The sequence below is a fragment of the Candidatus Dormiibacterota bacterium genome (genome assembly GCA_035544955.1).
Classification (GTDB): Bacteria; Chloroflexota; Dormibacteria; order CF-121; family CF-121; genus CF-13.
The window spans coordinates 1-57,267 of sequence record DASZZN010000023.1; the positions used below are offsets into that span (position 1 = coordinate 1).

Sequence of the window (57,267 nt, forward strand, 5' to 3'; positions counted from 1 at the left end):
TGTCGGCGTTGGCGTTGGTGTGGGTGTCGGTGTGGGAGTTGGTGTCGGTGTCGGCGTGGGATCACTCACGGTAAGAGTGAAGGTCTGAGTTGCCGAGGAACCAACACCGTTCGAAGCGGTGATCGTGATGGGGTAGTTGCCTGCTGTGCCAGCTGGCGGTGTGCCGGCCAGCGTGGCCGTGCCGTTGCCGTTGTCGCTGAAGGTGACATTGGTCGGTAACGCGCCGCTTTCAGCGAGAGCTGCTGCGGGGAAACCGCTTGAGGTCACAAGAAACGTCCCAGCTTGAGTGGTCGTAAAAGTAGTACTATTGGCACTGGTGATCGCAGGAGCCTCGTCAATGGTTAGAACAAAGTTCTGTTGCGCATCGGGCGGAACGCCATTGGAGGCGGTAATAGTAATCGCGTAGCTCCCGCCAGAACCCGACTTGGGCGTTCCCGCGATTGTCGCCGTTCCATCACCATTGTTGGTGAAGGAAACTCCGCCCGGCAACGTACCAGTCTCTGTGAGAGTGGAAGTAGGCGAGCCTGTGGAGGTAGCTGTGAACGTGCCGGGCGCGCCGACCGTGAAAGTGGTGCTGTTCGCGCTGGTAATCTGCGGAGCGACAGTCGGAATCGGAGTTGGAGTCGGGCTTGGAGTCGGTGTCGGCGTTGGTGTCGGTGTCGGTGTCGGTGTTGGTGTCGGTGTCGGTGTCGGTGTCGGCGTTGGTGTCGGTGTCGGGGTTGGGGTTGGCGTTGGGGTTGGCGTCGGCGTCGGTGTCGGCGTCGGTGTCGGCGTCGGTGTCGGCGTCGGTACGGGTAAACAGGTCGTCGGCACCGTGACTCGATTGTTGATCATGGTCACCGCGGCGGTTCGCGCCAGCGCTCGGCCAGCGATGCTGGCGCTGTCATTCATGGTGATGCTGGCAAGAGCCATGACCGTTCCTACAAAGGCGGTCCCCGTGTCAAGGGTTGCCGAGCTGCCGACCTGCCAGAAAACGTTGCAGGCCTGAGCGCCGTTGATAAGAACCACGCTTGAGCTCGGCGCGGTGATAACCGTGCTCCCGGCCTTGAAGATGAACACTCCATTGCCGCTCAGGATGAGGATCCCGGTCAGAAACGATGAAGAGCTAAAGCAATAAGTCCCGGGGGTTAGCGTTTTGCCGCCAAGATCCTGGCCGGTCAAGTCGACATCGCAGGGTGACGAGGCGGCGGCATTGTAGGCGGTGGTCAGGTCGTTCTGGGCCGATACGGCCAGCGGATCGGCACCGGTGTGCAGCGTCCCATTGAGGACCCCCGGTGGGAAACCGGTGACGGCGGTTCCGGCGCTCACCCCCAGATCGCCCGTAATGACCGTGTTGCCCGTGCTGGTCACCGTGCTGCTCGCCAGGACCGCGAACGTGGTGGCCGTTCCCAGCGCAGGCGGCGCGGCCGGCAGGGCCCCGATCGTATTTGCCCCGACCATCAGGACCGCGAGCGAGATTGCGAACGCGAACCGTCGGGCGGCTCGTCTCACTTCTCACATGTAACCGGGACGGCGCAGAAAGCTAAACGCCTGCAGATGCAGGTTAGGAAGCCTGGTCCGGCACCTCGACCACGACGTGCACCCCGAACGGAGAGCGGTTGTAGGAGGCCGCCACCAGCCCGCCAATCAGCGCGCCGACCAGGGCCGCGAACAGCCCAACCAGGAGCCCGGCAAGGGGGACGACGAGGAACCACGACGATTGCACCCGCTGCAGCAGCGGGACCTGGCCGCCGAAGGGCAGCAGCTGCTCGGTCACGCCTAAGGTCAGGCTGAGGTCACGTTGCCAGCTGAGGATGGCCCCGGCGAACCAGGCGACCGCGGCCCCCAGCACGCAGCCGGCAACCAATCCCAATGCAAAGCCGGTCCAGCCACCGGCGATGATCGCGGCACGGACCGAGATCGCCAGGACTCGACCGCTGACCTGGTGCATCAGGAGACCGCGGCCTGCCGTCGCGGCCGTCGCCGCAGCAGGAGCAACGACAGCAGGATGATCGTCAGGATCGTAAGCGCCATCGTGAGGGCGTAGGCGAGATAGCGGAGGAATCGTAGGCCCGGCGTGGTCGCATGCTCGGTCTGTCCGGTGGCGGTCGAGACGATCTTGTGATTCGCGCCCTGTCCGGCGCCGCCGCTGAACAGCTGGGCCGCTTGCCGACCCGCGGCCCTCAGATCGCCGTTCGGCGCGTATAGCCCGAAGTGCTCCACCTTCAGGCCGGGCCGCTGCGTCCAGTAGTCGTCGAGCGTCCACCACACGGTCGCCCCGACGAAGCCGTTGGGGATGTCATCGAGGTAGGGGGCGACCGCCTGGTACGTGTCGGCAAGAATACGCCGCTGTTCCTCCTGCTCGGCGACGTTGTCGGACCAGCGCCCAAATTCGAGGATGATGATCGGCTTTTTCGGGAAGGTCGCATGGGCGACCTGCAGGGCACGGACGGTCCCGGCGGCAGCATCCGCCCCGTAGAAGACGCCAAAGTAGGTGGTGTAGCCTGCGACGTCCAGAGGGCGGCTGGTTTGGTCGTCGGGCTGGTTTCCGTAAGCCGCCTGCCCGGTGAGCCGGGTCCCATCCATCGAGCGGTCGAGGTTGTGCAGGGTGGCCAGGGCCTGCTCCCGCTCACTCCCACCCGTCGACTCGTTCGCGAGGCCATGAAAGAGCACCGACGGATGATTCATGTCGCGCAGGTCCATCTCACTCAACATCTGTTGCGGGATGCCGCGATCCATCGCCATGGCGAAGGTCGCCGGTGTGTAGTGATACAGAGGGATCTCCTCCCAGATCGCATAGCCGAGCCGATCGGCCAGCATGAGCAGCAAGGGGTTCGCCGGATGATGGTCGGCGCGGATCAGCTGCACGTTGGTCGCGTTGGCCTTGTCGAGCAGGATCAGGATGTCGTCTGGCGTCACGACCGGGCCACCCCGCGGCTGCCCGTTGTCGGACGGATAGACGCGCTCATCGTGGAGCGCGACACCCGCATACTGGACCGGGTTGCCGTTGAGCAGCAGCCGCGGCGATTTGGCATCGACCGCGATGCGGCGAAGGCCGAAGGTTTCGACGAGCTGGTCGACGCGCCGCTCCTGCCAGAACACGTGCACCTCGAGGACGTAGAGGGCCGGCGATTGCGGCGACCAGAGGTCGGCGTTGGTGAGCGAGAATCGCGCGTGAACCTGGCTCGTTCCGTCGCGGCCGAGCTGACCAGCATCCACTCGCTGCGAGGCGATCGGCACCGCACCGGGCGGGACGAGGCTCAGCGGATCAGGATTGGTCACGTTGCTGGGGTCAACCGCCGCCGGCAGGATGTCGAGGCCGACCTGGACCGGCGCGGCCGCGCCACCACGCTGGTGCAAGGTGACGGCAATGTCCGCGCTATCGAGGTGCGGCACGACGTCGGCGCGCACCGCATAGACCGCAGGCGTCGCCTCCATCCAGACCGGCTGCGTCAGGCCGCTGTAGTTCCACCAGTCGGTGAGGCCCCAGGGAACGATGTCCTGACGCGTCCCCCAGGGTGGATTATCGATACGGACCGCGATGAGGTTGATGTCCCCCGGCACGATCGCGTCGGTGGCGTCGAACGCGAAGGGCGTCGAGCCGCCCTCGTGGTAACCAAGGTAGTGGCCGTTCAGCCAGACATCCGCGACGTAGTTCGCGGCACCGAACTTCAGCGTCACGGTCTGGTTTTGCCAGTCCGCCGGGACATCGAAATCCTTCCGATACCAGGCGCCGTTCCCGGATACTGCGGGCGGCGGATCGTATGAGCCGGGCACCTCCACCGTCGACCAGCGGGTATCGTCGAACGCCGGCCTCTCCCTTCCGGCGGCCTCGGCAACGATCCGCGCGAGCGACTGCGATCGGACGGCGAGGGATAGGTCGTGGTCCATCGGCGTCGTCTGGATCCGCCAGTGGCTGCTCAGCTCGAGCCGGCGGCGTGGCTCGTACGAGAAAGTCGGTACCGGGATGCCGTTTTGAAAGGCGATCCGGCTCCCCCCCACGGATCTCATGCTCAGCGTCGGCGTCAACTCCGCGGCCGCCTCAGGGCTGACGCACGCCGGCAGAAGGAGCCCGAGTACGACGTTAACCAGGACGAAGCCGGCGAACCGGCGGGCAAGGCGCAACGAGGTGCATTATCGCCCCCTCCCTGGGGAGCAGGGAGGCTAGCGCAGGCCTCGGCGCTCGACCAATCGACGGACGGCGGCGCCGCTGTCGAGCCTGAGGGCTGCGCGAGCGGCGCGCGCGCATTCGGCGGCGTCAAGGCGCCGCACCAGGGCTTTGACCCGCGCGACGACCGGGGGGTGGACGCTCAGCTCATCGACGCCCAGGCCCACCAGCACGGGCACGGCCCGGAGATCGCTGGCCATCTCGCCGCAGACGCCGACCCAGCGATGCCGCCGGTGCGCGGCTTTGACGACCTGGTCGATCATCCGCAGCAGCGCCGGGTGGAGGCTGTCCGCAAGCGGAGCCAGCTCGGGGTTGGTGCGGTCGGCAGCAAAGAGATATTGGGTGAGATCGTTCGTGCCGAGGCTGAAGAAGTCCACCTCGGCCGCCAGCACATCGGCGCCGACGGCCGCGGCCGGCACCTCGATCATGATGCCGACCGGCATCCCGGTCCCATCAACCGCGCTCGGGTTGACGTCGCGCCTCGCCTGCGCAAGCAGCGCCTTCGCCTGGCGGAGTTCGTCGAGCGTGGACACCATCGGGAACATCAGGCGGAGCGGATGCCTGGAGGAGACGCGGAGGGCCGCGCGCAGCTGATCGAGCAGCAGGTCAGGCCGCCGCAGCAGCTGCAGCCGCAATCCCCGCACGCCCAGCGCCGGGTTGGCCTCGGGGGGTTGGGGCAGCGCGGGCAGCGGCTTGTCGGCCCCGACGTCGAGCGTTCGCAAGATCACCGGGCGCCCGCCCATGGCTGTGGCCACGGCGTCGAGGACCGTGACCTGTTCGTCTTCCGACGGGAGGCGATCTGAACCGAGGAACAGAAACTCGCTCCGCAGCAGACCGATCCCATCGGCGCCGGCCGCGGCGGCTCGCTGCGCGTCGTCCAAGCCCGCGGCGTTGCATCCGACCTCGATCCGGCGGCCGTCACGCGTTACGGCCGGCTCGGCGTCGGTGGCGGCCTCCACCGCTTGAGGCACCATCGCGACGGCGTCGGCTGGAGGATCGATGACGAGGGTGCCCGCGTCCCCGTCGAGCAACACCGCCTGACCATCTTCGACCGCCTCGACGAGGCCGGCAATGCCGACTACGGCGGGGAGGCCCAGGGCTCGGGCGAGGATCGCGGTATGGGCTGTGGCGCTCCCTTGCTCGGTGGCAAAGCCGAGCACGAGTGCGCGGTCGAGCCCGGCGGTCTGCGAGGGCGCGAGATCGCGTGCCACGAGGATCGAGGGCTGCGGCGGGGGTGGCGGTGTGGCGCTCACACCGTGCAGCGCATGTCGGAGTTGTTCGACGACGTCCTCGACGTCGGCCGCCCGTGCCTGGAACACCGGATCGGGCGACGCGCGCAGCATTTCGGCAAAGGGGGCCATCGTGGCGGCGACTGCCTCATCCGCCGGCCTCCCCTGCGCCATCAATTCGGATGCCCCATCGAGTAATACGGGGTCATCGAGCATGAGGGTCTGCGCTTCGAGGATGCCGGCCTCCGCGGTCAAACCGCGTGCCTGAAGGCGTGCGGTCTTGGTCGCGAGATCAATTTTGACCTGTTCGATCGCACGGCCTAGCTGGTCAACGCCCTCCGCGCCAGATAGCCCACCGCTCGAAGGACCGAGCCGCGCGGCGTTCCATCGCCATACCGGCGCAACCACCCGCCCGGGAGCCGCCGCAATCCCTCGTAGGGCCGGGCGCGGCGGACTACTCGCCAAAGTCGCGATCGACCAGGTCGGAAAGCGCCGCGATGGCCTCCTCCGCGTGGGGCCCGTCGGCACGCACCATGATCGTCGTCCCCTGGCTCACGCCGAGCGTCAGCACACCAAGCATGCTCTTCGCGTCTCGCACGGTGCCATCCTTGACCACTTCGATCTTCGTGTCCTTGAAGCGCGCGGCGGTCTGCACGAAGAGTGCGGCCGGCCGCGCATGCAGGCCGACCTTATTCGTAATCGTCAACGGACGTTCAGTGATCGCCTCGCTCGCCTCCTTCCATGCCGTAGTCTGCGACCCAGAGCGCATTCGGTCAAGGGAAATAGCCGCCCCCGGTGTGGAAAGGGCGGCGAGACAGGTCGCTTCTGGATTCGCCGGCCGCGGGCCCGTAAAATCGAAGGCTTAAAGAGGAGGTGGCGATGGCCACTCGCGCGAACGTGACGCCGGCTCGCGCACAGGCCGTCGATCGATCGGTCACGCGCCTCTTCGAGGCCTTCGACCGCGTGCCGGTCGCGGCCCTCATCCGCCACGCCGAGGATCTTCCCCGGGCGCTGGCCTCGCAGGTCCCTGCGATCTTTTTCGTCCGCGCCCCCGCGTTTCATCTCGGGCCGCTCGTCTGGGCGGTCCAGGCCCGAGGCAAGATGGCCTTCGTCCATATCGACCTCATCGCCGGGCTGGGTAAGGATCGAGCCGGCGTCGCGTTCCTCGCCCGCGAGATCGGCGTCAACGGCATCATCACCTCCCACAGCGCCCTGGTGGCCGCCGCCCGGGCCGAGCGGGTGATCGCGGTGCAACGGCTCCTGCTCTATGACGATCTCGGACTGCACTCCGCGATGACCGCGGTCGAGCACGCGCGTCCCGACATCGTCGAAGTGCAGCCGGCAGTGATCTTCCCGCTGGTCGCGGACCAGATCCGAGCACGCCACCCGGTCCCGATCATCGTCGGCGGCTTCGTGACCGAACCACACCAGCGTCAGGCCGCGCTCGAGCGGGGGGCACGCGCGATCAGCACCAGCACGGTGAGCCTGTGGCCATGAGGACCGCCGGGCCGTCCGGCGCGATGTTGCCCGCCATCCGCGACAGCAATACCCTGCAACAAGCGCTCGACCTCGGATACCGGCAGCTACTGGTGGAGCGCGGCAGCGTGCTGGCGATGGTGGGGGCACTGGCCGGTGCCGCCCGCCACGGCGTGGCGATCTTCGTCAACCTGGACGCGGTCGAGGGGCTGGCCGCGGATAGCGCGGCGCTCGCCTTCCTCGCCACCGATCTTGGCTTCTCCGGCGTGCTCTCGGTGAAGCCGCACCTCCTCCGCGATGCCAGCCGCTTCCGGTTGCGGACCATCCAGCGGATTCACGCCCTCGACTCCACCGGCCTGGAAACCGGGCTCAACAGCGTGGGCCTGCCGGCACCGTACGCGATCGCCATTGCACCCGCGGTGGCCATTCCGCAGGTGATGCCGACCATCCGCGAAAGCACCAATGTTCCCGTGTGGGGCACTGGTTTCATCACCACCGCGGAGCAAGCCGCTGCCGTTCTGGCTGCTGGCGCGGATGTCGTGTCGAGCGCCGAGCTGAAGCTCTGGCGCGAGTTCCGGGACAACCGGATTGGAGATTGACACAACCCCATTCGTGTGTTATCACAAGCCTGCAGCGACTGGCGGGACATGAAGGGACAAGTCCTGACCTATGCGCTCCGAATGGAGCGTGCAGGTTAGGACTTTTTTGTTGGGGAAAATCCGCCGAAGGAGGTGCAAAAGGGCTGCAGGACCGTCGTGTAGGCGTCATGGCGCGCGACATTTGGTCAAAAGAGAGGAGGAGGAAGTAAATGGCGGTAAGCGAAAGCTGGACTAAGAAATACCTGGCAGAAGTGCTGGGAACATTCGTTCTGGTTTTCCTCGGCGACAGCTTTGTCGCCTTTGCGGTCGCGGGCGCCGGCGGGAATGGCTTCCTGGCCGGTCTGCTCGGGGCGGGATTTTTCTGGGGGTTCGCGGTCACCCTCGCGATCTACGCGTGCGGCGCAGTCTCCGGCGCGCATCTGAACCCCGCGGTCACGCTGTCCCTCGCCTGGCGCCGTGGTTTTCCATGGTCGAAGGTGCCTGGGTACATCGGATCCCAGCTCGTCGGCGCGTTCATCGCGGCGATGGGTGTCTCCTTCGTGTGGAACGGGATCATCGCCGCGTACGAAGACGCCAACAAGGTCGTGCGAGGCGACCCAAACGGGGTTACGAGCGGGTTGATCTTCTGGGCGAACTGGCCGCACCCGGGGCTTGTCGGGTGGGCGGGCCATCCGGCGCTCAAGGGCGGCCACGATTACCTGACGCAGGATCCATGGTGGCGGGGCGCCGGAACCGAGATCATCATCACCGCGATCCTGGTGATCTGCATCCTCGGGATCGTCGAGGACCGCATGCCGTCGGCGGCCAACCTGGCGCCGATCGCGATCGGCTTCGTCGTGGCCGCGCTGGTCGGCTTGTTTGCCCCGATCGAGATGGCATCCTTGAATCCGGCGCGTGATTTCGGGCCGCGGATCTGGGGGCTGTTGATCGGGTACGGCTCGAACGCGATCCCGGGTCAGAACTTCAACTTCTTGATCACGACTGGGCTGCCGCTCATCGGCGGACCGCTCGGCGCGTGGATTTACGACTTCTTCATCCATCAGCACCTCCCGGCTCCCGTGGGTCCTGACACCGTTCCGGTCGCGGAATCGGCGCGGGCGCGGGCGTAAGAGGATTCGTGTCTCGGCGGCTCAAGCGACAGATCGGTAAAGCCCCGGGCGGCGGGCGAGGGATCGAACCCTCGCCCCGCCCTCGGGCGGTTGCCCGTACGCCCCTCCAACGGCTGAATCGCATCCTCCTGATCGGGGGTGCCGGCCTGGCCATCGGCGCCGTGCTGCTTGCAGTGCTAACCCCGCCCTTCAAACCGGTGGCGCTCGGGATCAACCTGCTGGCCATCGGGCTGGGATTGCTGATGGGGAAAGGACTCGGACGATTCATGTTCCGACGCGTGTTGCCGGCCGGTAAGTAAGAGGAGGAAACGATGGCACAAACGCAAGTAACGACCAGGCTCAAGAAGTTGATCAACACGCCGGAGACGGAGGTCAAAGACGCCATGGCCGGGATGGCTGCGGCGCACGCCGACCTGATCCGGGTGGAATACGACCCGAACGTGATCATCCGCAAGGATGCACCGCGCAAAGGCAAGGTGGGCCTGGTGTCGGGGGGTGGCAGCGGTCACGAGCCGATGCACGGCGGCTACGTCGGGCTCGGGATGCTCGATGCGGCGTGTCCCGGCGCAGTGTTCACCTCGCCGACGCCTGACCAGATGGCGCGCGCGACGGCGGCGGTCGATGGCGGGGCCGGCGTCCTGCACGTCGTCAAGAACTACACGGGCGACATCATGAACTTCGAGATGGCGGCGGAGTTGGCGCGTGGAGAGGGCGCCAAAGTGAACGCGGTCATCACGAACGACGACGTCGCGGTCCAGGACAGCCTCTACACGGCCGGGCGTCGTGGCGTGGGTGTCACCGTCCTGCTCGAAAAGATCGTCGGCGCCTCCGCCGAGGCCGGTGCGGACCTCGAGTCAGTGACGGCGCTGGCGAAGAAAGTGAACGCGAACGGCCGCAGCATGGGGATGGCGCTCACCTCCTGCATCGTGCCGGCGGCGGGCAAGGTAACGTTCGAAATCGCCGACGATGAGATGGAACTGGGCATCGGCATCCATGGCGAGCCCGGAAGGGAACGGACCAAGCTCAAGTCAGCCGACGAGATTGCCGAGATCCTGACCAGCACCATCGTCAAGGACCTGCCCTACAAGCGCGGCGATGAGGTCCTCGCGTTCGTCAACGGCATGGGCGGGACGCCCCTGATCGAGCTCTACGTGATCTTCAACGCGGTCCACCGCTACTTGACCGGCGAGGGGATCAAGGTGACCCGCTCACTGGTCGGTAACTACATCACCTCGCTGGAGATGGCGGGATGCTCGGTGACGCTGCTCAAGCTCGACGCTGAGACGACGAAGTTATGGGATGCGCCGGTGCACACCCCGGCCCTTCACTGGAAGGTCTAACACGAGTGGCGGTGACCAACGCGCAGATCTACGCCTGGCTGGAGCGCTATGCCGGCATCGTCGCCGAGCAGAAGCAGTACCTGACCGGGCTGGACGCCGCTATCGGCGACGGTGATCACGGCATCAACATGGACCGGGGCTTCCAGACCATGCTGGTCAAACTGGCCCCGGTTCGCGACAAGGACGTCGGCACCCTCCTCAAGACCACCGGCATGGCGCTCGTCGGTTCGGTGGGGGGTGCCGGTGGACCCCTGTACGGCACTTTTTTTCTGCGAGCCGGCGCCGCGCTGGATGGGAAGTCGGAGGTCTCGGACCGGGATCTCGTGGGTGCGCTCGAGGCGGGCCTGAAGGGTGTGGTGGAGCGAGGCAAGGCGAACCCCAACGACAAGACGATGGTCGACGCGCTCACTCCCGCGATCGAGCAGGCCCGGCAATCGCTCGACAACGGAGCGCCATTGGAAACGGCGCTGGCCGCGGCGGCAGACGCGGCCGAGAAAGGGATGAAGGCGACGATTCCGCTCAAAGCGCTGAAGGGACGCGCCAGCTACCTCGGCGATCGCAGCATTGGCCATCAGGACCCGGGCGCGACCTCGTCCTACCTGATGCTTCGGGCGCTGAGCGACAGCCTGGCGGCGGTACCCCAGCGAGCAAAAACGACGACGACGTAAGGAGGATGGAATGGCGGAAAAGAAGTACGCGGCAGCCGTCGACCAGGGCACTACGGGGACGCGCTTCATGGTGTTCAGCCACGATGGCAAGGTCGTGTCCACCGATTACCTGGAGCACGAGCAGATCTATCCCAAGCCCGGATGGGTCGAGCACAACCCGACGGAGATCTGGGAGAAGACCCAGCGCGTGATCAGGGGCTCGATGCAGAAGGGCGGGATCAAGGCCGACGAGATCTCGGGCATCGGCGTGACCAACCAGCGCGAGACCACGGTGGTCTGGGAGAAGAAGACCGGCAAGCCGGTCTACAACGCCATTGTGTGGCAGGATACCCGCACGATCGACATCTGTCAGAAGTTGATCAACGACGGTGTCGAGCCACTGGTCAAGAGTAAGACCGGTCTCGTCGTAGCCACCTATTTCTCGGGGCCGAAAATCCAGTGGATCCTCGACAACGTTTCGGGCGCGCGCGCCGCGGGCGAGCGCGGGGACCTGCTGTTCGGCAACATCGATACCTGGGTCATCTGGTGGCTGACGGGTGGGCCCGAGGGTGGGGCGCACGTCACCGACTACAGCAACGCATCGCGCACGATGTTGATGGACCTCAAGACGCTCGACTGGGATGCGGAGCTGCTGAGCAAGATCAAGGTCCCGAAGGCCATGTTGCCCCAGATCCGGCCGTCGAGCGATAAGAAAGTCTACGGGCAGACGAAGGCGAACGGCGCCGTGGGCGGCGTTGTACCGGTGTGCGCGGACCTCGGCGACCAGCAGGCAGCCCTTTTCGGGCAGACCTGCTACTCACCGGGCGAAGCCAAGAACACCTACGGCACCGGCAACTTCATGCTGCTCAACACCGGGACCTCGCCCGTCCCCTCGAAGAGCGGTCTTTTGACCACGGCTGCCTACGGCCTGGAGCAGGGCAAGTCGGTGTACGCGTTGGAAGGCTCGATCGCCATCACCGGCGCGGCCATCCAGTGGCTCCGCGACAACCTCGGGCTGATCAAGGATGCCTCGGAGACCGAGGCCATCGCCAAGTCGGTCGAGGACGCCGGCGGCATCTACTTTGTCCCGGCGTTCTCCGGGCTGTTCGCACCGCACTGGGACATGTACGCCCGTGGCGCGATCGTCGGGCTGACCCGCTACGTCACCAAGGCCCACATTGTGCGAGCCACGCTTGAGGCGATCTGCTACCAGACCAAGGAAGTCGCGGATGCGATGGAGGCGGACTCGGGCGTCAAGCTGACCACCCTCAAGGTGGACGGCGGGGCGGTCAAGAACGATTTCCTGATGCAGCTGCAGGCGGACATCCTGGGCGTCAAGGTCATTCGTCCCAAGGTGCAGGAGACGACGTCACTGGGCGCCGCCTACGGGGCCGGGCTGGCGACCGGCTTCTGGAGCACGCTGGACGAGCTGCGCAAGAACTGGCAGGTCGACAAGGTGTTCGAGCCGAAGTCGACCGAAGAGCAACGCGCCGCAGGGCTCGCCGGTTGGAAGAAAGCCGTGCAGCGGACGCTCGGCTGGGTCGAGAAGGAACCCGCAAAAGAGGCGGTCGGCGCGGGCGCAAAGTCGTAGAAGGCCCGCTAGGATGAGAGGGAAGGGCCGGCGCGGTCCTTTCCTCTTCTTTTGAATGCCTGACACCAGCACGGGCGTTGTCGTCATCGGGGGTGGGTCGACGGGGGCCGGGGTGCTCCGCGATCTGGCCTTGCGCGGCATCGATGCCATCCTGGTCGAGAAGGGCGACCTGGCTTCGGGAACGACTGGCCGGTCGCATGGGCTCCTCCACTCGGGGGGACGGTACTGCGTCAACGATGAACAGGCCGCCATCGAGTGCGTGGAAGAAGGCCGGATCTTGCGCCGTATCGCCCGGAGCACCGTCGAGGATACCGGCGGATACTTCGTCTCAGTCACCGAAGAAGACCAGGCGTGGGAACCGAGGTTCGCCGAGGGCTGCCGCCGCACCGGCATCACCTGCGAACGGATTTCGGTCGATGAGGCGCGCCGGCGCGAACCGGCACTTTCCAAGCATGTCCGCACCGTCTTCTGGGTTCCCGAGGACGGCCACCTCGACCCCTTCTACCTGGTCGTCGGCAACGTCGAATCGGCACGACGCCGGGGTGCCCGGGTGATGACCCATACCGAGGTCAGCGGCTTTCTTCGCGAGGGGGATCGCCTGACCGGCGTGCGCATCCGCGACTCGAAGACCCGCGAGGAAGGAACGATCGCGTGCCAGTCGGTGATCAACGCCACCGGCGCCTGGGCCGGACTGGTCGCCCGCCTGTTCGGCGTGGAGGTCAAGGTCGTTCCCGTCAAGGGAACCATGGTCGTCCTGTCCCGGCGGCTGGCGCACGCGGCGATCAATCGCTGCCACAAGCCGGGCGACGGCGACATCGTCGTTCCGGGACTGAGCGTGTCGATCCTCGGGACCACCTCGGCGAAGGTGCCGCACCCCGAAACCCTGCCCATCGAGTGGGACGAGGTGCGCCGCATGATCGAGGAGGGCGCCATGATGCTCGATGGCGTCACCACCGCCCGCGCGATGCGCGCCTACGCCGGGGTCCGGCCCCTCTACGACCTCGGAGCGGAAGCCGAGGGCCGTGAGATGAGTCGCAACTTCGCGGTGATCGACCACCAGGAGCGCGACGGCATTAAGGGGTTCACGTCAATCGTTGGCGGCAAAGTGACGACCTTTCGCCTGATGGCGGAGCGAGTCGTCGACGTGGCCGCTCGATACCTCGGCGTCAGCACGCCGTGCACCACGGCAGAGGTGCCGCTGAACGATCGAGACGAACCCCTCGACCAGTTGCGCCACCGCCCATCGGTGCTCGGCGTCCCCAAGCCGCATGATGAGGAACCACCCCTACAGCCCTTGCTGTGCGAGTGCGAGCTGGTGCGCCCGCAGGACGTCGCCCCCTGGTTCAAGGACCCGGCTGTGCATGACCTGGAGGACGTCCGCCGCCGAACGCGCTCCGGAATGGGACCCTGTCAGGCCGCCATCTGCTCCTACCGGCTCGCGGCCCGGCTGGTCACCGACCGCGGCGTCGATGGTCCGACCGCGACCCGGGCAATGGCGGACTTTCTCGAGACACGCTGGCGTGGCGTGCGCCACGTCTTCTGGGGTAGCCAGCTGCGCAACATGCAGGTCACGACCGGGCTTCACATGGAGCTTTACAACGTCGACCGGCAGCTCATGCTGGACCCCGTCGCCGGAACCTCCCCTCCCCCGCTCGCGGGGGAGGGGAGGGGTGGGGGTCTCGCCCAAGAACCGGCAGAAGTTGCGGCGCAGCGATGAAGACCGACGTCGCGGTGATCGGAACCGGCCTTGCGGCATTAGCGGCCGCACGCACCGTGCAGCAATCGGGACGCCAGGTGGTCCTCGTGTGGCCAGGCCTCTCTTCCCTCTACTTTCTATATGCGACCGTCGACGTCATGGGCTACCCGACGGCGACCGCTGCCGAGGCGATCGCCGATCCGGCCGATGCCGTGGCGCGGCTGATCGCCCAGGAACCAAGCCATCCTTATGCGCGCGCCGGGATGAAGGCTGTCGAGGCGAGCATCGCGTTGATGCTCGAGTGGTTCAAGGAGGCGGGCCTCGCCTGGGAGGGAGCCCTCGACCGCAACTTCCTGCTGCCCACGGCGACCGGCACGCCCAAGCCATGCTGCCTGGCTCCCGCCAGCATGACCGCGGGCGACCTGGGCCGTCCAGAACCGATCGTCCTTTGCGGCTTTACTGGCTACCAGGATTTCGCGCCCGAGTTCGCCGCCGCCAACCTGGCCCGACAGTGGCGCACGGCCGACGTGTCCGCGGTCCGCATCACCGCACCGGGGTATGGCCCCGACCGCCTCTTCACCTCGATCGACCTGGCGCGCAGTTTCGAAGACGCCGGCTTCAGGGATGCGGTGGCCGCCCAGTTGCGGGAACGCCTCACGAGTGAGGGCGTACGCGTCGGGGTCCCCGGCGTGCTGGGGCTCACCAACCCCAAGGAGATCTTCGCGGCGTTTCAGCGGGCCATCGGTCATCCGGTTTTCGAAATTCCGACCGTCCCACCGTCGGTCATCGCGCTCCGGCTCTTCGACCGGCTTCGCAAGCACCTGCAGGAGGCCGGCATCGAGATCATCTGGGCGGCACCGGCGCACGCGGCCGATGTCACGGATGGGCACTGCCGGAACATCCTGCTCAAGGCGGCCGGCCACGAGCTTCCGGTCGAGGCCGCCTCCTACGTGGTGGCCCTGGAGGATTGGGTGGATGGGGCGCTCCGCGCCGGCGTCCACACCGTGCGCGATCCCTTCTTCCACGAGCCCATCGCCTGGAGCAAAGTGCCGACCGATCGCACGGCCGAGTCGCTGTTTGCCACGCAGCCGTTCGAACAGGTCGGCTACGCGCTCACGGAGCGGCTCCAGCCCGCGGATGAGAATGGCAAGCCGCTGGCGCGGAATGTCTTTTGCGCCGGAGGCGCGATGGCGGGATACGACCCATCGGGGACCAAGTCACGCGGCGGGTTGGCGATCGCCACCGGCTATCGCGCCGCCCAGGAGGCGCTCGCCGCATGATCACCGAAGAGTTCGAGCCCACGACGGACACGGTCGAGGAGGAAGCCTCCGTCGAGGCCTGCACCAAGTGCACCGCTTGCAACACGGTCTGTCCGGTCGCCCGCTCGACCGACATCTTCCGTGGTCCCAAGGCGCTCGGCCCCGACATGGAGCGCTTTCGTTCGCCGCAGGAGGCCGCGGTCACGCCGGGGCTCGACCTCTGCTCCGGGTGCAAGCTCTGCGAGGTCACCTGTCCGTCGCAGGTCAGCATTCAGGAATACATCCGGCGCGCGCAAAACCAGGGCGCCCGCGAAAAAGGGCGCAGCCTTCGGGACTGGGTGCTGGGGCGGACGAGGCTGCTCGGAAAGCTGGGCAGCATGACGGCCCCGCTCGCCAACTTCGGGAATAGCAACCCGCTGTTCCGCGTGCTGATGGAGCGATTCGTCGGCATCCACCGGCGGCGGCCGCTGCCAAAGTATCAGTGGCTCACCTTCGAGCGATGGTTCAGGCGCCACCCCCGACCCGTCAAACCTCGCCGAAAGGTGGCGTACTTCTACGGCTGCTGGGTCAACTACAACGACCGGCGGCTCGGTGAGCGGGCGGTTGCCGTTCTCGAGCGCAATGGCATCGAGGTCGTCGTCCCGCGCCAGCAGTGCTGCGGGATCCCCGCGGTGGTCAACTCGAACATGGATCTCGCCCGCCGGTATGGCCAGGAGAATGTCAGGCATCTGACCCCGATCGTCGAGGAGATGGACATCGTCGCCAGCTCCACCTCCTGCGGGCTGATGTTGAAGCACGACTACGGCCACCTGCTCGAAATCCCCGGCTCCGAGCGCCTCGGCGCGAAAACCTACGACATCATGGAGTACCTGTGGATGTTGCACGAGGCCGGCGAGCTGGACCTCAACTTCGAGACTGTGCCAATGCGTCTGCTGTATCACGCGCCCTGCCATCTGAAGTCCCACGGGATCGGCTACCCAGCGATGCGCCTGCTGAAGTTGATTCCCGGCGTCAAGCTCGAAGAAGTCGACGAGGGGTGCTGTGGCATCTCCGGCACCTTTGGTGTCAAGGTCGAGAAGTACGACCTCTCGATGAAGATCGGCAGCCGTCTCTTCGCAGCCGTCAAGGCCGCAGGTAGTGACCAGGTGCTTGCCGACTGCGAGACCTGCCGGATGCAAGTCGAGCACGGGACCGGCGCGACATCGGCCCACCCGCTCGAGATCCTGGCGAGGGCGTATGGGCACGGTTAGCATGGTGCTCGTCTCGCACAGCCGCCAGCTGGCAGAAGGGGTGCGCGAGCTCGCGGCGCAGATGACGCAGGGTAAGGTGAAGATCGCGGTCGCCGGCGGCACCGCCGACGGCCGGCTGGGGACCGATGCCACCGCGATTCTGGGCGCGATCGAAGAGGTCCGCGGGCCGGAAGGCGTGCTCATCCTCGTCGACCTCGGTAGCGCCGTGCTCAGTACGCAGATGGCAATGGAGCAGCTCTCGGACGGGAAGGGCCGCGTGCTGCTCAGCAACGCACCCTTCGTCGAAGGGGCGGTGATCGCCGCCGTCGAGGCGTCGATCGACAGTGACCTCGAGGCCGTCGCAGCGGCGGCGCTGGGGGCGCGCGAGATGGAAAAGGTGTCGCCCTAGTGGCTAACAACCCCGCGCGTGAAGCGCGCCGCGCTTACGCGTTTGCGCGCTTGCAGCCCGCCTACCCGCTGACAATGTCGATGACCGACGCGGAATTGCCCGACGGAACACGCCTCGATGACGACGAGTTCTTGGTCCGGACGGCGAAGGACTGGGGCCTCTCCCTCAAATCGCTGGTCCTTACGACCCGGCGGCTGTTCTGTCCCAGTGATCTGACAGGACGCACCACCCTCAGTCTCCCGCTCACCGACGTGCTCAGTGTCGCCCTGCACAAGCACCTGATCGGGTTCGCCACCATCGTGGTGGATATCCGCGATGGCCGGCAAGCCTCCTTTCCGGCCCACATCAACGGTCAGCTTGTCAGGTCGGACCTCGCCGCCGCGGTCGACTATGTAAAACCATCCGCCGGATTGGAGCCGTCGGCGGCGGCGCCCTCCGCCCGAGATCGCTACGACCTATTACGAGAGATCATCGAGTTGAGGCGGTCGGGCGTGCTCACCGAAGCCGAGTTCGAGAAGGAAAAGGCACGGATCCTCGAGCAACCGTAGCTTCCGGAATGGAGCTGCGCCCGCTCGGCTCCACCGGGCCCCGGGTGACGCCTATCGGGCTGGGCCTCGCCGCCGTCGGTCGACCCGGCTACATCACGCTCGACCGCGAGAAAGATCTCGGCAACGACCGCAGCGTGACCGCGCTGGAGCAGAGAGCCCACGACGTTTTGAGCGCCGCCTACGACGCCGGCATTCGCTACTTCGACGCGGCCCGCTCCTACGGGTTGGCGGAGCGATTTCTCGCGTCCTGGCTCCGCGAGCGGGCGCTGCCACCGGAGGCGGTCATTGTGGGATCGAAATGGGGCTATACGTACGTCGGCAACTGGCAGGTTGACGCCCGGCTCCATGAGGTGAAGGATCACTCGCTGGCGGCGCTGCGACGGCAAATCGACGAGAGCCGCGCGCTGCTCGGCAACTACCTCGATCTCTATCAGATCCATTCGGCGACGCTGGAGAGCGGCGTGCTCGACGATCCTACCGTCCTGGCCGAGCTGAACACGCTGCGGGCCGGCGGGCTCACGATCGGCATGTCGGTCAGCGGCCCGCGCCAGTCCGAGGTGATCCGGCGGGCACTCGCCGTCAGCGTCGACGGGGTCAATCCGTTCCAGTCGGTCCAGGCAACCTGGAACCTCCTCGAACCATCCGCCGGCCCCGCGCTGGCGGAGGCGCACGCCGCCGGCTGGGGCGTGATCATCAAGGAAGCGCTCGCCAACGGCCGGCTCGCCGACCGCGACCACGACGGGATTGCCGCCGCGCTCGCCAATCCCTGGGTGGATGTGGTGCTCTCCGGCGCGGTGACCAAGACGCAAGTCCGGAGCAACGCCGGCGCCCTCGGCGTGCAGCTATCGCCAGATCGGCTCGCCGAGCTCTCGAAGCTGGCCGAGCCGCCCGATCAGTACTGGAAAGAGCGCAGCCAGTTGGCCTGGCACTAGCGAATGGCGGAACCGACGGCCAGCCGGCCGTACATGCCGGGCTACGGGTTGCTCGATGCCGCCCAGGGCACCGGCCTGCTGCCGTGGTCGTGGGCGGTGGAGCGGCTGACGCGCTCGCACGATTACTGGATGGCGACGGTTCGGCCCGACGGCCGGCCTCACGTGATGCCCGTCTGGGGCGTCTGGGTGCACGACGCGCTGTGGTTTAGCTCGAGCCGTGGCTCGCGCAAGGCCCGCAACCTGGCCGCCAATGCCCACTGCACCATCACGACCGACAATGCCTACGAGCCGGTCGTGATCGAGGGCGAAGCGGCGTTGATCGATGACCTGGCTGCGATCGGCGCCTTCGTCACCGAGCTCAACCGTAAATACAAGACGGATTATTCGATCGACTTCTTCAACCCCACCGACAACGCCTGCTTCCGTGTCCGGCCGGCCTGGGCCTTCGGTCTCACCGAATCGGACTTCACGGGCACACCTACGCGCTGGACGTTTCCGTCGGCGCCGGACTGATTCGCACATCGTCGATTGGGATCGGTGTTTATCAATTTCACATTGATGACACCTATAGTGGTGCAAGAGAACCTCTCGACTACCTATCTGCAGGGGGGACCGAGTGATCGGACCTTTGGGGTCGGCTAATCGGGAAATCCGGGAGGCGGATCGACGGGATCAGCAGCGCCGGCAGGCCCGGTTGGCCGAGCCGCGCCGGCTGACGGATCATCTGCTTGGCCAATTGGAAGAGCTGAACCTCGACGGTGTTGACACGGTCCCGCAGGGTTACGAACGGGCCCTGGCCGAGTTGCGTGAGCAACTCGCGGGGTTGGCCGGTATCAGACCGCGGCTGATCGAGCGACTCCAGTCGGGAACACGCCCGGCCGAGCTGATCGATACGGTCTTCATCATCCAGGAGATCATCTGCCCGCCGCGCCTCCTCTCGGGCAGCGTGCCCCTCGACGACACCGAGATCGTCTGAAGGACCGGCGTCGGACGGTAGGATATGCGCCGTGAAAACATGCACCTGGATCCTGCTTCCGATCTCGGCCCTCCTCCTCGCCGCCTGTGGCAGTAGCGCAGCGGCCAAACCGCCGACCGCGCAGGAGATCCTCGCCAAACCCGACGCGGCCAACGTCAAGGATGGGCACTTCAGCCTTGTCGCCCACATCGTCAGCGGGAACATCGCGTTCGACGCCACCGGTGACGGGATCATCGTCGTCAAGCCCCAGCAGGCCTCCCGCTTCACCATGCTGACGACCATCGCCGGGCAACCGCTCAAATTCGAGGAGATCATCATCGGCGGGAAGGAATACGATCTCGCGCCCGACAATCCGCGCTGGACCGTCAAGCCGAGCACAAACTCATCCAACCCGAGCTCGTTCAAGGGAACGAATGCCACCTACCTGGGCGAGGAGACGCTCGCGCAGGGGAAGGCTTGGCACGTGAAGGCCAAGGACGACAGTGGCAATCCGTTCGAGGCCTGGGTACGGGAATCGGACGGTTATCCGCTAAAGTACGCGAGCACGATGCAGGGGTCCACATTCACCGCGACCTTCGACCGCTTCAATACGGGGCAGACGGTCAGCGCCCCGCAGGCATCGGACATCCAGCAATAGTGATCGCGAGCCAAAAACGAATCGCCGCGGCGATCGTGGCGGTTGGCGTGCTCGCCGGGTGCGGTGGGCCGGGCACGCCGCTGGCGCCGCCAACGGCCAAGGACATTCTGTCCAAGCCGAACCACGCCAGCTTGAAGGACGCCCATTTCCTGGTGACGGGCAAAGGCAGCACGCAGGGCACGGTGGTGGACCTCAACGGTGACGGCACGATCGTCTACAAGGCACCGGGTGCCGGCCACTTCAAATTCCACACAGCCGTCGCCGGACAGCAGATCACCGTCGACGACATTTCGATCAATGGCATCGACTACACGCTCACGGTCCCCGGGAACGGCAAGTGGACCGCGAGGTCGACCAGCTCGGGCTTCGGGCCGGGGAGCTTCGCCGGTGTCTCCGAGTTCACCTACGTCGGCGAGGAAAGCCTGCCCAACGGCAAAGCCTGGCACGCCAAAGCCAAGGACAAGGATGGCAACCAGTTCGACGGCTGGATTCGCGAAAGCGACGGGTACCCGCTCAAGTATCAGATCACCCAGACGAGCGACCAGGGAAGCAATGCGCTGACCCTGAGCTTTGACAAATACAACACCGGGGAGTCGATCACCGCACCGCCGGCCTCCCAGGTGGTGCAGGGTTAAGCTGCCGCTGCGCCGCTCGGTCCTACTGGTGATGATCGCCACCATCACGGCGGCATGCGGCGTTCCCACGCCGCTGGCCCCGCCAACCGCGAAGGAGGTGCTGGCCAAGCCGCAGCAGTCCAGCCTCACGGACGCGCATTTCAAGGTGACGGGGAAGATCGCGGATAACAACGCGACCATCGACATCGTCGGGGAAGGCGCCCTCGTCTACAAACCGAAGTTGGCGGGCCGCTTCCAGTTCACGACGACCGTCAGTGGGCAGACGGCAACCATCAAGGAAATCTCGGTCAACGGCGTGAACTATGGTCTGAGTCCGGCATCGCCCAAATGGGTGGCATCGCCGAGCACCACGGGGATCGACCCCAACGCGTTCGCCGGGAAGAGCGACCAGAAATACATTGGCGAGGAGAACCTGCCGCAGGGAAAGGCCTGGCACGTGACGGCGAAGGACGACGGCGGCAACGCTTTCGACGCCTACATCCGGGAGAAGGATGGCTATCCGATCAAGTATGTCGAGACCCAGGGCGGAGGCCAGAACATCACGCTCACCTTCGACCAGTACAACACCGGTGAGACGATCGCCGCCCCTCCCGCCGACCAGATCCAGGCCGGCTAGCCCTCTAAGCTACCTCCATGGAGGCGTTCGCCCGGACGGGCGAAGCGATTCGCGCGACCAGTAGCAAGCTGGAGAAGACGCGGCTGCTTGGAGAGTACTTCGCCGGGCTCGACGATGAGACCCTCCCGCTGGCGGCGATCTATTTCGCGGCTCGACCGTTCGCCGACCGCGACCAGCGGAAACTGAACCTCGGCTACGCGGTGATCCGCAATGCCGTCTGCGAGCTCGCCCAGGTCGATGAGGAGGCGCTCGGTGAGTCGTACATGCGGCACAGCGACGTGGGTGACGTCATCGAGGAAGTCCTCCAGGGCCACACGCATCCCCGACCGACGTCGCTGCCCGAGGTGCGGCAGACCTTCATCCGGGTCTACGAACAGCGGACCGTCAAGAAGAAAACCGAGGCGCTGCGCGAGCTGCTCGACCGGCTGACGCCGCGCGAGGCCAAATACATCGGCAAGATCCTCACCGGTGACCTGCGGATTGGGCTTCGAGCCGGGCTCGTCGAAGAAGGTATCGCCAAAGCGTTCGGCGCGCCCCTGCCCGATGTGTCGTGGGCCTCGATGCTCACCGGCGATCTGGGCGAGGTCGCCACGCTGGCCCGCCGCGGTGCGCTGCGCTCGGCGCAACTACGCCTGATGCATCCGCTGCAGTTCATGCTGGCCTCACCCGAGGAGGACGCGGAGGCCATCATGCGGCGCGTCGGCGGCGAGGCCTGGGTCGAGGACAAATACGACGGGATCCGCGGCCAGCTGCACAAAGAAGGCGACCGCGTCGTTCTCTACTCGCGCGATCTAAACGACGTCACCGCGAGCTTTCCCGAAGTGGTCGCCTCGGCCGGGGCGGTGCCCCATGACGTCCTCCTGGACGGCGAGCTGCTCGCCTTCAAAGACGGCGTCGTCCTTCCGTTTTTCGAGCTGCAACACCGGCTCGGGCGCAAGGTCGTCAGCGCGGCGTTGCTCGCGGAGGTTCCCGTCATCTTCGTCGCTTTTGACGTGCTCTACCTCGACGGCCGGAACCTGCTGACCGAGCCCCTGCGCGAGCGGCGCCGGCTGCTCGAGGCGCTCAACCTCCCCTCCCCTTTCATGCTCGCCTACCTGATCCGAGCGCTCGACGCCGTCGAGCTTGATCGGATCTTCGAGGGCGCGCGCTCACGAAACAACGAGGGGTTGATGGTCAAGGACCCGGAGAGCCGCTACACACCGGGACGGCGCGGGCTCGGCTGGCTCAAGTTGAAGAAAGCGCTCGCCACGCTGGATGTGGTCGTCACCGGAGTCGAGGTCGGGCACGGGAAGCGAAAGAACGTGCTGTCGGACTACACGTTCGCCGTTTACGACGAAGCCGCGGACCGGCTGGTCAACATCGGCAAAGCCTACTCAGGCTTGACCGACGCGGAGATCGCGCAGATGACCGACCACTTCAAGTCGATCACGCTCAAGGATTACGGCCGCTTCCGGTCGGTGCAGCCGGAAGTCGTGCTCGAAGTCGCCTTCGACGCGATCACGGAGTCGGGCCGTCACAACTCCGGTTACGCGCTGCGCTTTCCGCGCATCAAGCAGATCCGGACCGATAAGACGGTGCGCGAGATCGACACATTGGCCAACGTGGCGCGAATGCACCGCGCCTTCACGAGCGAGCGGGTGCAGCTGGTGGAGCCCGCCCAGACCTAGGCGGAAACGGGCACCCGCGCCTGCGACGCGGCACGGCTACGCGCGACGACGATCAGGGCGACGGCGAGGATGATGATGCCGCCCGCGATCACCAGCCGCGCGTTGACTGCCTCGCCGAGGAAGATGCCGCCCAGAATGACCGCGACCACCGGGTTGACGTACGCGTAGGTCGACACCAGCGAAAGAGGCGCGGAACGAAGCAGCCAAACATAGGCGCTGAACCCAACCAGGCTACCGAGGGCGATGAGGTAGAGCAGGGCCACGATCGATGTGGTCGAAACGTGCTGCCAGTGCAACCGGCCGAGCTCGCCGGTCAGGATGCTGGCCATGGCAAACACCAGGCCCGCCCAGAGCATTTCCATCCCGGCGGTCACCAGCGGGCGCTTGGGCAACTTGACATGACGGGTGAAGACAGAGCCGCTCGCCCAGCAGACCGGAGCTGCCAGCGCCAGCGCCGCGCCGAAGAGATTGATGCGGCCGGCGCCCGGCCAGCCGATGAGGAAGGCAACGCCGCCGAATCCGATCAACAAGCCAACGATGCCCAGGATCGGCAAGCGACGGCCAAAGACCACGCGATCGATGACCGCCATCCAAAGCGGCGCGGTCGCCACCAGCAGGGCGACGACACCGGTCGGCGCGTATTGCTCGGCAAGGATGACACCGCCGTTGCCGCCGACCAGCAGCGCACCGCCGATCACCAGCGCGGCCACCCACTGGCGAGCGCCAACGCGATCTCCGCCGGTATCGCCGGTTCGGATGGCGAGCAGATAGAGGACACCGCCGGCAACGAGGAAGCGCAGGGAGCCCATCAGGAACGGTGGGATGGTGTCGATCGCGTATTTGATGCCGAGGTAGGTCGATCCCCAGAGGATGTAAACCGTCCCGAGTGCCAGCCAGATGCGGACGCCCGGTCGGGCGGCCCCTGCGCCCGCTCGCTGACGTAGCGAGTGCGCCACGTCAGCTGGATTGAATTTCGGTGCGGTTGCCATGGGCGACCTGGGCCGGAATGCTCAGGCTGCCTTGCGGTCGGCGTCGCGGCGGCGGGTCAGCGGCCAGCGAAGGCGCGAGTTGTCGTGCGTATTCACATACGGAGAGTGCCGGACCAGCCGACGCTGAGCAGCCTCGCGCTGCAGGTCGGCCTGCCGATCCATCGCCCAGGTGTAGAGAGAGTAGTAATCGTTCATCATGCATGTCACCTCGCTGTAACCGTTTTGTGGGATCAGACTAGTTACAGCCGTTATTCTATCGTGTTAGATTTAACCCGTCAAGTGGTATAAGGGGGTTACAGGTGAACGAGTCCGTAACGGTTTCGGCGCCTCTGATGCCTATGGTGGTTGGTCACCTGGCGCGGCTCCAGACCGGCCTGGATTTCATTAATACGCTGGATCTGTGGCCGGTCAGCCATGACCACCTGGACTCCCCCACCAGCGCGCTGGACTGGTTGGTCGATCACGACCTGATGCATCAGGAGGCCCGGATCCACCTGCTCGCCCAGTACGAGGCGTCACCGGCGTCCGGGCTCGAGATGCTGAGCCGGCTGCGCCGGGTCCGGCAGGCCATGCGCGGTGTGCTCGAGGCGGCCGCCACACGGCAAGCTCCCGACCCCAGCGACCTCGCCGATATGAACCGAGCGCTGCGCACGCACTACATCTATGAGCTGGTTCCGGCGACCGACGGCGTCTCCCTCGACCACCGGCACCAGGGAGACCCGGTTAATGGCGCCATCGCCCGGCTCGCCGAGGCGATCGCGCGCGAGCTGATCCAGGGCGATACCACGCGGCTGCGCATCTGCGAGAACCCGCAGTGCCACTGGGTCTTTAAGGACACCTCGCGGACCGGGAAGCGCAAGTGGTGCAGCATGAGCAGCTGCGGCAACCGGGCGAAAGTCGCCCGGCATCGCGCACGCCAGAGAACCCAATCGCCCTCTCCCCTTTAAAGGATGGCACGGGGGGTAAAATCCTCGCCCGGAGGGGTGTCCGAGCGGTTTAAGGTGCGGCTCTCGAAAAGCCGTGTGGCGGCAACGCCACCGCGAGTTCGAATCTCGCCCCCTCCGCCACGGCCCCTTGGGTCAGGCCGCCGTCCGTGACCGACGGTACGCGTCGCGTGCGGGTGGCAGCCAGCGAACGGGCTCGGGCGCGATCGCGAGAAGGCGGGGCAACCCCGCGCGGAAGGCCGCGAAGGCCGCGCGTTGAGCCCTCCCCCACTTGAGCCCATATCCCTCACGCAAGCTCGGCGGCAGCAGTCCAGCGGTGATGACCGTGAGCGGCGCGAACGCCATCCGCGGGACGCCGCGAAACTCGGGATGCAGGATGACCTCGCTCATGCGTCGGGCGTCGGCGCCCACCGCCACCTCTCGCCGGTCGATCACTCCCTGCAAGTACGCCTCGAATGCCTCCACGCTCGCGGGGTACATCTCGCGTGGAACCCCCAGCAGCACGCCGATTTCCTTCGTGTCCTGATAGTACTGGTCCGCCTCGGCAGCGCTGAGCGGCCCAATCAGTGCCCGGTAACCGTGGATGGCAGAGTAGACCAACGTCGCCTGCACCCAGAGCAGGAGCTGGGGATCAGTCGCGGCATAGCCCGGGCCACGCACGGCGCGGTGTCTCGAGTTGATGGTGCGCACCGCCTGCATCGCCACCCGGCGCGGTCCGAAGACCATCGCCATCGTCAAGCCGAGCGTGCGTCGAAGCCGTCCGGCCGCATCGACCTGGTAGCTGCTGTGGTCCCGCACTCCCGCCGCGACTTTTGGATGCGCGAACTGCATCAGGATCGCGCAGGTGCCGGCGAGCGTGACGGCCGACTCGCGATTCACCCGCCAGATGATCGAGTGCGGACCAAAGAGCCCCTGATCCTCGTTTAGACTTCCTGACGCCATCGATGTGAGTCTAGCGGCCGGTCAGCACGACGACGTCCATTACATGGAGCGGGCCCTCGCACAGGCTCGCCAAGGCGCCTCCATTGGGGAGGTTCCGGTGGGGGCAGTCCTCGTCCGCAATGGTGCCGTCCTGGCGGAAGCCCACAACCTGATCGAAACGACGCCCAACGCAACGGCGCACGCCGAGATGCTGGTGCTCAACGAAGCGGCCCGTCTCGGCCGTTCGTGGCGCCTCGAAGACGTGACGCTCTATGTCACGCTCGAGCCCTGCCCGATGTGCGCCGGCGCGATGGTGCTGGCCCGGATCAGCCGCCTCGTCTATGGCACGCCCGATCCAAAGAAGGGCGCCGTCGACTCGGTGTACGACGTCCTGCGGAATCCCGCGAACAACCACCGGGTGGAGATCGCCTCCGGGGTGCTTGCCGAACCGGCAGGACGGCTGCTTCGCGAGTTCTTCGCCGCGCGACGGATCAAGCCGAGTTAGTCGGCCGCAGCGGCGCCACGGGCGTACGATCGAGTTGAAGATGAGCCTGGACGACGTCGTAGCCGAGCTGCTGGCGGGTCCGCTGAACGAATTCACCAACCGGCGCAATTTAAAGTCCAAAGAGCTCAAAGCGGCGAGCCATGGCGCGCTCGCCGCCGAGGTCGCCACCCTGAAGAAGCCGCCGGTCGCGGTTTGGGCGGTGAATCAACTGGCGCGCTCGAACAATCCGGTGCTCGAGCGATTGCGGCGCGCGGGAGAAGCCGTGGTGCAGGCGCAATCGGGGGCGGTCGCCGGGCGCAAGAATGCTGCGCTCGATTTGCGCTCGGCGTCGGACGCGTTGCAACGCGAGCTCGAAATGGCGGTGCGGGCGGCGGGCGATCGGCTCCGCGCGGACGAACATGCCGCCGACGAGGCGACCATCCGACGGATTCAGGAGATGCTGCGGCTGGCCGCGGTCTCTGGCGGAGAGACATGGGATCGCCTGCAACGCGGCGCGCTCATCAGCGAGCCGCGTGCCGGCGAGGACATGTTGACGGCGGCGTTTACGCCGGGTCCGGGCGTGGGCGGCAGGACCGAGGCGACTCGCGCCAGGGCGAACGGCGATAAGGCGGCTCGCGACGCGGCCCGGGAAGCGGTGGAGACCGAAAAGCGGATCGAGATGGAGCACGTGCTGCGCACCGCGAAGGCCGACGAAGAGGCGGCGCTGCAGGCCGAGCAGACGGCACACCGCCTGCGCGAGGAAGCCGACCGGATCGCCGCCGATGCGAAGCGCGCCAGTGAAAAGGCCCGCCAGGCGGAAAAGGAACTCGAGCGGGCCACTGCGAGGGCGAAGGCGTCGCGCGACGCGGCGCGAAAAATCAGCCGGCGCCGCTGACGAATCTAGGGCTGTCCGGCTGGCTTTGTTTGGTGGTCGTTCTGGGGGCTCGCCGACCCACGCGATTGCAAATCCTTTTTGCTCCCACTCCACGCCTGGTCGACGTGTGATTGCGTGCGAGCGACGGCCGCCGCAGCTTCGGGGTCGCCACCTGCCGCGAGCGTTCCCGCCAGCTGGGTGAGGCTGGCATCGGCGTGCGCGGCGCGATCGTCCGCTAGGCGGCTGAGGTCAGCGACCGCGCGGGTGTCCAGGGTGGTGCCGGCGATCGATCGATTGAACTGGCTGACGGCGGTATCGTACTGAGCCATCCCGCGCACGCCATCCGCGACGCGGCCTGCGGCGAAGAGCCGTTGCGCCTCGGCCAGTCGAGTGTCAGCGATCTGCAGCTCCAGGCGCGCCTTCGCAGCGGAGTCAATGGTGGTTGCCAGCTGCGCCCGCTCGACGCCCAGCTTGACCCCGTAAAGCGGATCACCGGGGAGGCTGTTGCTCGAGGCCGCGGCGACCGTCACGCCGCCGACCACCAGCGCAACCGCGAGCGCGCCGGCGTAGGCCATGCGGACGACCGGCCTGGGTAGCGCCGCCAGCAGGTTCCAGCGCCGGGCTTCACGCCGATGGGCCGCGGCGGCGAGCATCCGGTTTCGGGCCCGCAGCCGGAATGCCGGATCGGCAGCCGGGGCCTCCAGCCCGCCGAGGTCGACCGACAGCCGGAGCAGCGCGATCAGCTCATCGCGCTCCGCTGGATACCGGCGCAGCACGTCCTGGAGATTGTGTTTGTCGTCCATCGCGGCGAGGCACTCTTCCAGCGGCCGCGTCAGATCACGCACGTCGTGCCTCCACCTGCTCGGGCTCGAGCAGGAAGCGGTAGAGGCTGGCCAGCGCCCGATGCTGCATCGAGTGAATGGCCCCGGCCCGCCGGCGCATGAGGCGCGCGATCTCGTCGACGCCAAGGTTGTCGATGAACCGCATCGTGATCACCTGCTGCTGTTCCGGTGTCAGCCGCTGCACCGCCGCGAGCAGCCGGCGGCGCTCCTCCGAGAGCTGCGCCAGCGCGGCCGGATCGGCGTGCGGTCGGACGTCGCGGACCTGGTCGGTGAGCTCCATCGGCTCGCGCCCGGCGCGACGGTAGCGGTCGACCAGCAGGTTGTGGGCGATCCGGTACAGCCACGAGGAAAAGGCCACCCCGCGGGGCCGGTAGCGGTGGATCGAGTCGACCATCTTCAAAAACACCTGCTCAGTCAGATCTTCGGCGTCGGCATGGTGGCGGACTCGTGTGTACAGATAGCGGTAGATCCCATCGAAGTGCCGGTCATAGAGCTCGGCCAGTGCCCCCACATCGAGGGCCTGGGCGCGGCGGATGAGGGCGTCGTCAGACGTCTTCAAGTCGCCTACAGCATATAACGCATCCTCCGCCGAATTTGAACGGGCGCACGTGGCTAACCTCTTATAATCACGTGCACCCGCGGTGGCTTTAGCTCAGCTGGTTAGAGCATCAGATTGTGGATCTGAGGGTCGAGGGTTCAAATCCCTCAAGCCACCCCAAACCTGACGTCAGGCCCCGCTCAATGCGCCTGGTTTGGCAGCCACCGAGCGAATGCGCCGGCCCCGGCGCCAAGTGCGGTAGGGATAAGCGCAACCAGCGTCTCGTAAAGCGGTGCGGGCTTGACAAGGCCAGGATGATAATTGGCTGCATAGCCGACCACGGAGCTCGCCGGTACTGCGAGCCACAGGGCCGGAATGAAGAGCCAGGCCAGGCGCGGACGCCAGAGGGTGAAACCGAAACACGCAACGATCAAGGCCGCGGCCACGGGCTGTACATCGTCCGCTGCGTGATAGTTGAGCCAGCCGATGACAACGTCCACCGCCAGTAGCAACACCGCCGGAAGCAGCCTTTTCATCAGTCCCGGCGTCCGCCAGTGGGCGTCCAGGGCTCCGCGCACGGCATCAGCCTTGGTCCGCCAGCCTTTCGGCGAGACGTCGAGGAGGACATCGAACTCCTCACCGTAGCGGGCCCGCCAGGCTCGCGGGTAAAGGCGCATTAACCATTTCACGTCTTCGCCAGGCGACGCATGCCGGCGGCCGTCACCCGCCTCAGTGTGTCGAGATGCGCTCGTAACGTCTGGGCGCCGCTGGCCGTCAGCCGGTAGGGCCGGCGACGATCGTCGGACGGAAGCGGCTCGATCAACCCCCGCTCCTCCAGACGGGCAATCGCTCCGTAGAGAGTGCCGGGCCCGAGCCGGAGACCGGTCACGGCTTCGATGTCGCCGGTGATCGCGTAGCCGTGCCTGGGGCCCTGCGCCAAGCTGACCATGATGAGGACCGCCGGCTCGGCGAAGCGACCGAGGCCCCCGATCCCAGCCGCCTGCTTCATCTCGCGATAGATCGTATCACGTAGGTGACGAGAACACCATTACTCTTGAGATCTGTTCACCTTAGGCGGCCGGTATGTCGGAGACCGCGACCTCGGCGGCTGAGGCGTAACCGTTGACGGCGCTGGTCGCCGTCAGCCGCAGATATCGCGCCGTCGTGGCCGTGAAGGCGGCCGACTTGATCGAGCTATCTGGGGCCCACAACCCCGACGCGACCAGCGTGTAGGCGATCCCATCGGTGCTGACCTCAACCGTGTAGCCGGTGATGGTGCCAGTGATGTCGCCGTCGAGGCGACCCTGGTACGTCAGGCCCGTCAACGTCCTGGCCGCGCCGGTGTCGATGGTGAGTGAGATTGGCAGCGGTGTATGCACCGGACTGAACTCCGAGTGCCAGATGGTGGTGAGCCTGCCGTCGATCGCGTTGCTTGCCGGGTAGCCGTTGTTGGCACTGCTCGCCGTCGCGGTCATGTCGGAGTGCAGCACGAAGTGCGGCCACGCTCCCGACGGCACTGTCGCGACAGGGCCATTGCAGGTCGCGCGCAGATTGGCCCAGTCGGTGCGATCGTTGTAGCCGCCGTCGCCGCCGTCACCGACAAGGAGGGTGAGAACGCTCGCCCCGGTCAAATCCACCTCGATCGGTTTGGTGATGTTCTGCCTTACCAGGCCACTCTCGAAGACGCTACGGCCGTCCGTGAGGACGGAGAACGTGGCCGTCGCTCCCGCGGTCGTCCACCTGGCGGAATCGTCGATGCCGACGATCGCGGACAGGTGGGTGCAGTTGCCGCCCAGGTAAAACTCGATCTGCGACGGTGACGCGACCCCGATGCCCTTGGGATACCTGGTGCCCATCAAGCTGATCGGGCCGCCACAACAATCGCCGTCCAGACGGGGCACCAGGTAGCCGCTGCTGGCGTCAAGCCAGGTGTGATCGCTCAGGTAGTTGTCATTGGCGGGCGGGGCGGTCGGGACCAGGACGCTGGAGCGCGTGGTCGCACCGGCGCTATTGTGCCTGCCCCAGCGATAGCTGACGCTCGCGACGAGCTCATTGGTACCGGGCAGGGTGCCGGGCGGCACGGTCACGGACCACGTGATCGTCAACGGCTCGCCGGTGGCGAGGGTCACGCCCCCTTGATCCGCCTGACTTCCGGTCGTATCACCAAGGTTGGGCTGCTGTTGAACCGACCAGCCCGAGGGGGCGGCCAGCGTCAGCTGGACATCCTGTATGGGACGGCGCCCGTTGTTTTCGACGGTGACCGTTACTGGTAGAGCCTGCCCGGGAATCGCGAGGCGCAGGTCCGACCCGGCATAGGGCGCCGGCGTGGAGGGCGACGAGAGGAACACCGCCGGCGGCGTCGACGAGGTGGCGCCGGGAGAAACGCGATACAGCACCGCCTCGTGCGCGCCGACGTTGGCGACAATCCGGCCAGCCGTCTCGGTCGTGCTGTGTTTCCAGAGATCGTGAAGGCTGTAGCGTGACGCGCGGCTCATGCCGACAGTCTTGGCGTCGGTGCTGATCGTCAGCGGCGTCGTCCCTCGATTCAGCAGCGTAACCGCACGATCGCCATTGGCCAGCGCCTTGACCCACACCTGGCCATCGCCCTGGGTGGAGATGGGCGTCCCCTGCACCCCGTTGCCGTCCTGGTTGATGGCGAGCACGTCGGGATTGGTCAGCATATCGATCGCATCTTGCGAGAGTGCCCGGACGTCACTCCCGATGATGAGCGGCGCTGCCGAGACCGACCACATCGTGAACTGGGTCTGCGCCTCGACCCGGGTCATGCCGAGTTCTGGCCCCAAGTAATCAGGGTCGTTCCAATGACCGGGACCGGCGGCCTCGGGGTGACTGGCATTATGGTCCAGGTTGCGCAGGACGTCGCGGAACTGGATGTTGCGGACGAAGCCGACATCGGTGTCTGTCCTCCACGAGTTGCCGGTGCTCGGCCCGAAGCTATAGGAGTTGTAGACGGACTGCGCGAAGCCTGGGTAGTTCGGGCTCCACGGGCTCGACCCCGGAGTAAACGGGTTGCAGATGTTGAAGAGGATTGGTCGGTGGCTCGCATTCGCGAGCAGGGCGTCGCGGAACTTCGCGTAGGCGTCGGCCGGGTTGAGCTGCTGCTTCGTGCCGCCACAGAAGTCGACTTTGAGTGCGTCGTAACCCCAGGCCGCAAACTGGTTGGCGTCCTGCTGGTAGTGCCCGTAGCTGCCCTGCCCAGCTCCGCCGCAGCCGTCGCTGCCGGCGTCCGTGTAGATCCCCGCCAGCAAGCCTTTTGCGTGGATATAGTCGGCGACCGCCTTCATGCCTCCCGGCCAGCGGCCGGCGGCGACGGTGATGTTGCCGGCGGCGTCCCGGGTCCCCTTCCACCATCCGCCGTCGATCCAGACATACCGGTAGCCGAAGGCCTTGAGTCCGCGGCTCACGATGGCGTCCGCCACCGACTGAATGGTGGCCTGATCGAAACTGTCTCCCAAGCCGTAGAAGGTGTTCCAGCCCTGGTACGGCGTCCGCGCAAGACCATTGTCCAGGGCAAGGGCACGCATCGGTGCAATTCCGGCGGTCACTGCCAGGGCCAGGCTGAGGCTGAGCGCGGAGGTCAGGACGCCCGAAGCCAGGCGGGCGAAGCGAAAACGAATGTGGTCCTCCTTCCCCCTCAGTGAAGCTCGGCCAGCCTCCCTCTTCGGACGTTAATGATCCGCCGGGCGCGCTGTCAAGGATTTGGCCTCTTTTGTCCCGTCCGCTTCCGCTAGTGCCCAGCTCGCGCCGGCGTGGTTGGGATCGAGATCGAGAACCTCTTCGAACGCGGTTCGGGCCGGGTTCCGGGATCCAAGGCCGAGGTGAGCGAGCCCCTCGAGATAGCGGCTCTGTGCCCGGTTGCGGCGCGCGAGATCGTCCTCGAAGAGCAGGAACGCCGGCAGGGAGGTGGCAAAGAAGTCGATCCGAACCTCGGCCTCAGCCTGGCGCTGGGCGGCGGCGCGTAACTCTTCGAGCAATTGCCTGGCTGCGACGTCGTCACCCAGCCGGCGCAAGGCGAGTGCTCGCCAGAAGGTGGCCTCGGAGACCAACGGCACGGGGACCATCACCGGCTGCCGCGACGGTCGGGGTTCCGCGGCCAGGTCGAGCTCTTGCCGTGCACGATCCATATCGCCGAGCGCCTCGAAGGCGAGGCCGAGATGGTAGCGGAGATCGTGCTCAGAGGTCAGCAAGTGCCTGCCCTCCCCCAGGTTTTCCGGATAGCGCATCGCTGCCTCCAGATGCCCGCGCGCGTCCTCCGGACGATTGGCGGCAAGCGCGGCCTGACCCAGCCGAAGATGGGCGCGCACATACTGGCCCGACACCAGACCTTCGCCGCCCTCCCACGGATGGAAGCGGCGGGACATGATGTACGCCAGCGCCGCCTCGTGCCGACCCAGGTCGTTATACAGCGTGGCCAGCTCGGTTCCCAGATCATCGCGGCGGTCGACGAGGTCGCGGTGCGCTTCGAGATCCAGGAGACGCTGCGCGGCCGGGCGACCCGAGCGCTTCGCGAGCTGGTCAGACTCGAGGAGGACTCGTGCGTCGCCTGGGTCGGCGTCGAGCGCCTTTCGGTACGCGGACTCTGCGTCTTGAGGCCGATGGCGGATGTTGAAATAGGCAATGCCGAGGTTTCGCCATGTCACCGGGAAGCTCGGGTCGAGCGTGGCGGCACGCTCCCAGGCGATGATCGCCTCCTCGTAACGGCGCCGGTCGTAGAGCAAATTTCCCAGGTGGTATGGTGCCCGGGCGTCGTCGGGATTCGCGACGATGGCACTCTGCAGGATCGCGATCTCCTCGAGCCGGCCGAAGAAGGCGGGCCCCGGCTCACTGGACGCGGCGATCGCACGATGACGTGCCGCCTCCGGCACATATCCGGCTCGCTCGTGCAGCCAGCCGAGGTGGTAATGGCCGATTGGGATCAGGGCATCCTGGGAATTCGCAGCAAGGCCGGCGTCCGCTGCGGTGATCGCGTCATCCCAGAGGCCCCCCGCTGCCAGGTCGAGCGCGACGTCGAGGTGCGTCTGAAGGTCACCGAACCGGATCGCGTCAGTCTGCTGACGCAATTGCTGCACCGCCCATCGATGCTCGAGCGCGGCCCACAGGTCCAGCGGATCGCGCTGCAGGGTCGTCTCGGCTTCGCGGAGCGCCTCCTCCGGACGCCCCGTGTGTCGCAGCATCGCGGCGCGGAGGTCGCGCGCTTTGAGGTCGTCCGCATTGAGCGAAAGAGACCGCTCCAGGTGGGTGAGCGCGCGATGGAAATGGCCGCGGGCGGCGTCGATCTCGGCCAGCGCGTGGTACGAGGCGTTTGCCCACGCCTCGTTCCAGCTCGCCTTATAGAAGGTGTCGTACGCGTTATCGTCTTGGCCGAGATGGCGCAGCGTGATACCCAGGAGATAGAGCGCCTCTCCATCGTAGGGATTTGGGTTGCGGCGGGTGAGCCGGTCAATTGACGTCCGCAGATGTTTTTCCGCGAGCGCGAATTCGCCGCGCCGGAGGTGCCATGCGCCGAGCGCCGCATTGCTTCTCGAGTCACCGGGATCCCGCCGGATCGCCTCGCGCCAGTAGGGCTCCGGCGAGCGCGTCGGGTGACGATACTGCTCGAGGTGGAGGCCTATGAGGAACAGCTCGTCATTGGACGCGATGTCGGCAGGTGGCCGCGGTTCTGAGGCGGGCGCCGGCAGTTCCTCCTCGACTGCCGCCGCCGGCTGGTGCGAGAGCAGCTCGCGGCCGTCGCCCGCGCGAACGATGAGCTGCAAGTGCGTCGCGTCCGTCCGCGCCGGGAGCGGAACGCTCGTGACGAAGGGCATGTTCGGCGCCAGGTGCACACGCCGCTCGAACAGTTGCTCACCGTTTCGCTCCAGCAGGATCTGCGCGTCCGGAAAGTCGCCGGTCACGGCGAGCCCGACGTGAGCGGCGCCCTCCGCGAGACGCAAGCTCGCCGCGGCATCGAGGTTTGCATGAGTCGCCGGGCCGATCTTCTGGATCGGATACCAGTACTGGCGGAACGACTTCGTCTCATAGGGCTGGAGAAACGAGAAGTCGGGTTGGTTGTCGCTGTATCCGCCCGCCATCAGCTCGACGTAGGGGCCGTCCTCATCCGTGAGGTTGCGGTCCCAGGCGTAACCGAACTCGTGGTTTCCCCAGGTCCAGAGCTTCTTGCCGGGTGCCACGCGGTGGTCGGCAATGTGAACCACGCCGGCATTCGCCCCATGGTCATAGCCGCCGAGGAAATCGTGGCGTGATCCCATCGCCATGTACGAGGTCGGCACCGGGATGTTGCGATACCAGCGGAGGTCGGTCCCACCTTGGGGGTTTGCCGCGTAGTCGACACCGTAGTAAGGGCCGCGGGCTATGGGAAATCTGGACATCGCACGCTTCGCGTGATCAGCGACGTACCAGACGTCCGGAGGAAAGAAGACCTCGTAGCGGTCGTGAACGTGGACGCCGACGTTCGCCCACCAGAGGAAGGTCTGCGTCAGGGACGTGCGGTTGTAGACGCGCGCCTCGGCCTCCACATAGGAGCGGCCTGGCCGCAGGCGGATGCCCACCATGACCTTCAGCCGCCCCATCGGCTCGTGCTCGGAGAGCCACACCGTCCGGCTACCGTCCGAGTCTTCTTCGATCGACCAATCGACCGGCATGAAGGTCGATGGGCGGTGATGCTGTGGCGAGTTGAACTCGACGCCGCCGGAAATCCAGGGCCCGAGCAAGCCCACGAGAGCCGGCTTGATGACCCTTTGCCGGTAAAAGAAGTGGTAGCCGTTGGTCATGTCCTGCCCGATGTGGATCCGTCCTCCGATCTCCGGCAGGATCATCAGTCGGACCAACCCGTTCTCGAGATGAACGGCCTGCCAAGCCCGGTCGACCCGTTCATCAGACACGCGATCCGTGACCGGATTCGGATATACCCGACCGCTGCTGCCCTGGTAAACGCGCTTCTCTAGGAACATCGGGCTCCGCTCCGGTGGCTGCTCGGGATAGGTAGGGATCACGACCTCGTCGTGCCAGGCGCGGACATCGCTCACGTTCACCGCCTGCGACTATAGACGCATGGTGGCCTTCCGGCCGTGAGCCGTCCAACCGGCAATGTCCTCACCCTGGGCGAGACCATGGTTCTGCTGCATCCATCGGATTCCAGGCCGCTGCGCTCCTCCGGCCGGCTGGACGTCGGCGTCGCAGGCGCCGACTCCAACTTCGCGATCGCCATGACCCGGCTCGGCTGGCCGGCGATCTGGCTGAGCGCGGTTTCCGAAGATTCGCTCGGCGACCTCGTCGTGGACATTGTTGGCGGCGCGGGCGTGGACGTATCCCGCGTTCGCCGTGACCCGGATCATCGGACCGGTGTCTTCTTCAAGGTCCGACAGGAGGGACAGACCCGCGTGCTCTATTACCGCAACGGCTCGGCCGCCAGCCACTTCAACCCCGATTGGCTCGAGCCGTCGCTGTTCGAAACCGCGGCCCTGCTGCACCTCAATGGGGTCACCTGCGCGCTCAGCGCGTCTTGTGCTGCGAGCGTCGTCCGCGCCGTTGCCCTCGCAAAGCAGCACGACGTCAGCGTCTCCCTGGACCTGAACCTGCGTCTTCAGCTGTGGGACCTCGAGCGTGCACGGACCACATTGATCCCTCTCTTATCAGATATCGACATCGTGCTGGGCACTGAGGAGGAGTTGCTGGCCCTTTCCGACACTCGCGCGCTCGACCAAGCACTGACCATGTTTGCCGCGCGCGGGGCGAGGGTGATCGTAGCCAAACGTGGCCCGTTTGGTGCTGTCGCTCTGGCTGGCGGGAAACGAACCGACCACCCGGGCTTTGTTCCGCCGGCCGTCGTCGACGAAGTCGGAGCCGGCGACGGATTCGCGGCCGGCTTCGTCTCCGCGCTTCTGCGCGGCGCCCCCGTTGAGGAGGCCCTGCGTCAAGGGAACCTGGTTGGGGCCGCCGCGGTGACCGTCGCCGACGATTTTTCCGGGTACCCGACGCAGTCGCAATTGGAGACCTGGCTCAGGGAGTGGCCAATGCGCGGACCATCTGCGCCGCCCGCTGCCGGATGACGTCCCGCGTTGCCCCGGCAGTCAACCAGCTCCCGACTCCCACAGCGACGGCCCCCGCGGCAATAAAGGCGGCGGCGTTCTCCAGCGTCACGCCACCCGTGGGGATCAGCGGCACATCCGCCAGCGGCCCCCGCATCTCCCGCACGTAGGCTGGACCCACGGCGGAGGCCGGGAACAACTTCACCGCCGAGGCCCCGGCCCGCCACGCCGCCAGGATCTCGGATGCTGTAAAGGCGCCGGGAAAGAACGGCATCCTTCGGCTCACGGCCCAATCGATCAGCTCCAGATCCGTGTGTGGCGAGACCAGGAAGCGCGCACCGGCCTGAACCGCGGCCGCCGCGCTCGCCACGTCGAGCACGGTCCCGGCACCCACCAGCAGCGATCCGTCGGTGTGGCGCTCCGCCAGCGAACGAATCGCATCGATGGCGTCCGGACTGTCGAGGGTGACCTCGAAAGCGCGCACGCCGCCCGCCACCAGCGCCTCGGCCACCTGCGGGATCGAGTTGGGCTCGAGTCGCCGCCCGATCGCGATGACACGCGACGCATGGATCTCTTCCGGGATCCGAGGCCGGCGTTCCGGTAGGTCAGACGAGGAGGCTTTCAAACTCCTCCAGGAAATAGTCGATCATGGCTCTCTCCTCGCGGTCCAGCGGCCAGCCCGGCGCCCGGCATCGGTCGCTGGCGACGATTCCGCGCCGCGCGAGGATCGTCTTTTCCGCCTGGATAATCAGTTCGACGTGCTGCATCCAATACGAAATGTACGGGAGCATTCGCCGGTGCAAATCGAGCGCCTGGTCGTGCTCGCCGGCCTCCCATGCGCGCCACAGGGCAACGTAGACCTCGGTGAAGGAACACCCGGGTTGCACACCGACGGCGCCGCGGCGCAGCGCGTCGGGCAGCTGGACACCGGCGTAACCGACGAGGGCCGGAAGCGGCGGATCACCCTCGGCGAGGTCGGCGATAAGGCGGCCCGGAGGCGTCGATTCGACCTTGACCATCCGAAGGTTCGAATGGGCGGCCGCAAGGCCCCGCAGCGATGGGGCGTCGAGGTTGGTCCCGGTCAGCGCCGGCGCGTACTGGATGATGACCGGCGCATCGACAGCGTTAAGGATGGCCGCGAGATGGTCGATGATGGCACCGCGCGAGGGCCCGAGCAGGTAGGGCGGCAGAATGTTGAGCGCGCTCGCACCGCCGGCGACGGCTTCCCTCGCCTTGCTGACCGCCACCTCGGTCGCGTGGTCCGTGATGGAAATGATTGCCGTTACGTCGTCGTGTCCACGCGTTTCCTGGAGCAACGCCTGCCGCAGCTGAGTCCGCTCCTCGTCCGTGAGTTTGTAGAACTCGCTGGCGAACCCAAACAGCATCACCGCGGTGACCCCGGTCCCCAACACGTGGCGCGTCATGTTCTTGAAGCCATCGAGGTCGATATCGCCGTTCTCCAGGAAGGGCACGGCAAGAACCGGGCAGACGCCTCGAACCGTCATGGATGCTGACCGCTGCCCAGCGTCACCTCGAGGGACCAGCGCAGCGACCGTCCGGGCCGGATGTGTGGCACGCGCTGGTTCGAGACGGCCAGCCTCAGGTCGTCGTAGTAGCCTGTGCTCGGTTCCAGCGCGATGACGGGGTTCCGCGCGTAGGCACCGTTGTCCAGCCAGATGCCCAGGTATGGAACCGGTTCCGGATCCCAGGCGAGTCGCAGCCATGGACCGTCGCCATCGATCAGACCGGCGGTTCCAATCTTCGCGTCGGGAAGTGCGTAGAGCTTGCGACCGCCGCCGCGAGGCAGGCCACGCGTCGACTCGACCTCCGGACCCGGCCAGTGAACGTTTTCGGGCGCCTTGCCTGGCGTAACATCTACCAACTCGTCGACCTCAGCGGGCAGGACGATCCGCGTGCCGGTCTCCCCGACCACGAACTGGGGGTGGGCGGCCCACAAGAGCCAGAGCGGCGTGGGACCCGTGGCGGAAAGGTCGTACTGCAGCTCGAGCCATGCACCCTCGACGCGCATCGTCCGGGTCACCCGGTAGGGAAGCGCGCGCCCGGCCGTCGAGCACACGAGGACCTCGCCGGCTGATGTGGTCTCCCAGGGCAAGGCCCAGACCTCGCCATGGTCGGGCAACGGCGTTCCCTGGTAGTCGCCGTCCGGGTAGGTAGCGCCAATGATGGTGGGAAGCATCTCGTCCCAGCCGAACAAACCGGCGTCGATGAACGCGCTTCCGTAGGTCGGGGGACCACGAAGCTCTCCGACCGGCTGCTCCAGCCACTCGCGACCGCTCGGGCGATGCCGCAGGCTGGCGATCTTCGCGCCCCGGCGAGGCAGTACGAGGACGTCAATCTCATCGGTCCTCAACCGTTTCCCCGGCTCACCTCGCCAGAGCACGTCGGCCAATGTCACCAAGCCTCGCCCCCGCCAGCCGGCGAACGCGGTCGAGCCGAACGACGGCGGGCAGCGCGCTCTGCGTCTCGCGCGGCTTTGCGGAGCAGGTCGCGCATGCGCTGCTCCGCCCGTTTCGGCCGTTGCCCTTCGACGGCCACCAACACCGCGCGGTGGAGCTCAATTGACGCTGGATCCGTATGCTCCCACGGGAAGGCGACCAGGTCACGCAACCGCAGGGCGGGCTGCAGGACAACCCCGAGGCGCTCGAGCAGCTCGTTGTGGGTGGCCGCGAGCACGGCTCGGTGAAAGTGGAGATCCGCGGCAGCCACGTCCGCCGCTTGTTTGGCACGCTCCAGCTCTTGCAACGCCTTTTTCATGGCCCGCAGGTCTGCCGGTAACCGCCTCTCGGCCGCGAGCCGCGCCCCTTGCGGTTCGACAATGCGCCGCACTTCGTCCAGGCGTCGCAGCAGCGGAAGATTGGTTGCTGGATCACCCTGCCACACGAGGACATCGGCATCCAGGACATTCCACTCGGTCCGGGGCCGCACGTAGGTTCCAAAATGCGGCCGGGCCTCGAGGAGCCCCTTTTCGGTCAAAACCTTTAACGCCTCGCGAACCGCGGTCCGGCTCGCCCCGTACCGGCCCTCGAGCTCAGGAATTTCCACGACGTCACCGGGCCGCAGATCGCCGTTTCCGATTCGGCGGCCAAGGTCTTCGACCACCTGCCTGTGCAGACCCATGGCCTCAGTCTTTCTTGACCGTGTAGCCGCCATCGACGAGGAGGGTCGCACCCGTGACGTAGGACGCATCATCCGAGGCCAGAAAGACGACGGCGGCCGCCACTTCCTCCGGGCGGCCCATCCGTCCGGCGGCCGTACCGGCCGCGGCGCGCTCCAGGTCCGCGGCGCTCGCGGAATCCCAGGCGCCCGTCACAATAGGGCCGGGAAGGACGGCGTTGACACGGACCTCCGGACCGTACTCAACGGCAAGTTGTCGGGTCAACGCGATGATGCCCCCCTTCGCCGCGGCGTAGGCCGGGTGGGAATGGAAGCCCAACAGGGCCTGGACCGACGAGGAGTTGACGATGTTGCCCCGCACGGCTCGCAGATCCGACAGGAACGTTCGCACCGAGAGGTACACGCTGCTGAGGTCGACTGCGAGCTGCCGTTCCCAGGAACGCTCGTCGAGAAGGTGCGCGGGTGCGAGCTCGACCGGCACGTATGCATTGTTGTGAATGACATCGAGCCGTCCGTGGCGCTCCCGCACCCTGGCTGCCAGTGCGCGCCAGTCGTCGGCGCTGGAGACGTCACACCGGATGGCGGACGCGTCACGGCCGCCGTCTCGGAGCTCGGACGCGACCCGCTCGGCCGCGGCCTCATTGATATCGGCCAGGATGACCGACGCCCCTTCCTCGGCAAACCGCCGGGCCGTGGCGGCCCCAATCCCCGATGCCGCCCCCGTGACCAAGGCGACCCGTCCTGTAAAACGGATCATTCGGCCTCGGGAGCCTCGTGCCCGAGTCGCTCGGCAAGGGCCAGCGCCAGCGGACCCTCTCCCCATGGGACGTTGAAGCCCCGGGGCGCGTGGGCGTAGTGGGATGGCAGAGTGCAGGCGTTGACCGCGGCGGAGACGCCGTTCAGGATGCCGTGCTCGTCCGTGGACGTGAGGGCGGCTTGCAACGCGCGGTCGGCCGCGACGCGCGCCGCATTGCCGGCGACGCCGGTACGTGCCGCTCGGAAGAAGCCGGCGGCCATGAACGCGGCCGTCGAGGTCTCATCGCCGGAGGCGGCGTCGCCGACGACCACATCCCAGTGGCCGTCGTCGCGCTGCAACCGGATCATGGCGCCGATCAACCGCAACGCCGAATCCGCAAGCTCAGGACGGCAGGCATGCCCCGGGGGAAGCTCGTCGAGGACATCGAGCAGACCCAGCAACGCCCAGCCCTGGCCTCGTCCCCATCCGGGACCGTAGGTGCGGTCGGATCCCTCCAGCACGAAGTGATCGAATAGACCACTTTCGGTCTGCAGCAGGCGGACGTAGCCCATTGCTTGTCGCGCCCCCTCATCGACCCATCCTTGGTCGCCGGTCACCGCGCCCAGCGCGACCAGAAAGGGCGGGTCGAAGTGGAGGCAGTCCACGAAGACGCCGGCAGGCGGGTTGGCGATCAATGCCCGCTCCGCCGAACTGAGGGTGTCTGGCCCATAGGGGTGCTGCAATGGCGAGTGCTCCCACGTGGCAAAGACGCCCCCGATTCGGGGTCGTGTCACAAGGTAATCCGCCAGCCCGAGGGCCCCATCCTTCACGAGTGAGTCTTCGGTGACCCGGTAAATCTGGAGCATCGCGAGGCCTGGTGCGGTGCAGTCGAGGCGCACGTAGGGCTCTGCGCGCGTCGCCCAGGCACGCACAAAGCCGTGTGCGAACCGCAGCCACCGATCGTCCGAGAGTGCGTTGGAGGCGGCCACCATGCCTTCGAATCCGATCGAGTCCCCAAAGCTCCAGGTCTTATACGGGAGCAGGATCAATTGGTCCGCCACGCGCCGCAACGTCTCGGTCAGCATCATCGGAGGCTCCGAATGCGGTAGCCGTCCTCGGCCTGCCAGGCGCTGATCCGGCCGAGCGCCAACTGGCGTTCGAGGTGGCCCACCACCGGGAAGGCCAGCGCGACCTCGGTACCTTCGGACGGCCACGATCCGAGTCTTGGATTGGCTCGAACCACGAGTTCGCGCAGGCTCAGGCCGCGGGCGCCCGCCGCATCGAGCTCGTCCAGGACGACCTCGTCCACCTTCTCCACGAACATCCGGCTGCGGGCCAGGAAGTCGCTGGCTGCTTCGGACGGCATCGTCGGGTAGTGCGCCGTCAGCAGCACCGTAGGCCGCAACGCTTCGCAGCGGCTGATGCTCGCCAGGTAACTATCGACATACCGATAGGTCGGCGGAAAGGCGGCCCGTCCGTCCGCATGCGGCACCATGTCTCCGAGCACCGCGTCGGCCACGACCAGGGCTCGGCTCCGCGGGTCGTAGATCGCGAGGTGACCATAGGTGTGCCCAGGCACGTGCAAGATCTCCAGCTCCCAACCGTCGCCGAGGCTGACGCGCTCTCCACCCGTCGCCACCAGGTCCAGGGGGCCTTCGCGAGTGACCGACCGCGTCCACGCCAGCGCCTCCGGCGACTCATCGAGGCCCCACGGCCGGCGAAATTCCCTGGCCCGTCGCGCCTCGTAGGTCGCATAGTCGCTGATCAGCTCGGCGTCAAGCCGATGAGCGACGCAGATCGCATCGGGGTTCATCTCCCGCAGGGACGCGAGACCTCCGAAGTGATCGACATCGGCGTGAGACATGACGGCCCACCGGATGTGCTGAGGGTCCAGACCCACTGTCGACAAGTACGGCACGAGATCCTTCTGGGCGGTGCCGTCCACGCCCACGTCGAAAAGGAGCGAGTGCTCGCGGCCGGCGAATACATACAGGCTGGACACCCGCGTGCCGAGCGCGGTGTCCACGCGATGAATACCGGGCGCGACCTCGATCGCTACTCCCCTTTGAACTGTGGCTCGCGCTTCTCCACGAATGCACGCCGCCCTTCGGCCGCATCCCCGGTCAGCATCAAGTACGAGAACATGTCGTTCTCGTACGCAAGACCGACCTCGACCGAGGCGCTCTGCGCGACACGGACCAGGTTCTTCGCGGACTGGACCGCGATCGGTGGCCGAGACGCGATGGTCCGCGTGAGCTCGAGGGCACGCTCCATCAGTCCCTCCTTGGGCAGCAGCTCCTGCACGAGGCCAATCCGATGGGCCTCGCGGCCATCGATGCGATCACCGGTCAACAGCAGGCGCAGGGCATGGCCGGGGCCGATCGCGCGGGTGAGAAATTGGGTCTGTCCGGATCCTCCGTGCCAACCCCAGCGGATCTCGCCGGCGCCAAAGCTTGACTCCGGCGTGGCCAGCCGAATGTCTGACGCGCACGCCATCTCCAGGCCGCCTCCGATGGCGTAGCCATTGATGGCCACGACGACCGGTTTGCGCATTCGCCACACGGCGTGGGCGTAGTCGGTACCGGCGTCGAACCGGTTGCGGTACTGCCAATTCGATCCGTAGCCGTCCAGATCGGTGATGTCGCTACCGGCGGAAAAGGCGCGCTCACCCGCACCGTTGAGCAGCACCGCGCGGATCGCATCATCGTTGTTGACCTCGTAGGTGATCGCGTTCATCTCGCGATCCATCGCCACCGTCATCGCGTTGAGCTTCGCGGGCCGATCGATCGTGACGACGCCGACAAATCCGTTCCGTTCAAGCTTGACCTGTCCGTCGTTCGCCGTCATGCCACCTCCTCAGGCGAGCCCGATGAACGGGCCGCGCCAACTGCGCCGCTGGCTATCAACCGGGCAACCCGGCTGCGATCGTAGCCGAGCTTCTCGGTAAGGACTTCGGCCGTGTGAGCCCCAAGCGGAGGCGCACCTCGCCGAATCGCGAGTGGGGTCGCGGACATGGTCAGCGGGGGCCGAAGGGTTCGGACCATGACACCACCGCCCTGCGCCTGATCCGTGAACGTCCCGGTGGCGACCACATGCGGGTCTCGCTCCAGCTGGGCATAGTCGTAGACCGGGCCGGCCCACACGCCGCACCTCTCCAAAATCTCCAACCACTCCGCCGTGGTGCGCTCGGAAAAACGTGGCCGAATGCGAGCGTAGATCTCATTGCGATGAATGGCCCCGTCGTTGTAGCGGACCAGGGTTTTGAGCCAGTCGTCGTCGAGGGCTTCGCCGAGGTCGGGCAGATAGCACATGGCCATGGTCAGCCAGCCATCGCGGGTCTGGTAGACCCCGTAGGGAGCGGGGATCAACGCGTGAGCGCTCGGCTCCTGCATTCGGGTGGGCTGCCGTCCGGAGTTGAGGTACGTCACGAGCTCCTGCAGTTGCGCGTCCAGCACCGACGAGAGCATGTCGACCTCCACGTACTGGCCGCCACCCGTGGCATTGCGAGCATTCAACGCCGCCAGAACGCCGACCACCGCCTGGTAGCCGCTCATGACATCAGCCGCCCACAAGGCGCTGGGCAGCGGCGGATCGCCGACCTTGCCCACCGACCACATCGAGCCGCTGTAACCCTGGAGGACCAGGTCCTGCCCTGCCCGGTTGCGATAGGGGCCCTGCGACCCGTAGCCGGTGATGGCGCAGTAGATGAGCCTGGGGTTGATCTCATGGAGTTGCTCGTACCCGATCCCGATGCGATCCGCGGTCCCGACCCGGAAGTTCTGGATCAGCACGTCCGCCTGCCGAACCAGGTCGTGCATCACGGCCAGCCCATCCGGCTTCTTGAGATTGATGACGACGCTGCGCTTGTTGCGGTTGAGCGCCAGAAAGGTCGTCATCTCCCCCGCCGCGGTGATGTCCTCGAAACCATGGGTCCGGTTGAACTCACCCGACCCGGGCGCCTCGATCTTCAACACGTCGGCGCCGAGGTCACCGAGGCGTAGGCCGGCGAGGGGTCCCGCCAGCATCTGGGTGCAATCAAGGACGGTGATGCCATCGAGGGCACCCCTGGTTCCCAGTTGGCCGGGGCTATCGTCGGCTTGCGTCATTTACCCTCTTGCCATTAAGTATTACTAATGCGATTATGGGTTACGGGAAGGTGCTGGTCAAATGAGGCCAGTCGACGCCCGGGCCGACCGGGTACGATCATCGGCGATTAGGCTCCGCGGAGCCAAGGAGGGAGAACGTGAAGCACTCGACTCTGGGGAGCTTACAAAAGATGGGCGCCTTGACCGCCCTTAGTGTGATCGCCACACTCGTCATGACATCCTGCGGCTCGAGCACCGCGGGCGGTAGCTCTGCCAAACCGCTTTTCGTCGGCATTAACAAGAGCGCCGATCAGCAGTACTTCATCGACCAGCAGCAGGCGTTCAAGGCGGAAATCGAGAAGAAGGGCGGCCAGGCCAAGCTCTACAATGCCAAGCTCGACGCCAACACCGGCATAAGCGAGGTCAATGACGCGATCTCGGCAGGCGCCAAAGGTATCGCGATTACCGTCCCCGACCAGACCATCGGGCCGGCCGTCTCCAAAGCCGCGGCGGACGCTAAGGTCGCGCTGGTCGCCACGGACGACGCGATCAAGGACTCCTCGGGCAACCCCATTCCCTTCGTCGGCTTCAGTGGCACCGACATGGGCGGCAAGGTCGGCGACGAAGCCGCCAAACTGCTGACCGCCGCCGGCTGGCTCACCTCCGGCAAGAAGGTTGGCGTGCTCTCCGTCGAGGTGCAGACCCTCTCCGTGTGCAACGACCGCACCACCGCCGAGAAGGCGAAGGTTCAGGCGGCAGGGGTCGCGTCCTCCAGCATCTATCCGGTCCCCTACACTGGGGAGACGGCCGCCGCACAAACCGCGGCCGGGCCGATCATCACCGCGCATCCCAACGTCACCAACTGGATCGTCTTCGCCTGCAACGACGAAGGGGTCCTGGGCACGCTGAACGCCCTCACAACCGCTGGGGCCAAACCCGACAACATTATCGCCGTCGGTCTCGGCGCCTACGAGGCCTGCAAGCCATGGGCTGCCAATCAGCCCTCTGGTTTCAAGGCGGCCCTCTACATCTCCGGCAAGGACGTGGGCATTGCGGCCGCCGACGCGCTCTGGAATAAGGTCCAGAACAACGTGCCGCTGCCGGCCTCGACCATCGCCAAGACGACCATCGTCCACTCCAACGATTACGCGCAGCTGTTCCCGTGCACTAAATAGGAGACATGCCAAGCGCTCCCGCTGACGCCCCCGGACTCGAGATCCGGGGCGTCAGCAAGGCGTTCCCAAACGTTCAGGCGCTTCGCGACATCTCGCTCGAGGTGCGACCCGGTGAGATCCTCGCCCTGCTGGGCGAGAATGGCGCCGGCAAGTCGACACTGCTGAAGATCATCAACGGCGACTATCAGCCGGACACCGGAAGCCTCAGCCTCGGCGGTCAGGCCGTGAAATTCACGAATCCGCTGGATGCCCATCGCGCAGGTGTTCGGGTCGTCTACCAGGAGCCAGAGATCGTCCCCGGCGTCGCGGTGGCCGAAAACATCTTCCTGGGCGAGCTGCCACACCGTGGGCCCTTCATCGACTTCCGAGGGCTGGAGGAGCGCGTTCGGGCGGATCTCGACCGCTACGGTTTCACCAAGGTCCTGCCGATGAACTTGATGGGCGACATGCTGTCATCCGCCCAACGCCAGCTGATTGAGATCATGCGGGCACTGAAGTCCAACGTCCGAGTTCTTGCGCTCGACGAACCAACGTCGTCTCTGACCGACGAAGAAGTCGACCGCCTGTTTACCCTGGTTCGCCGGCTCCGCGCTGACGGTCTCGCGATCATCTATGTGTCGCATCGAATCAAGGAGATCCTGCGCCTGGCGGACACCGTAGCGATCCTTCGCGACGGTCAGCTGGTGGCCGTCAAACCGGCGTCCGGATTGTCTGAATCTGAGATTGTGAAGCTGATGGTTGGTCGCGATCTCAGCGCCGTCTTCCAACGGCGGCGAGCCGCAACGGATCGCGTGGTCCTCAAGGTCGAGCACGTCCACAGCAACTGGCATCGGGATGTGAGCTTCGAGGTCCGCGCGGGCGAGGTCGTGGGGTTCGCGGGGCTGGTCGGAGCCGGCCGCACCGAGCTGGCGAAAGTGGTCTTCGGCGAGCTGGGACGTGACCGCGGCACGGTGTTCGTCGACGGGCGGCGCACCTCGATCCGCCATCCCGACGACGGCGTACGTGCCGGGATGGGCCTGGCCCCCGAGGACCGGAAGCGGGAAGGTCTCGTCATGATGCGAAGCGTCCTGGAGAATGCCTCGCTCGCCATTCTTCGTCGGCTGTCCCGATTTCACTTTATGCGGCGCCGGCTGGAACGCCAGAATGCCAGCGAGTATGTCGCGCGGCTGAACATTCGGACGCCATCACTCGACCAGGAAGTGGGCAAGTTGTCCGGGGGCAACCAGCAGAAGGTTGTGCTGGCACGCTGGCTGGCCGCCAAGCCCAAGGTGTTGATCCTGGATGAGCCGACGCGCGGTATCGATGTCGGCGCCAAAGCCGAGATCTACCGGCTGGTCGACGAGCTTGCCAACCAGGGGCTCGGGGTCATCTTCATCTCCTCCGAACTGCCCGAGATCCTGGGGCTTTCTGATCGAATCTACGTCATGCAGAACGGTCGGATTGCCGGGGAGTTGCCCGGCCAAGGCGCCACCGAAGAGGCGGTACTGGGGCTTGCTATGGCCGAGCACCTTTCTCAGAGCGTCGAAGCCCAGAAGCGGCTGGCATCCGACGAACCAGCATGACCAGCCTCTCGAGCGCCGCCACGCGGCTACGCCCGGTCATCCGTTTCGTCGGCGCCGAAAACCTGTCACTTCTGATCGTGCTGGCGATCGAAATCGCCGTGATCGTCTCGCAGTCACCATTCTTCCTCGGGCAGCGCAACCTGCTGAACTCCCTTGGCCAGAACATCGCCGTGTTGGGTGTGCTGGCGGTCGGCGAATCGATCGTGATCATCGCCGGAGCACTCGACATCTCCGTGGGCTCGATCGCCGGCATCTCTGGAGTCGTGGCCGCGCTTGCCGTGAATGCCTCCTGGGGCAGGATGCAGTACGCGCTCATCGCGGGGCTACTCGCCGGCCTGATCGCGGGCCTCGTAAACGGCTCGATCGTGGCCTTCTTGCGTGTCAATCCGATCATCGCGACACTCGGAACCTTTGCGGCATTCCGAGGCGTCGCCTTTCTCATCGCCCCAAACGGCTATCCGGTGGGCGTCGGCACCAAGGCGGACTTCACCTGGCTCGGCTCCGGCCGGCTCTTGCAGAGCGACGCCTTCGTCGGCATCCCCGTCATCCTTGTGATCTTGATCCTGGTCGCCGTGCTGGGTCACGTCCTCATGAAATACACAGACCTCGGGAGGTCGATCTATGCGCTGGGCGGCAACGCAACGGCGGCCCGCCTCGCAGGTATCAACCTGACCCGCATACGCCTGACGATCTACGGGATCTCGGGCACGCTGGCCGGCCTCGGCGGTGTGCTCCTCGCGGCCCGCACGACCTCCGGTGCGCCATTGAATGGACAGGGGATGGAGCTGCAAGCCATCACCGCCGTCTTCCTCGGGGGCGCCGCCACCACCGGTGGCAAAGGTGCCGTGACGGCCACCATCCTGGCGGTCATCATTCTTGGTGTCCTCTCGAACGGGATGAACTTGCTCGGTGTCCAGCAGTATTTCCAGGATGTGGCAACGGGGCTGCTGCTGATCGTGAGCGTCGCCATCGCCCAATGGCGAGCGGGGCGCGCCGAGCGCGCTCGGACACGAGTCGCCTCGGTCGCCTAGTGCCTGAGTCCCCGTTCTGTCGGCTCGGATAGAATCTGACCGCCATGCCGGGCATCCTCGAGGGGAAGAAGATCCTGGTCACCGGCGTCCTCACCCCAGCCAGCATCGCCTTTGCGATCGCCGACACGGCTCAGCAAGAGGGCGCCGATATCGTGCTGACCAGCTTTGGCCGGGTCATGAGCCTGACCGAAAAGAGCGCCCGCCGGATGAAACCGACCCCTGACATCCTCGAGATGGACGTCAACAATCAGGAGCACCTCGACACGCTTGCAAAGACTCTAAAGGACCGCTGGGGCCGCCTGGATGGATTCGTTCACGCGATTGCGTTCGCGCCCGCCGATGCGCTTGGCGGCAACTTCATGACCGCGCCGTGGGAGAGTGTGCAGACCGCGTTCCGGACGAGCGCCTATTCGCTCAAGGCGATGGCCGCAGCCCTTAGCCCGCTGATGTTGCAGGGCGGCAGTATCGTGACACTCGATTTCGACAATTCCACGCAAGCGTGGCCCTTTTACGACTGGATGGGCGTGTGCAAAGCGGCACTCGAATCGGTCACCCGCTACCTTGCTCGGGACCTCGGCAAGCATCACATTCGGGTGAACGCGCTGGCGGCTGGCCCCCTGAAGACGATGGCGGCAAAAGGGATCCCGGGATTCGAGCGGTTCGAAACCACGTGGGGCCAGCGCGCACCGCTCGGCTGGAACAGCGAAGACCGGACGCCGGTCGCGAAGATGGCAGCCGTGTTGCTCTCGGACTACAGCGCCGCCACCACGGGAGAAATCGTTCACGTTGATGGCGGATACCACGCAATGGGCGCCGAGGTCGCCACCGAGCCGCCCGATTAGGGACTGACGCCCCCCACCCCTACCCTCCCAAGGATGGGGAGGGTATTCGTCCGTAACCACGGCGCGAATTAACGAGTGTTCCGAGGGGCCGACGACCTCCGGGAGCGCCGGTCAGTCCCCTTTCCGGCGCTCCTTCTTTTTTCTCGCGGCGGGTCCAGCGGCGGCGATCCTCAAACAGCCGCAGCATGATCCCGGCGAGCAACAACACCCCGATCCCCGTGCTCCACGACCCTCTAGCCGTGTCGCGGGCGGCAGGTCCTGATAGGCCGATGGGTACCAGACCCCGGAGATGCCGTTGCAGCAGCGCCGCGACCTCGGGATCCGGCAGGATCCACTGCTGGTCCAGCGAGGCTCCCCCGTGACCGAATTCGACAACGAGGAAACTGGGGGCGTGCCCGCCGGGGAAATAGATGAGGCTGGTTTCCGATGTGCGGGACCACGGGCTCGTGACGTATGTCAGCCCCAGGTGGCTCACCCCGATTCGGTAATGCGGCAACATGACGGCCGCCTCCTCGATCGGTTGGGCCTGGCCCTGGATCGCGCCTCTGATCTGGCTGACGAGCGCGATGGCACCCCGCCGGTCTTCCGCGGACCGAGGGAGGAAGTCCCGCACCTCGCCGTTCGCGCCGAAGATGCGGATCTCCAGCGGGCCGGAGGCAGGATAGGTGTCACTCGCCGCCGCGGGCACAGCCGCCAGTCCGGCCAGCCCGATGGCCATCAGGGCCACGCAGCCGCATCGGTGCCATGCCCGGCGCACGCCAGTCCGATTATGGGCGTCGCAGGACTAGTTTGTCGGGGAAGCGGGGCGGACGGGAGGCGGCGTCGGGGCTGGTGGCGGGGCCGGTGCCGGCGGCGGTGGCGGCGGGGCCCAGAGTGAGCAGGGCACGCCGTCCACTAGCGTGTCGGCGTAGGTCAGGTTATAGGGGTTGTAGCTCCAGAAACGACAGGTCGGCCACCCCAGCAGCGTCGATCGAACGTTCTCCGTGCCGGGCAGGAAGTAGTTCTGCCCGATCTGGTGCACGCCGGCGGGCTTTGCGTACCACTGGTCGGGCGTTGCGGCCAGTGCCTGCTGCATGAACCGATGCCAGATCGGCGCGGCGCCCACGATCCCCGTCGAGTTGTGACTGAGTGGGGTGTTATCCGGGTTGCCGATCCAGACCGCGGTCGCAAGCGTCGGGGTGAATCCGACCGTCCAGTTGTCACGGAAGGCCTGGGTGGTCCCGGTCTTGGCGGCGACGTGGCGCCCGGGGAGGGTCAGGTCGCCGTTGCAGCCGAACGACAGGCAGCGGTTGCGGTCGTCCGACATGATGGAGCCGATGATGAACGCGACGTCCTCGCTGATGGCGCGGTATTCGTTCTTGGCGGGGTCATAGGTGAAGACGTCCTTGCCGGTCGCGTCCTTGATCGACAACACCGGCGCCGGGGTGTGACGGACGCCGAGGGTCGCAAGGGTCGAGACACCGGTCACCATGTCGAGAGGTGTGACTTCGTACCCGCCCAGCGTCAGGCTCAGCGAGTAGTTGTCGTCGGGCTGCGTCAGGTGGGTCACGCCCATCCGCCGCGCCACGCTGAGGACGTTCGGGATGCCGACACGCAGCTCCGTTTTGACGGCGGGAATGTTCAGTGAGTTGCCCATCGCCATCTTCAGCGGCAGCACCCCGTGGTACCTCAGGTCGTAGTTCAGAGGGATGTAGTGCTCGAAGCCGCTCGCGCCGCCCCACGTCGGGAAGACCAGGGGCGCGTCGAGGATGGGTGTCATCATGTTGAATTTGCCGCTTTCGATCGCGGCTGTGTAAGTGAAGATCTTGAAGGTCGAACCGGGCTGCCGCGGCGTATCTGCCATGTTGATCCAGCCACCCGGCCGGTTGTAGTCGTTGCCGCCGACCATCGCAAGGATCTCGCCGGTTTTTGGATCCATGCTGACCAGCGCGGCGTCGTGGAAGTTGTAGTAGTTGCCTTTCTGGGCGATCTGATCGCGGACGACTTGCTCGGCCAGCACTTGCAGATTCAGATCGAGCGAGGTGTACACCCGATAGCCGCGCCGGTCGCCAGGCTGGATATGGTACTGCTGCCGCAACGTTTTCAGGACGTAGTCGACGAAGTAGGGAGCCTGGAAGTGATTGCTCGGCGGATAGATCTGCAGTTTTGTGGCATAGGCCGCGTCGGCCTCCTTCTGGCTGATGTAATGGTTTTCGACCATTGCACTCAGCACGGTGAACTGGCGCTGCTTTGCGGCTGCCAGGTTGACCAGCGGGTTGTACTGCGTCGGCGCCTGCGGCAGCCCGGCCAGCATGCTGGCCTGCGCCAGGGTCAGGTCGTGCGCGTTGGTTTGAAAGTAACTATGTGCGGCCGCCTCGATGCCGTACGTCTGGCTGCCGTAGAAGATGGTATTCAGGTACATCTCGAGGATCTGGCTCTTCGAATAGTTTCTGTTGAGCTCGAGGGCCAGGACCGCCTCTTTCGACTTGCGCTGGATCGAGTTGTCCGGATGCGCGCCAATGAACAGCTGCTTGACGAGCTGCTGGCTGATCGTGCTGCCACCCTGTTTGATGCCGTGGTGCGAATAGTCGGCAAACGCCGCTCGCACGACGGCACCGAAGTCGACACCGCTATTCGAGTAGAAGCTGTGGTCCTCGACGGCGATGGTGGCGTTGATCACGTTGGGCGAGATGTAGCTGAGGGGGACAACCACGCGGTGGTCGCCCTGGTCGCCGACATCGGCGAGCAGGTTCCCGTGCCGGTCGAAGATCAGCATGTCCTGCGGAAGGCTGGTTGATGACAGCCCGGTCACTGAGGGAAGATCACCCACCGTTTGCGCCGCGATGGCCGGGACGGTCAGCAGCGGCAGCGACACCATGGCGATCATGCCGACGACCACGTTGCGCTGCAGGTTCGCGCGGCGTCGGCGGTGCCACTCGCGGAGGTGATAGTCCGTATGCCGGTAGGAGTGCCGGCGCCCGTAGCAGCGCCTCACGGGTTCACCAGGCCGTAGACGCCAGCGGCAACCAGCCAGCCGAGGACCAGGAAAAAGACGCTCCAGGCTCCCAAGCTAGCCAGCCATCGGGCGGCGGCCCGGGTCTTCCGCCGCCGGTTACGGCGCTCGAGCCGATGGCCGGGTTGGACGGCCGAACGATGTGCCCCCGCGATCGCCATTGCTGCTTTCCCTGCCCTGACGTGTATTACGTTGGTCTCTGCGTTACAAGATTGTCACTTAGAGTTGGGCGTGTCAAGAAACAAGTTAAGTTATAGTCCGGGACTAAGATGCACCGGTCGCACCCGGCGGGGGCAAGGCTAGCCCCCGGAGGGCGAGTTGACCAACTGGAGTCTGGGTTCTAGCCGAGAGCCGGCTTGTCGACGATGAACACGAGCTCACCGTCCACCGGCTGCACGAGGCCAGCCGGGAGGGCGGGATCCCGGCGCAGCACCCCCGCGAGGGCGTCCCGTTTGGAGGCTCCCTGCACCATGAAGAGCACGGCCCGAGCCGCGTTGATCACCGGCAACGTCAGGGTCAGGCGCTCGGGCGGTGGCTTGGGCGCATCGTGAACGGCCGCGACGAGCGCCTGCGCCTCCCGGAGCGCCGGATCGCCCGGAAAGAGCGACGCCGTGTGCCCATCCTCCCCCAGACCTAGATGGATCACATCGAACCGCGGCCAGCCGCTCGCATCCGCTGGGACCCGGCGGAGGGCAGGCGTCGGATCGCCGACCAGGGGAAACACGTGATCGGGTGGGATCGGCACGTGCTCGAGCAGTGCCGCCTTCGCCATCGCATAGTTGCTCGCCGGATCATCGAGTGGCACCTGCCGCTCGTCCGACCAGTTGACGAACACCGACGCCCAGGGAAGACTATCGCGATAGGGCGGCAGGGCCAGCCGCTGGTAGCACCCTCGAGGCGTCTCGCCCCCGGCGAGGGCCAGGTAACAGGCCAAGCGCCTCGTCACGGCACCGATGATTCGCTCGGCGGTCCAGGACGCCGCCGCCTCGGCGAGCTCGGCCGGTCCGGCGACGACCAGCGGAGTGATCGCGGCGGCCACGGTGGCGCTTACTGCAGCGCGGCCGCGAGCGCCTGTTCGAAGAGCACGTCGTGGCCCGGCAGGGTCAGCTCAATGCCCAGCAGCTCCTCGGTTGCCCGCGATTCGAGACGCACGGTCCGCTCGGCAAGCTCCTGATCGTCAAGCCGGATCTGCGTCGAGAGGCGGCCGCCTCGAAGCCGGCTCATGCTGAAACGGGCGGGGCCCTCATCGCCACCGGTGTAAATCAAGAGGCGATGGACCCCGTGCTCGAGCGAATCATCGGCTCGAAACTCCAGCGGCACGTCGATGCCGACCGTCGCCATCCGGCTACGCATCCAGCCTCCAAGCAGCCGCGCCTGGGCCGTCAATCCGTCGCTTCCGTGAAAGATGGAGACCCCGTGAATGTGGCCCAGGCGGACGAGCATGTTCGGCATGTCGAAGAACTGCGCCGCGACGTGCCTCCAGGCGACGAGCCGGGCCCAGTTGAGGTCGCCGATCGACGCCCGTGCGTTCTTCCGGCGGGCCACCTCGAGAAGGCGTGTGAGGTCCCTATCATCGAAGCCCTCGTCGGTATCGACAATCAGTCGATCGGCCAGCGCGCACAGATCGTCGAACAACGGGTTATCGAACTCCGGGCGCCCCGGCCACCACAGGATCACGGGGAGATCGGGAATCAGCAGTGGCGCGGCCACGCTGGCCAGGTGCCGGGCGGGCTCGCCGTGCGCGTGCAGGATCACGCGTTCGGTGCTGACCCGATGGCCGCTTTCGGTCCGCTCCTGGGCGGACACTTCAGCCTCCAGCTTGTCGGCTTCGCGGGTGTGCTGCGCAAGGAGGATCAGGGTCCGTGAAGGGTGGGTCACCGAGAGTCGGTCGAGCACGCTCGTGACGGCGCCCAGCTCGGGCTCATTGCTCACTACGGTGATCAGGTTGAGGACGCTGGCACGGGCTTCCGCCGCGGCGTGCTGCGCGGCCTCGCTTCCCGCGCCATCGTCGTGCAACCCCCATCGGACCTGGTCCAGCTCTTCCTGGATGGAATGGACGTCGACAAAGGACCGGGTGGTCAGCTCGGTGTGATCGTTGCTCATGGCCGCCTCCAGCGCCGGCCGTCCTGCTCGATCAGCGCGTCGGCCTCGGGCGGCCCCCAGATGCCAGCGGCATAGTTGGGGAATGCCGGCGGCGGCTGCGACGCCCACCCCGCCTCGATCCGGTCGACCAGGGCCCAGGCGCGCTCCACTTCATCTTCTCGGGCAAAGAGGGTCGCGTCGCCCAGCATGCAGTCGAGCACCAGGCGCTCGTACGCGTCGGGAGACTCGACCATGAAAGACGAGCCGTAGAAAAAGTCCATGTTGACGGTGCGCAAGCGCATCACCGGGCCGGGAATCTTGGCGGCGATCTTCAGCGAGGCCCCCTCATGGGGCTGGATTCGCATCACCAGTACGTTGGGCGTCAACTCCTGGACGGCGGTCTTCGCAAAGGGCAGGTGCGGCGGGTTCTTGAACTGGATCGCGATCTCGGACGCACGGCTCGGCAACCGCTTGCCGGTGCGCAAATAGAAGGGCGTATCGGCCCAGCGCCAGTTGTCGATCTTGAGCCGGACCGCGACGAAGGTCTCCGTGTTTGACGTGGGTGAGACGTTCACCTCCTGCTGGTAGCCGGGCACCTGCTGGCCGGCCACCCAACCAGGGCCGTACTGGCCGCGCACGACGTCACTCGCGACGTCGATCGGACGGATCGACTTGAGGACTTTGACCTTCTCGTCCCGCACGCTGTCGGCATCGAAGTTGGGGGGTGCCTCCATGGCGGCGATGCTGAGGAGCTGCATCAGGTGGTTCTGGAAGATGTCACGCAGGGCGCCCGAGGTCTCGTAGTACTTGCCACGCCGTTCGATGCCGATGTCCTCCGCCACCGTGATCTGCACGTGGTCGACGTAGCGCCGGTTCCAGATGGGCTCGAAGATCCCGTTGGCAAAGCGGAAGACCAAAACGTTTTGCACGGTCTCTTTTCCCAGGTAGTGATCGATGCGATAGATCTGCTGTTCACTGAACACCGCGTGGATCGCCTGGTTCAGCGCCTGGGCACTCTTCAGGTCGTTGCCGAATGGCTTCTCGATGACGACCCGTTTCCAGCCATCGCCGCCCTTGGCGATGCCAGACGCTCCAAGCCGGTCGATGATGACGGAAAAGAACTGGGGCGCGGTCGCCAGGTAGAACACGCGGTTGCCGGCGGTTCCCCGCTCGCGATCCAACCGCTCGAGCTCGGCGGCCAGCCGGCCGTATCCCTCCTGGTCGTCGAAGGGCATCCGGACGTAGGAGATTCCTTCGGCGAGGCTTTGCCAGACGGCGCGATCGACCGGCTGGCTTCGCGAGAACTTCTGCACGGCCTGCTCCATGTGCGCGCGGAACTCGTCTTCGGTGAGGGCCGTGTCGGCGACGCCGATCACGCTGAAGCCGGACGGGAGATAGCGATTGAGGGCGAGGTTGTAGAGGGCGGGCATCAGTTTGCGCGCGGTCAGGTCCCCCGAGGCACCGAAGATCACCATCGCCGCCGGGTCCGGCGTGCGCGGCAGCAGAATCAGCCCGTCCCGCAAGACATTCTGGGTCAGCGGTGCGGTCGTGGCCTGGGCCATTGCTATTCAGTCCTCACGGGGTGCCCGCCAAATTCATTGCGCAGCGCTGCCAGGACCTTGGCGCTGAAGGAATCGTCCTGGCGCGACCGGTAGCGCATGAAGAGGCTCATCGCCAGTGCCGGCGCGGGCACGGCATGCTCCAGCGCTTCCTCGAGTGTCCAGCGGCCTTCGCCCGAGTCCTCGACGTAGCCCTTGATGTGAGCCAGGTCGGGATCGCGTGCGAAGGCGTCCTCGGCGAGCTCGAGCACCCAGGAACGGATGACGCTGCCATGGTTCCAGAGGCGCGTGAGCTGGACAAGGTCGAAACCGAAAGACGCGGCTTTCAAGACTTCGAATCCTTCCGCGTAACTCTGCAGCATCGAGTACTCGATGCCGTTATGCACCATCTTGGCGTAGTGCCCGGCACCGGAGGGGCCGACGTAGGCATACCCGTCAGGCGGCGCGAGCGTCTGAAAAATGGGCTCGACCTGTTTGAAGACCGCCTCGTTGCCGCCGACCATCAGGTTGAAGCCGACCTTGAGGCCCCAGATGCCTCCGCTGACGCCGCAATCCAGAAATTCCACCTGCTGCGAGCGCAGGGTTTCCGCGCGGCGCATCGAGTCTTTGTAGTTCGAGTTGCCGCCATCGACGATGATGTCGCCCGGCGAGAGGATGGCGGACAAGCGCTGGATGGTGTCATCGATCGGAGCGCCGGCTGGAATCATCAGCCAGAAGATGCGCGGGGCCTTGAGCTTCTGGCCGAGATCTTCGAGGCTGCTCGCTCCGGTCGCACCCTTGCTGGCAAGCGTCGCAATGGCATCGGCGGATCGATCGAAGACCACGACCTGGTGGCCGCCCTGCATCAGGCGGATGGTCATGCCCGATCCCATCCGCCCGAGGCCGATCATCGCTAATTCCATTTACGCCTCAAACGCTCGCATGGCACTAAAGCGCGGCTCGCGTCGGCCGGCGGGCCGGTGCGCCGACGGACTGACCGAAATTGACCAGGCCCTGCGCCACATCACGGACCTGGACGCGAAGCACGCGCCGCCCGTGGTTGCGCAGCGCCTGGAAATCACCAAGGGCCTGAGCTTGCTTGAGAACACCAAATGTGAACTTCTCGCCAGGAATCGGCAGATCATCCGGATCATCGCCAACCAGCTGGAGGAAGACGCCGCTGTTGGGGCCGCCCTTGTGCAGCTGGCCGGTCGAGTGCAGGTAGCGTGGCCCGTAACCCACAGTCGTTGCCACCCGGTATTTGTCACGGATGGCGAGCCGGATCGCGTCGAGCGCGCGGTCGTGCTCCGCGTTGGGTGTGATAAAGGCCAGCAGGGCCAGGTAGTCGCCGGCCCGCACCTGACCGAGCAGGGCCTGAATCGCCGCCTCGAGGGTCGCCCCCGCCTGGCCGGCCCACCTGATCCCCTCGCCGACGGTCGGCGGATTGCCCTCGCTCAGGACTTTCTTGGTGAGATCCTTCGCCTCCTGCACGTTCGGCTGGTCGAAGACGTTGATGCCCAGGATCGCGCCCGCGACCGCAATCGCATACTCCCAGCGGAAGAACTCCGCCCCGATGGCGAGCGGGTCGCTTAGCTTGAGAGTAACAACCGGATGCCCGGCCTTGCCGAGCGCCGTCAACGCCGCAGGCTCATCGTCACCCGGCAGCGCCAGCCGGACGAAGAGGCGATCAGTGCCATAGACCTGCGGGGG

The 57,267-nt window shown here is 66.1% G+C and carries 58 protein-coding genes and 2 tRNA genes (1 of these 60 only partly in view); 29 read left to right on the plus strand and 31 right to left on the minus strand.

Annotated elements, in window-relative coordinates; translation table 11 throughout:
- The 5 genes from VHK65_08125 to VHK65_08145 all read right to left on the minus strand — a co-directional run.
- Positions 1–1,491: ice-binding family protein (locus VHK65_08125; protein HVS06121.1), on the minus strand; the 1,491-nt coding region annotated here is incomplete at its 3' end.
- A 52-nt stretch (positions 1,492–1,543) separates the two neighbouring features.
- Positions 1,544–1,930 carry a hypothetical protein gene (locus VHK65_08130; GenBank protein ID HVS06122.1) on the minus strand — a complete coding sequence of 129 codons (387 nt, stop codon included), beginning with the start codon at positions 1,928–1,930 and terminating at the stop codon, positions 1,544–1,546.
- Entirely contained in the window at positions 1,930–4,104 is a 2,175-nt protein-coding gene (locus tag VHK65_08135; protein HVS06123.1) for a glycoside hydrolase family 2 TIM barrel-domain containing protein, read from the minus strand. The genes VHK65_08130 and VHK65_08135 overlap by 1 nt, the downstream gene beginning before the upstream one ends.
- Positions 4,105–4,143: 39 nt before the next feature.
- A complete protein-coding gene (ptsP, locus tag VHK65_08140; protein ID HVS06124.1) occupies positions 4,144–5,904 on the minus strand; it encodes a phosphoenolpyruvate--protein phosphotransferase in 1,761 nt (586 codons plus the stop codon).
- Positions 5,831–6,097, minus strand: a complete 267-nt coding sequence (locus VHK65_08145; protein HVS06125.1) for an HPr family phosphocarrier protein — start codon at positions 6,095–6,097, stop codon at positions 5,831–5,833. Before VHK65_08145 ends, ptsP begins: the two co-directional genes overlap by 74 nt.
- A 158-nt stretch (positions 6,098–6,255) precedes the next feature.
- Here VHK65_08145 and VHK65_08150 point away from each other — a divergent pair, with 158 nt between their 5' ends.
- The 19 genes from VHK65_08150 (at position 6,256) to VHK65_08240 (ending at position 22,742) form a co-directional block, all read left to right on the plus strand.
- On the plus strand, positions 6,256–6,873 hold the full coding sequence (locus VHK65_08150; GenBank protein HVS06126.1) for a glycerol-3-phosphate responsive antiterminator: 618 nt from the start codon (positions 6,256–6,258) through the stop codon (positions 6,871–6,873).
- Positions 6,870–7,451 (plus strand): glycerol-3-phosphate responsive antiterminator, encoded by a 582-nt coding sequence (locus VHK65_08155; GenBank protein HVS06127.1) that lies wholly within the window; start codon positions 6,870–6,872, stop codon positions 7,449–7,451. Before VHK65_08150 ends, VHK65_08155 begins: the two co-directional genes overlap by 4 nt.
- A 209-nt stretch (positions 7,452–7,660) precedes the next feature.
- Positions 7,661–8,560, plus strand: a complete 900-nt coding sequence (locus VHK65_08160; GenBank protein ID HVS06128.1) for an MIP/aquaporin family protein — start codon at positions 7,661–7,663, stop codon at positions 8,558–8,560.
- 8 nt (positions 8,561–8,568) lie between these two features.
- On the plus strand, positions 8,569–8,859 hold the full coding sequence (locus tag VHK65_08165; GenBank protein HVS06129.1) for a hypothetical protein: 291 nt from the start codon (positions 8,569–8,571) through the stop codon (positions 8,857–8,859).
- Between the two features lie 12 nt (positions 8,860–8,871).
- The gene (gene dhaK, locus VHK65_08170; protein HVS06130.1) at positions 8,872–9,900 is read left to right on the plus strand and encodes a dihydroxyacetone kinase subunit DhaK; all 1,029 of its coding nucleotides are present in this window, start codon (positions 8,872–8,874) and stop codon (positions 9,898–9,900) included.
- A gap of 5 nt (positions 9,901–9,905) precedes the next feature.
- Complete coding sequence (dhaL, locus tag VHK65_08175) at positions 9,906–10,568, plus strand: dihydroxyacetone kinase subunit DhaL (protein ID HVS06131.1); 663 nt, start codon at positions 9,906–9,908, stop codon at positions 10,566–10,568.
- 10 nt (positions 10,569–10,578) lie between these two features.
- On the plus strand, positions 10,579–12,138 hold the full coding sequence (gene glpK / locus VHK65_08180; protein HVS06132.1) for a glycerol kinase GlpK: 1,560 nt from the start codon (positions 10,579–10,581) through the stop codon (positions 12,136–12,138).
- Between the two features lie 55 nt (positions 12,139–12,193).
- Positions 12,194–13,855 (plus strand): anaerobic glycerol-3-phosphate dehydrogenase subunit GlpA, encoded by a 1,662-nt coding sequence (glpA, locus tag VHK65_08185; protein HVS06133.1) that lies wholly within the window; start codon positions 12,194–12,196, stop codon positions 13,853–13,855.
- Entirely contained in the window at positions 13,852–15,114 is a 1,263-nt protein-coding gene (gene glpB, locus VHK65_08190) for an anaerobic glycerol-3-phosphate dehydrogenase subunit GlpB (protein ID HVS06134.1), read from the plus strand. Before glpA ends, glpB begins: the two co-directional genes overlap by 4 nt.
- A complete protein-coding gene (locus VHK65_08195; protein ID HVS06135.1) occupies positions 15,111–16,343 on the plus strand; it encodes an anaerobic glycerol-3-phosphate dehydrogenase subunit C in 1,233 nt (410 codons plus the stop codon). The genes glpB and VHK65_08195 overlap by 4 nt, the downstream gene beginning before the upstream one ends.
- Positions 16,330–16,731: a dihydroxyacetone kinase phosphoryl donor subunit DhaM gene (gene dhaM / locus VHK65_08200; GenBank protein ID HVS06136.1), complete on the plus strand. Its 402-nt coding sequence runs from the start codon at positions 16,330–16,332 to the stop codon at positions 16,729–16,731. Before VHK65_08195 ends, dhaM begins: the two co-directional genes overlap by 14 nt.
- Positions 16,731–17,279, plus strand: a complete 549-nt coding sequence (locus tag VHK65_08205) for an SHOCT domain-containing protein (protein HVS06137.1) — start codon at positions 16,731–16,733, stop codon at positions 17,277–17,279. The genes dhaM and VHK65_08205 overlap by 1 nt, the downstream gene beginning before the upstream one ends.
- An 8-nt stretch (positions 17,280–17,287) precedes the next feature.
- Positions 17,288–18,211, plus strand: coding sequence for an aldo/keto reductase (locus tag VHK65_08210; protein ID HVS06138.1), 924 nt, complete (start codon positions 17,288–17,290; stop codon positions 18,209–18,211).
- A gap of 3 nt (positions 18,212–18,214) precedes the next feature.
- A complete protein-coding gene (locus VHK65_08215) occupies positions 18,215–18,724 on the plus strand; it encodes a pyridoxamine 5'-phosphate oxidase family protein (protein ID HVS06139.1) in 510 nt (169 codons plus the stop codon).
- A 103-nt stretch (positions 18,725–18,827) separates the two neighbouring features.
- A complete protein-coding gene (locus VHK65_08220; protein ID HVS06140.1) occupies positions 18,828–19,187 on the plus strand; it encodes a hypothetical protein in 360 nt (119 codons plus the stop codon).
- Between the two features lie 31 nt (positions 19,188–19,218).
- On the plus strand, positions 19,219–19,824 hold the full coding sequence (locus VHK65_08225; GenBank protein HVS06141.1) for a hypothetical protein: 606 nt from the start codon (positions 19,219–19,221) through the stop codon (positions 19,822–19,824).
- Complete coding sequence (locus tag VHK65_08230) at positions 19,824–20,459, plus strand: hypothetical protein (protein HVS06142.1); 636 nt, start codon at positions 19,824–19,826, stop codon at positions 20,457–20,459. Before VHK65_08225 ends, VHK65_08230 begins: the two co-directional genes overlap by 1 nt.
- Positions 20,460–20,487: 28 nt before the next feature.
- Complete coding sequence (locus VHK65_08235; GenBank protein HVS06143.1) at positions 20,488–21,075, plus strand: hypothetical protein; 588 nt, start codon at positions 20,488–20,490, stop codon at positions 21,073–21,075.
- A 17-nt stretch (positions 21,076–21,092) separates the two neighbouring features.
- Positions 21,093–22,742: an ATP-dependent DNA ligase gene (locus tag VHK65_08240; GenBank protein HVS06144.1), complete on the plus strand. Its 1,650-nt coding sequence runs from the start codon at positions 21,093–21,095 to the stop codon at positions 22,740–22,742.
- On the opposite strand, the gene VHK65_08245 is transcribed toward VHK65_08240, so the two are convergent.
- Both VHK65_08245 and VHK65_08250 read right to left on the minus strand, forming a co-directional pair.
- A complete protein-coding gene (locus VHK65_08245) occupies positions 22,739–23,731 on the minus strand; it encodes an EamA family transporter (GenBank protein HVS06145.1) in 993 nt (330 codons plus the stop codon). The genes VHK65_08240 and VHK65_08245 overlap by 4 nt on opposite strands.
- Before the next feature lie 21 nt (positions 23,732–23,752).
- On the minus strand, positions 23,753–23,929 hold the full coding sequence (locus VHK65_08250; GenBank protein ID HVS06146.1) for a hypothetical protein: 177 nt from the start codon (positions 23,927–23,929) through the stop codon (positions 23,753–23,755).
- A gap of 134 nt (positions 23,930–24,063) precedes the next feature.
- Between VHK65_08250 and VHK65_08255 the strand changes: the two genes are divergently transcribed.
- Together VHK65_08255 and VHK65_08260 are read left to right on the plus strand one after the other, a co-directional pair.
- Positions 24,064–24,678, plus strand: coding sequence for a CGNR zinc finger domain-containing protein (locus tag VHK65_08255; protein ID HVS06147.1), 615 nt, complete (start codon positions 24,064–24,066; stop codon positions 24,676–24,678).
- A gap of 30 nt (positions 24,679–24,708) precedes the next feature.
- Positions 24,709–24,798: transfer RNA gene (locus VHK65_08260), tRNA-Ser, on the plus strand.
- A gap of 12 nt (positions 24,799–24,810) precedes the next feature.
- Here VHK65_08260 and VHK65_08265 read toward each other — a convergent pair.
- The gene (locus VHK65_08265) at positions 24,811–25,617 is read right to left on the minus strand and encodes an oxygenase MpaB family protein (protein ID HVS06148.1); all 807 of its coding nucleotides are present in this window, start codon (positions 25,615–25,617) and stop codon (positions 24,811–24,813) included.
- Between the two features lie 4 nt (positions 25,618–25,621).
- On the opposite strand from VHK65_08265, the gene tadA reads away from it, so the two are divergent.
- Complete coding sequence (gene tadA / locus VHK65_08270) at positions 25,622–26,101, plus strand: tRNA adenosine(34) deaminase TadA (protein HVS06149.1); 480 nt, start codon at positions 25,622–25,624, stop codon at positions 26,099–26,101.
- A 34-nt stretch (positions 26,102–26,135) separates the two neighbouring features.
- Positions 26,136–26,975 carry a hypothetical protein gene (locus VHK65_08275; GenBank protein HVS06150.1) on the plus strand — a complete coding sequence of 280 codons (840 nt, stop codon included), beginning with the start codon at positions 26,136–26,138 and terminating at the stop codon, positions 26,973–26,975.
- 5 nt (positions 26,976–26,980) lie between these two features.
- Here the strand turns inward: VHK65_08275 and VHK65_08280 are convergent, their stop codons facing one another.
- Positions 26,981–27,799: a DUF5667 domain-containing protein gene (locus VHK65_08280; protein HVS06151.1), complete on the minus strand. Its 819-nt coding sequence runs from the start codon at positions 27,797–27,799 to the stop codon at positions 26,981–26,983.
- On the minus strand, positions 27,792–28,355 hold the full coding sequence (locus tag VHK65_08285; protein HVS06152.1) for a sigma-70 family RNA polymerase sigma factor: 564 nt from the start codon (positions 28,353–28,355) through the stop codon (positions 27,792–27,794). Before VHK65_08285 ends, VHK65_08280 begins: the two co-directional genes overlap by 8 nt.
- Before the next feature lie 82 nt (positions 28,356–28,437).
- On the opposite strand from VHK65_08285, the gene VHK65_08290 reads away from it, so the two are divergent.
- Positions 28,438–28,514 (plus strand) — tRNA-His (locus VHK65_08290).
- 20 nt (positions 28,515–28,534) lie between these two features.
- Here the strand turns inward: VHK65_08290 and VHK65_08295 are convergent.
- From VHK65_08295 to VHK65_08310, 4 genes are all read right to left on the minus strand, one after another.
- On the minus strand, positions 28,535–29,011 hold the full coding sequence (locus VHK65_08295; protein HVS06153.1) for a hypothetical protein: 477 nt from the start codon (positions 29,009–29,011) through the stop codon (positions 28,535–28,537).
- 8 nt (positions 29,012–29,019) lie between these two features.
- Positions 29,020–29,343: a helix-turn-helix transcriptional regulator gene (locus VHK65_08300; protein HVS06154.1), complete on the minus strand. Its 324-nt coding sequence runs from the start codon at positions 29,341–29,343 to the stop codon at positions 29,020–29,022.
- Positions 29,344–29,404: 61 nt separating this feature from the next.
- Entirely contained in the window at positions 29,405–31,879 is a 2,475-nt protein-coding gene (locus VHK65_08305; GenBank protein HVS06155.1) for an NPCBM/NEW2 domain-containing protein, read from the minus strand.
- A gap of 144 nt (positions 31,880–32,023) precedes the next feature.
- Positions 32,024–35,377, minus strand: a complete 3,354-nt coding sequence (locus VHK65_08310) for a DUF5107 domain-containing protein (GenBank protein HVS06156.1) — start codon at positions 35,375–35,377, stop codon at positions 32,024–32,026.
- 42 nt (positions 35,378–35,419) lie between these two features.
- Here VHK65_08310 and VHK65_08315 point away from each other — a divergent pair, with 42 nt between their 5' ends.
- Positions 35,420–36,400 (plus strand): sugar kinase, encoded by a 981-nt coding sequence (locus VHK65_08315; protein ID HVS06157.1) that lies wholly within the window; start codon positions 35,420–35,422, stop codon positions 36,398–36,400.
- Here VHK65_08315 and VHK65_08320 read toward each other — a convergent pair.
- The 9 genes from VHK65_08320 to VHK65_08360 are packed head-to-tail and all read right to left on the minus strand — an operon-like array spanning position 36,351 to position 44,356.
- Complete coding sequence (locus tag VHK65_08320) at positions 36,351–37,004, minus strand: bifunctional 4-hydroxy-2-oxoglutarate aldolase/2-dehydro-3-deoxy-phosphogluconate aldolase (protein HVS06158.1); 654 nt, start codon at positions 37,002–37,004, stop codon at positions 36,351–36,353. The two genes, VHK65_08315 and VHK65_08320, sit on opposite strands and share 50 nt — an antisense overlap.
- On the minus strand, positions 36,985–37,884 hold the full coding sequence (locus VHK65_08325; protein HVS06159.1) for a dihydrodipicolinate synthase family protein: 900 nt from the start codon (positions 37,882–37,884) through the stop codon (positions 36,985–36,987). The genes VHK65_08320 and VHK65_08325 overlap by 20 nt, the downstream gene beginning before the upstream one ends.
- Complete coding sequence (locus tag VHK65_08330) at positions 37,881–38,789, minus strand: hypothetical protein (protein ID HVS06160.1); 909 nt, start codon at positions 38,787–38,789, stop codon at positions 37,881–37,883. Before VHK65_08330 ends, VHK65_08325 begins: the two co-directional genes overlap by 4 nt.
- Before the next feature lie 2 nt (positions 38,790–38,791).
- Positions 38,792–39,517, minus strand: coding sequence for an FCD domain-containing protein (locus tag VHK65_08335; GenBank protein ID HVS06161.1), 726 nt, complete (start codon positions 39,515–39,517; stop codon positions 38,792–38,794).
- A 4-nt stretch (positions 39,518–39,521) separates the two neighbouring features.
- Entirely contained in the window at positions 39,522–40,271 is a 750-nt protein-coding gene (locus tag VHK65_08340) for an SDR family oxidoreductase (GenBank protein ID HVS06162.1), read from the minus strand.
- Complete coding sequence (locus VHK65_08345; GenBank protein HVS06163.1) at positions 40,268–41,338, minus strand: glycoside hydrolase family 88 protein; 1,071 nt, start codon at positions 41,336–41,338, stop codon at positions 40,268–40,270. Before VHK65_08345 ends, VHK65_08340 begins: the two co-directional genes overlap by 4 nt.
- Complete coding sequence (locus tag VHK65_08350) at positions 41,335–42,276, minus strand: MBL fold metallo-hydrolase (GenBank protein HVS06164.1); 942 nt, start codon at positions 42,274–42,276, stop codon at positions 41,335–41,337. The genes VHK65_08345 and VHK65_08350 overlap by 4 nt, the downstream gene beginning before the upstream one ends.
- 29 nt (positions 42,277–42,305) lie before the next feature.
- The gene (locus VHK65_08355) at positions 42,306–43,097 is read right to left on the minus strand and encodes an enoyl-CoA hydratase/isomerase family protein (protein HVS06165.1); all 792 of its coding nucleotides are present in this window, start codon (positions 43,095–43,097) and stop codon (positions 42,306–42,308) included.
- Positions 43,094–44,356: a CaiB/BaiF CoA-transferase family protein gene (locus VHK65_08360; GenBank protein ID HVS06166.1), complete on the minus strand. Its 1,263-nt coding sequence runs from the start codon at positions 44,354–44,356 to the stop codon at positions 43,094–43,096. Before VHK65_08360 ends, VHK65_08355 begins: the two co-directional genes overlap by 4 nt.
- Before the next feature lie 137 nt (positions 44,357–44,493).
- Here VHK65_08360 and VHK65_08365 point away from each other — a divergent pair, with 137 nt between their 5' ends.
- Genes VHK65_08365 through fabI form a run of 4 tightly spaced genes read left to right on the plus strand, consistent with a single transcriptional unit; the run spans position 44,494 to position 48,945 of the window.
- Positions 44,494–45,510, plus strand: a complete 1,017-nt coding sequence (locus tag VHK65_08365; protein HVS06167.1) for a substrate-binding domain-containing protein — start codon at positions 44,494–44,496, stop codon at positions 45,508–45,510.
- Positions 45,511–45,515: 5 nt separating this feature from the next.
- Entirely contained in the window at positions 45,516–47,072 is a 1,557-nt protein-coding gene (locus VHK65_08370) for a sugar ABC transporter ATP-binding protein (protein HVS06168.1), read from the plus strand.
- Positions 47,069–48,103 carry an ABC transporter permease gene (locus tag VHK65_08375; protein ID HVS06169.1) on the plus strand — a complete coding sequence of 345 codons (1,035 nt, stop codon included), beginning with the start codon at positions 47,069–47,071 and terminating at the stop codon, positions 48,101–48,103. Before VHK65_08370 ends, VHK65_08375 begins: the two co-directional genes overlap by 4 nt.
- 44 nt (positions 48,104–48,147) lie before the next feature.
- Positions 48,148–48,945 (plus strand): enoyl-ACP reductase FabI, encoded by a 798-nt coding sequence (gene fabI / locus VHK65_08380; protein HVS06170.1) that lies wholly within the window; start codon positions 48,148–48,150, stop codon positions 48,943–48,945.
- 19 nt (positions 48,946–48,964) lie between these two features.
- Here the strand turns inward: fabI and VHK65_08385 are convergent, their stop codons facing one another.
- From VHK65_08385 to VHK65_08420, 8 genes are all read right to left on the minus strand, one after another.
- Entirely contained in the window at positions 48,965–49,663 is a 699-nt protein-coding gene (locus VHK65_08385; GenBank protein HVS06171.1) for a hypothetical protein, read from the minus strand.
- A gap of 66 nt (positions 49,664–49,729) precedes the next feature.
- Positions 49,730–51,919: a PBP1A family penicillin-binding protein gene (locus VHK65_08390; GenBank protein HVS06172.1), complete on the minus strand. Its 2,190-nt coding sequence runs from the start codon at positions 51,917–51,919 to the stop codon at positions 49,730–49,732.
- Complete coding sequence (locus VHK65_08395) at positions 51,916–52,098, minus strand: hypothetical protein (GenBank protein HVS06173.1); 183 nt, start codon at positions 52,096–52,098, stop codon at positions 51,916–51,918. The genes VHK65_08390 and VHK65_08395 overlap by 4 nt, the downstream gene beginning before the upstream one ends.
- 179 nt (positions 52,099–52,277) lie before the next feature.
- Entirely contained in the window at positions 52,278–52,976 is a 699-nt protein-coding gene (pgl, locus tag VHK65_08400; protein HVS06174.1) for a 6-phosphogluconolactonase, read from the minus strand.
- A gap of 8 nt (positions 52,977–52,984) precedes the next feature.
- A complete protein-coding gene (locus VHK65_08405) occupies positions 52,985–54,040 on the minus strand; it encodes a glucose-6-phosphate dehydrogenase assembly protein OpcA (protein ID HVS06175.1) in 1,056 nt (351 codons plus the stop codon).
- Positions 54,037–55,581 (minus strand): glucose-6-phosphate dehydrogenase, encoded by a 1,545-nt coding sequence (gene zwf / locus VHK65_08410; GenBank protein ID HVS06176.1) that lies wholly within the window; start codon positions 55,579–55,581, stop codon positions 54,037–54,039. The genes VHK65_08405 and zwf overlap by 4 nt, the downstream gene beginning before the upstream one ends.
- Positions 55,582–55,583: 2 nt before the next feature.
- Positions 55,584–56,480, minus strand: a complete 897-nt coding sequence (gene gnd / locus VHK65_08415; GenBank protein HVS06177.1) for a decarboxylating 6-phosphogluconate dehydrogenase — start codon at positions 56,478–56,480, stop codon at positions 55,584–55,586.
- A 25-nt stretch (positions 56,481–56,505) separates the two neighbouring features.
- Positions 56,506–57,267, minus strand: partial view of a bifunctional transaldolase/phosoglucose isomerase gene (locus VHK65_08420; protein ID HVS06178.1) — the end only. It continues 2,034 nt past the right edge of the window; 762 of the gene's 2,796 nt are visible here — the last part of the coding sequence; its start codon lies off the right edge, out of view; the stop codon is at positions 56,506–56,508.

What these genes read in the sequence shown, in the direction of transcription:
- VHK65_08130 (HVS06122.1), bottom strand. Translation starts at nt 1,930, where the DNA reads ATGCACCAGGTCAGCGGTCGAGTCCTGGCGATCTCGGTCCGTGCCGCG.
- VHK65_08150 (HVS06126.1), top strand. Translation starts at nt 6,256, where the DNA reads ATGGCCACTCGCGCGAACGTGACGCCGGCTCGCGCACAGGCCGTCGAT.
- VHK65_08155 (HVS06127.1), top strand. Translation starts at nt 6,870, where the DNA reads ATGAGGACCGCCGGGCCGTCCGGCGCGATGTTGCCCGCCATCCGCGAC.
- VHK65_08160 (HVS06128.1), top strand. Translation starts at nt 7,661, where the DNA reads ATGGCGGTAAGCGAAAGCTGGACTAAGAAATACCTGGCAGAAGTGCTG.
- dhaK (HVS06130.1), top strand. Translation starts at nt 8,872, where the DNA reads ATGGCACAAACGCAAGTAACGACCAGGCTCAAGAAGTTGATCAACACG.
- glpK (HVS06132.1), top strand. Translation starts at nt 10,579, where the DNA reads ATGGCGGAAAAGAAGTACGCGGCAGCCGTCGACCAGGGCACTACGGGG.
- glpA (HVS06133.1), top strand. Translation starts at nt 12,194, where the DNA reads ATGCCTGACACCAGCACGGGCGTTGTCGTCATCGGGGGTGGGTCGACG.
- glpB (HVS06134.1), top strand. Translation starts at nt 13,852, where the DNA reads ATGAAGACCGACGTCGCGGTGATCGGAACCGGCCTTGCGGCATTAGCG.
- VHK65_08195 (HVS06135.1), top strand. Translation starts at nt 15,111, where the DNA reads ATGATCACCGAAGAGTTCGAGCCCACGACGGACACGGTCGAGGAGGAA.
- dhaM (HVS06136.1), top strand. Translation starts at nt 16,330, where the DNA reads ATGGGCACGGTTAGCATGGTGCTCGTCTCGCACAGCCGCCAGCTGGCA.
- VHK65_08210 (HVS06138.1), top strand. Translation starts at nt 17,288, where the DNA reads ATGGAGCTGCGCCCGCTCGGCTCCACCGGGCCCCGGGTGACGCCTATC.
- VHK65_08215 (HVS06139.1), top strand. Translation starts at nt 18,215, where the DNA reads ATGGCGGAACCGACGGCCAGCCGGCCGTACATGCCGGGCTACGGGTTG.
- VHK65_08240 (HVS06144.1), top strand. Translation starts at nt 21,093, where the DNA reads ATGGAGGCGTTCGCCCGGACGGGCGAAGCGATTCGCGCGACCAGTAGC.
- VHK65_08245 (HVS06145.1), bottom strand. Translation starts at nt 23,731, where the DNA reads ATGGCAACCGCACCGAAATTCAATCCAGCTGACGTGGCGCACTCGCTA.
- VHK65_08250 (HVS06146.1), bottom strand. Translation starts at nt 23,929, where the DNA reads ATGATGAACGATTACTACTCTCTCTACACCTGGGCGATGGATCGGCAG.
- VHK65_08255 (HVS06147.1), top strand. Translation starts at nt 24,064, where the DNA reads ATGCCTATGGTGGTTGGTCACCTGGCGCGGCTCCAGACCGGCCTGGAT.
- VHK65_08265 (HVS06148.1), bottom strand. Translation starts at nt 25,617, where the DNA reads ATGGCGTCAGGAAGTCTAAACGAGGATCAGGGGCTCTTTGGTCCGCAC.
- VHK65_08295 (HVS06153.1), bottom strand. Translation starts at nt 29,011, where the DNA reads ATGCGCCTTTACCCGCGAGCCTGGCGGGCCCGCTACGGTGAGGAGTTC.
- VHK65_08300 (HVS06154.1), bottom strand. Translation starts at nt 29,343, where the DNA reads ATGAAGCAGGCGGCTGGGATCGGGGGCCTCGGTCGCTTCGCCGAGCCG.
- VHK65_08305 (HVS06155.1), bottom strand. Translation starts at nt 31,879, where the DNA reads ATGCGTGCCCTTGCCCTGGACAATGGTCTTGCGCGGACGCCGTACCAG.
- VHK65_08325 (HVS06159.1), bottom strand. Translation starts at nt 37,884, where the DNA reads ATGACGGTTCGAGGCGTCTGCCCGGTTCTTGCCGTGCCCTTCCTGGAG.
- VHK65_08335 (HVS06161.1), bottom strand. Translation starts at nt 39,517, where the DNA reads ATGGGTCTGCACAGGCAGGTGGTCGAAGACCTTGGCCGCCGAATCGGA.
- VHK65_08340 (HVS06162.1), bottom strand. Translation starts at nt 40,271, where the DNA reads ATGATCCGTTTTACAGGACGGGTCGCCTTGGTCACGGGGGCGGCATCG.
- VHK65_08345 (HVS06163.1), bottom strand. Translation starts at nt 41,338, where the DNA reads ATGATGCTGACCGAGACGTTGCGGCGCGTGGCGGACCAATTGATCCTG.
- VHK65_08355 (HVS06165.1), bottom strand. Translation starts at nt 43,097, where the DNA reads ATGACGGCGAACGACGGACAGGTCAAGCTTGAACGGAACGGATTTGTC.
- VHK65_08360 (HVS06166.1), bottom strand. Translation starts at nt 44,356, where the DNA reads ATGACGCAAGCCGACGATAGCCCCGGCCAACTGGGAACCAGGGGTGCC.
- VHK65_08370 (HVS06168.1), top strand. Translation starts at nt 45,516, where the DNA reads ATGCCAAGCGCTCCCGCTGACGCCCCCGGACTCGAGATCCGGGGCGTC.
- VHK65_08375 (HVS06169.1), top strand. Translation starts at nt 47,069, where the DNA reads ATGACCAGCCTCTCGAGCGCCGCCACGCGGCTACGCCCGGTCATCCGT.
- fabI (HVS06170.1), top strand. Translation starts at nt 48,148, where the DNA reads ATGCCGGGCATCCTCGAGGGGAAGAAGATCCTGGTCACCGGCGTCCTC.
- VHK65_08385 (HVS06171.1), bottom strand. Translation starts at nt 49,663, where the DNA reads ATGGCCATCGGGCTGGCCGGACTGGCGGCTGTGCCCGCGGCGGCGAGT.
- VHK65_08395 (HVS06173.1), bottom strand. Translation starts at nt 52,098, where the DNA reads ATGGCGATCGCGGGGGCACATCGTTCGGCCGTCCAACCCGGCCATCGG.
- VHK65_08405 (HVS06175.1), bottom strand. Translation starts at nt 54,040, where the DNA reads ATGAGCAACGATCACACCGAGCTGACCACCCGGTCCTTTGTCGACGTC.
- zwf (HVS06176.1), bottom strand. Translation starts at nt 55,581, where the DNA reads ATGGCCCAGGCCACGACCGCACCGCTGACCCAGAATGTCTTGCGGGAC.
- gnd (HVS06177.1), bottom strand. Translation starts at nt 56,480, where the DNA reads ATGGAATTAGCGATGATCGGCCTCGGGCGGATGGGATCGGGCATGACC.